The 56,630-nt window shown below is 63.7% G+C and carries 49 protein-coding genes, 2 tRNA genes and 2 pseudogenes (1 of these 53 running past the window's edge); 17 read left to right on the plus strand and 36 right to left on the minus strand.

The genetic code is table 11. The annotated features are described in order from the left end of the window. Positions 1-114: 114 nt before the first annotated feature. From sucD to sdhC, 9 genes are all read right to left on the minus strand, one after another. Positions 115-987, minus strand: coding sequence for a succinate--CoA ligase subunit alpha (gene sucD / locus ACOJCM_RS03450; RefSeq protein ID WP_445210670.1), 873 nt, complete (start codon positions 985-987; stop codon positions 115-117). After that, on the minus strand, positions 987-2,153 hold the full coding sequence (gene sucC / locus ACOJCM_RS03455) for an ADP-forming succinate--CoA ligase subunit beta (protein WP_445210671.1): 1,167 nt from the start codon (positions 2,151-2,153) through the stop codon (positions 987-989). The genes sucD and sucC overlap by 1 nt, the downstream gene beginning before the upstream one ends. A 155-nt stretch (positions 2,154-2,308) precedes the next feature. Beyond that, positions 2,309-3,748 (minus strand): dihydrolipoyl dehydrogenase, encoded by a 1,440-nt coding sequence (gene lpdA, locus ACOJCM_RS03460; protein ID WP_445210672.1) that lies wholly within the window; start codon positions 3,746-3,748, stop codon positions 2,309-2,311. 52 nt (positions 3,749-3,800) lie between these two features. Then, positions 3,801-5,381, minus strand: a complete 1,581-nt coding sequence (odhB, locus tag ACOJCM_RS03465; RefSeq protein ID WP_445210673.1) for a 2-oxoglutarate dehydrogenase complex dihydrolipoyllysine-residue succinyltransferase — start codon at positions 5,379-5,381, stop codon at positions 3,801-3,803. 42 nt (positions 5,382-5,423) lie between these two features. Then, entirely contained in the window at positions 5,424-8,258 is a 2,835-nt protein-coding gene (locus ACOJCM_RS03470) for a 2-oxoglutarate dehydrogenase E1 component (RefSeq protein ID WP_445210674.1), read from the minus strand. Positions 8,259-8,510: 252 nt separating this feature from the next. Then, the gene (locus ACOJCM_RS03475; RefSeq protein WP_445210675.1) at positions 8,511-9,215 is read right to left on the minus strand and encodes a succinate dehydrogenase iron-sulfur subunit; all 705 of its coding nucleotides are present in this window, start codon (positions 9,213-9,215) and stop codon (positions 8,511-8,513) included. A gap of 15 nt (positions 9,216-9,230) precedes the next feature. Next, the gene (sdhA, locus tag ACOJCM_RS03480) at positions 9,231-11,003 is read right to left on the minus strand and encodes a succinate dehydrogenase flavoprotein subunit (protein WP_445210676.1); all 1,773 of its coding nucleotides are present in this window, start codon (positions 11,001-11,003) and stop codon (positions 9,231-9,233) included. Between the two features lie 3 nt (positions 11,004-11,006). After that, positions 11,007-11,354 carry a succinate dehydrogenase, hydrophobic membrane anchor protein gene (sdhD, locus tag ACOJCM_RS03485; RefSeq protein ID WP_445210677.1) on the minus strand — a complete coding sequence of 116 codons (348 nt, stop codon included), beginning with the start codon at positions 11,352-11,354 and terminating at the stop codon, positions 11,007-11,009. Continuing rightward, positions 11,348-11,725 (minus strand): succinate dehydrogenase, cytochrome b556 subunit, encoded by a 378-nt coding sequence (gene sdhC, locus ACOJCM_RS03490; RefSeq protein ID WP_445210678.1) that lies wholly within the window; start codon positions 11,723-11,725, stop codon positions 11,348-11,350. The genes sdhD and sdhC overlap by 7 nt, the downstream gene beginning before the upstream one ends. 452 nt (positions 11,726-12,177) lie before the next feature. Here sdhC and gltA point away from each other — a divergent pair, with 452 nt between their 5' ends. Together gltA and ACOJCM_RS03500 are read left to right on the plus strand one after the other, a co-directional pair. Then, positions 12,178-13,461 carry a citrate synthase gene (gene gltA / locus ACOJCM_RS03495; RefSeq protein ID WP_445210679.1) on the plus strand — a complete coding sequence of 428 codons (1,284 nt, stop codon included), beginning with the start codon at positions 12,178-12,180 and terminating at the stop codon, positions 13,459-13,461. A 111-nt stretch (positions 13,462-13,572) separates the two neighbouring features. Beyond that, positions 13,573-14,463, plus strand: a complete 891-nt coding sequence (locus ACOJCM_RS03500; protein WP_445210680.1) for an NAD(P)-dependent oxidoreductase — start codon at positions 13,573-13,575, stop codon at positions 14,461-14,463. A 479-nt stretch (positions 14,464-14,942) separates the two neighbouring features. On the opposite strand, the gene ACOJCM_RS03505 is transcribed toward ACOJCM_RS03500, so the two are convergent. From ACOJCM_RS03505 to gltX, 3 genes are all read right to left on the minus strand, one after another. Next, positions 14,943-15,018: transfer RNA gene (locus ACOJCM_RS03505), tRNA-Glu, on the minus strand. Between the two features lie 28 nt (positions 15,019-15,046). Further along, positions 15,047-15,122 (minus strand) — tRNA-Ala (locus ACOJCM_RS03510). A gap of 68 nt (positions 15,123-15,190) precedes the next feature. After that, positions 15,191-16,672: a glutamate--tRNA ligase gene (gltX, locus tag ACOJCM_RS03515; RefSeq protein WP_445210681.1), complete on the minus strand. Its 1,482-nt coding sequence runs from the start codon at positions 16,670-16,672 to the stop codon at positions 15,191-15,193. Positions 16,673-16,920: 248 nt separating this feature from the next. On the opposite strand from gltX, the gene ACOJCM_RS03520 reads away from it, so the two are divergent. Next, on the plus strand, positions 16,921-17,517 hold the full coding sequence (locus tag ACOJCM_RS03520; RefSeq protein WP_445210682.1) for a helix-turn-helix domain-containing protein: 597 nt from the start codon (positions 16,921-16,923) through the stop codon (positions 17,515-17,517). A 7-nt stretch (positions 17,518-17,524) separates the two neighbouring features. Here ACOJCM_RS03520 and ACOJCM_RS03525 read toward each other — a convergent pair whose 3' ends face one another. The 6 genes from ACOJCM_RS03525 to ACOJCM_RS03550 all read right to left on the minus strand — a co-directional run bounded on the left by ACOJCM_RS03525 (position 17,525) and on the right by ACOJCM_RS03550 (position 22,104). Then, the gene (locus ACOJCM_RS03525) at positions 17,525-18,106 is read right to left on the minus strand and encodes a hypothetical protein (RefSeq protein WP_445210683.1); all 582 of its coding nucleotides are present in this window, start codon (positions 18,104-18,106) and stop codon (positions 17,525-17,527) included. A 71-nt stretch (positions 18,107-18,177) separates the two neighbouring features. Next, on the minus strand, positions 18,178-18,510 hold the full coding sequence (locus ACOJCM_RS03530; RefSeq protein ID WP_445210684.1) for a TraR/DksA family transcriptional regulator: 333 nt from the start codon (positions 18,508-18,510) through the stop codon (positions 18,178-18,180). A 129-nt stretch (positions 18,511-18,639) separates the two neighbouring features. Further along, a complete protein-coding gene (locus tag ACOJCM_RS03535; protein ID WP_445210685.1) occupies positions 18,640-19,227 on the minus strand; it encodes a hypothetical protein in 588 nt (195 codons plus the stop codon). 115 nt (positions 19,228-19,342) lie between these two features. Further along, positions 19,343-19,954 (minus strand): hypothetical protein, encoded by a 612-nt coding sequence (locus tag ACOJCM_RS03540; protein WP_445210686.1) that lies wholly within the window; start codon positions 19,952-19,954, stop codon positions 19,343-19,345. Between the two features lie 1,016 nt (positions 19,955-20,970). Next, entirely contained in the window at positions 20,971-21,207 is a 237-nt protein-coding gene (locus tag ACOJCM_RS03545; RefSeq protein ID WP_445210687.1) for a hypothetical protein, read from the minus strand. Positions 21,208-21,789: 582 nt separating this feature from the next. Continuing rightward, positions 21,790-22,104: a DMT family transporter gene (locus ACOJCM_RS03550; RefSeq protein WP_445210688.1), complete on the minus strand. Its 315-nt coding sequence runs from the start codon at positions 22,102-22,104 to the stop codon at positions 21,790-21,792. 617 nt (positions 22,105-22,721) lie between these two features. Between ACOJCM_RS03550 and ACOJCM_RS03555 the strand changes: the two genes are divergently transcribed. From ACOJCM_RS03555 to dusA, 5 genes are all read left to right on the plus strand, one after another. Continuing rightward, positions 22,722-23,162 carry a LexA family protein gene (locus ACOJCM_RS03555; protein ID WP_445210689.1) on the plus strand — a complete coding sequence of 147 codons (441 nt, stop codon included), beginning with the start codon at positions 22,722-22,724 and terminating at the stop codon, positions 23,160-23,162. Further along, positions 23,159-24,445: a Y-family DNA polymerase gene (locus tag ACOJCM_RS03560; protein ID WP_445210690.1), complete on the plus strand. Its 1,287-nt coding sequence runs from the start codon at positions 23,159-23,161 to the stop codon at positions 24,443-24,445. Before ACOJCM_RS03555 ends, ACOJCM_RS03560 begins: the two co-directional genes overlap by 4 nt. Positions 24,446-24,511: 66 nt before the next feature. After that, positions 24,512-24,709, plus strand: coding sequence for a hypothetical protein (locus ACOJCM_RS03565; protein WP_445210691.1), 198 nt, complete (start codon positions 24,512-24,514; stop codon positions 24,707-24,709). Positions 24,710-24,808: 99 nt separating this feature from the next. After that, positions 24,809-24,982: a YqaE/Pmp3 family membrane protein gene (locus ACOJCM_RS03570; RefSeq protein ID WP_197568384.1), complete on the plus strand. Its 174-nt coding sequence runs from the start codon at positions 24,809-24,811 to the stop codon at positions 24,980-24,982. A gap of 275 nt (positions 24,983-25,257) precedes the next feature. After that, a complete protein-coding gene (gene dusA / locus ACOJCM_RS03575; protein WP_445210692.1) occupies positions 25,258-26,295 on the plus strand; it encodes a tRNA dihydrouridine(20/20a) synthase DusA in 1,038 nt (345 codons plus the stop codon). Here the strand turns inward: dusA and ACOJCM_RS03580 are convergent, their stop codons facing one another. Then, positions 26,296-27,327: a succinylglutamate desuccinylase/aspartoacylase family protein gene (locus ACOJCM_RS03580; RefSeq protein ID WP_445210693.1), complete on the minus strand. Its 1,032-nt coding sequence runs from the start codon at positions 27,325-27,327 to the stop codon at positions 26,296-26,298. Between the two features lie 179 nt (positions 27,328-27,506). On the opposite strand from ACOJCM_RS03580, the gene ACOJCM_RS03585 reads away from it, so the two are divergent. After that, positions 27,507-28,124: a TetR family transcriptional regulator gene (locus ACOJCM_RS03585; RefSeq protein ID WP_445210694.1), complete on the plus strand. Its 618-nt coding sequence runs from the start codon at positions 27,507-27,509 to the stop codon at positions 28,122-28,124. Between the two features lie 3 nt (positions 28,125-28,127). Here the strand turns inward: ACOJCM_RS03585 and ACOJCM_RS03590 are convergent, their stop codons facing one another. The 6 genes and pseudogenes from ACOJCM_RS03590 to ACOJCM_RS03615 all read right to left on the minus strand — a co-directional run bounded on the left by ACOJCM_RS03590 (position 28,128) and on the right by ACOJCM_RS03615 (position 35,940). Beyond that, positions 28,128-28,817: a hypothetical protein gene (locus ACOJCM_RS03590; protein ID WP_445210695.1), complete on the minus strand. Its 690-nt coding sequence runs from the start codon at positions 28,815-28,817 to the stop codon at positions 28,128-28,130. 144 nt (positions 28,818-28,961) lie between these two features. Next, positions 28,962-32,129, minus strand: a complete 3,168-nt coding sequence (locus ACOJCM_RS03595) for an efflux RND transporter permease subunit (RefSeq protein WP_445210696.1) — start codon at positions 32,127-32,129, stop codon at positions 28,962-28,964. Then, positions 32,126-33,433, minus strand: a complete 1,308-nt coding sequence (locus tag ACOJCM_RS03600; protein ID WP_445210697.1) for an efflux RND transporter periplasmic adaptor subunit — start codon at positions 33,431-33,433, stop codon at positions 32,126-32,128. Before ACOJCM_RS03600 ends, ACOJCM_RS03595 begins: the two co-directional genes overlap by 4 nt. A gap of 82 nt (positions 33,434-33,515) precedes the next feature. After that, positions 33,516-33,917: a hypothetical protein gene (locus ACOJCM_RS03605; RefSeq protein ID WP_445210698.1), complete on the minus strand. Its 402-nt coding sequence runs from the start codon at positions 33,915-33,917 to the stop codon at positions 33,516-33,518. Between the two features lie 84 nt (positions 33,918-34,001). Continuing rightward, positions 34,002-34,993, minus strand: a pseudogene (locus ACOJCM_RS03610) (lipid A deacylase LpxR family protein). Between the two features lie 107 nt (positions 34,994-35,100). Beyond that, positions 35,101-35,940 (minus strand): fructosamine kinase family protein, encoded by an 840-nt coding sequence (locus ACOJCM_RS03615; RefSeq protein WP_445210699.1) that lies wholly within the window; start codon positions 35,938-35,940, stop codon positions 35,101-35,103. Between the two features lie 128 nt (positions 35,941-36,068). Here ACOJCM_RS03615 and ACOJCM_RS03620 point away from each other — a divergent pair, with 128 nt between their 5' ends. Next, positions 36,069-36,380 (plus strand): NGG1p interacting factor NIF3, encoded by a 312-nt coding sequence (locus tag ACOJCM_RS03620; protein ID WP_445210700.1) that lies wholly within the window; start codon positions 36,069-36,071, stop codon positions 36,378-36,380. Positions 36,381-36,410: 30 nt separating this feature from the next. On the opposite strand, the gene xylB is transcribed toward ACOJCM_RS03620, so the two are convergent. The 11 genes and pseudogenes from xylB to ACOJCM_RS03675 form a co-directional block, all read right to left on the minus strand. Further along, the gene (gene xylB, locus ACOJCM_RS03625) at positions 36,411-37,898 is read right to left on the minus strand and encodes a xylulokinase (RefSeq protein ID WP_445210701.1); all 1,488 of its coding nucleotides are present in this window, start codon (positions 37,896-37,898) and stop codon (positions 36,411-36,413) included. Continuing rightward, positions 37,898-39,391, minus strand: coding sequence for a mannitol dehydrogenase family protein (locus ACOJCM_RS03630; protein ID WP_445210702.1), 1,494 nt, complete (start codon positions 39,389-39,391; stop codon positions 37,898-37,900). The genes xylB and ACOJCM_RS03630 overlap by 1 nt, the downstream gene beginning before the upstream one ends. A gap of 67 nt (positions 39,392-39,458) precedes the next feature. Beyond that, positions 39,459-40,082 (minus strand): nucleoside triphosphate hydrolase, encoded by a 624-nt coding sequence (locus tag ACOJCM_RS03635; protein WP_445210703.1) that lies wholly within the window; start codon positions 40,080-40,082, stop codon positions 39,459-39,461. Positions 40,083-40,086: 4 nt separating this feature from the next. Further along, positions 40,087-40,869 (minus strand): L-iditol 2-dehydrogenase, encoded by a 783-nt coding sequence (locus ACOJCM_RS03640; protein WP_445210704.1) that lies wholly within the window; start codon positions 40,867-40,869, stop codon positions 40,087-40,089. Then, positions 40,866-41,585 (minus strand): HAD family hydrolase, encoded by a 720-nt coding sequence (locus ACOJCM_RS03645; RefSeq protein ID WP_445210705.1) that lies wholly within the window; start codon positions 41,583-41,585, stop codon positions 40,866-40,868. The genes ACOJCM_RS03640 and ACOJCM_RS03645 overlap by 4 nt, the downstream gene beginning before the upstream one ends. A gap of 11 nt (positions 41,586-41,596) precedes the next feature. Continuing rightward, entirely contained in the window at positions 41,597-42,739 is a 1,143-nt protein-coding gene (locus tag ACOJCM_RS03650; protein ID WP_445210706.1) for an ABC transporter ATP-binding protein, read from the minus strand. 11 nt (positions 42,740-42,750) lie between these two features. Further along, positions 42,751-43,665 (minus strand): carbohydrate ABC transporter permease, encoded by a 915-nt coding sequence (locus tag ACOJCM_RS03655; protein WP_445210707.1) that lies wholly within the window; start codon positions 43,663-43,665, stop codon positions 42,751-42,753. 16 nt (positions 43,666-43,681) lie between these two features. Further along, a pseudogene (locus ACOJCM_RS03660) lies at positions 43,682-44,571 on the minus strand (carbohydrate ABC transporter permease). Positions 44,572-44,639: 68 nt separating this feature from the next. After that, complete coding sequence (locus ACOJCM_RS03665; protein WP_445210708.1) at positions 44,640-45,944, minus strand: ABC transporter substrate-binding protein; 1,305 nt, start codon at positions 45,942-45,944, stop codon at positions 44,640-44,642. A 142-nt stretch (positions 45,945-46,086) separates the two neighbouring features. After that, the gene (locus tag ACOJCM_RS03670) at positions 46,087-47,040 is read right to left on the minus strand and encodes a sugar-binding transcriptional regulator (protein ID WP_445210709.1); all 954 of its coding nucleotides are present in this window, start codon (positions 47,038-47,040) and stop codon (positions 46,087-46,089) included. A gap of 26 nt (positions 47,041-47,066) precedes the next feature. Then, entirely contained in the window at positions 47,067-47,624 is a 558-nt protein-coding gene (locus ACOJCM_RS03675) for an NUDIX hydrolase (protein ID WP_445210710.1), read from the minus strand. Positions 47,625-47,694: 70 nt separating this feature from the next. Between ACOJCM_RS03675 and ACOJCM_RS03680 the strand changes: the two genes are divergently transcribed. The 7 genes from ACOJCM_RS03680 to ACOJCM_RS03710 form a co-directional block, all read left to right on the plus strand. Next, a complete protein-coding gene (locus ACOJCM_RS03680) occupies positions 47,695-48,339 on the plus strand; it encodes a CoA pyrophosphatase (RefSeq protein ID WP_445210711.1) in 645 nt (214 codons plus the stop codon). A gap of 45 nt (positions 48,340-48,384) precedes the next feature. Continuing rightward, complete coding sequence (locus tag ACOJCM_RS03685; protein ID WP_445210712.1) at positions 48,385-49,044, plus strand: 2OG-Fe(II) oxygenase; 660 nt, start codon at positions 48,385-48,387, stop codon at positions 49,042-49,044. Beyond that, positions 49,044-50,603: a PAS domain-containing sensor histidine kinase gene (locus tag ACOJCM_RS03690; protein WP_445210713.1), complete on the plus strand. Its 1,560-nt coding sequence runs from the start codon at positions 49,044-49,046 to the stop codon at positions 50,601-50,603. The genes ACOJCM_RS03685 and ACOJCM_RS03690 overlap by 1 nt, the downstream gene beginning before the upstream one ends. Continuing rightward, positions 50,600-51,241 carry a response regulator transcription factor gene (locus tag ACOJCM_RS03695; protein ID WP_445210714.1) on the plus strand — a complete coding sequence of 214 codons (642 nt, stop codon included), beginning with the start codon at positions 50,600-50,602 and terminating at the stop codon, positions 51,239-51,241. Before ACOJCM_RS03690 ends, ACOJCM_RS03695 begins: the two co-directional genes overlap by 4 nt. A gap of 501 nt (positions 51,242-51,742) precedes the next feature. Then, on the plus strand, positions 51,743-52,471 hold the full coding sequence (locus ACOJCM_RS03700) for a c-type cytochrome (protein ID WP_445210715.1): 729 nt from the start codon (positions 51,743-51,745) through the stop codon (positions 52,469-52,471). A 911-nt stretch (positions 52,472-53,382) separates the two neighbouring features. Then, on the plus strand, positions 53,383-54,027 hold the full coding sequence (locus ACOJCM_RS03705) for a Spy/CpxP family protein refolding chaperone (RefSeq protein ID WP_445210716.1): 645 nt from the start codon (positions 53,383-53,385) through the stop codon (positions 54,025-54,027). Positions 54,028-54,106: 79 nt separating this feature from the next. Further along, on the plus strand, positions 54,107-56,630 hold the 5' portion of the coding sequence (locus ACOJCM_RS03710) for a heavy metal translocating P-type ATPase (RefSeq protein ID WP_445210717.1). It continues 14 nt past the right edge of the window; the window shows 2,524 of its 2,538 coding nt (coding positions 1-2,524); the start codon lies at positions 54,107-54,109; its stop codon lies off the right edge, out of view.

Raw genomic sequence — 56,630 nt, forward strand, 5'->3', positions numbered from 1 at the left:
CTGAGCCCCGTACAATACAGGACTCAGGCCTTGGGCACCGGCTGAATGAACCGTCCAACTATTGGGGGTCAGTTCACTCGGGGCGCCCTTTACATCTTGCCGCTGCCTGACGTCTTACCAGCCGGTAACGTCCTTCAGTGCGTCGCCGATCTCGGCCAGGGAGCGAACGGTACGCACCCCGGCGTCTTCCAGCGCGGCGAACTTCTCGTCTGCCGTGCCCTTGCCTCCCGAGATGATGGCGCCCGCGTGGCCCATGCGCTTACCCGGAGGCGCGGTGACACCGGCAATGTAGGACACCACCGGCTTGGTCACGTTGGCCTTGATGTAAGCGGCGGCCTCTTCCTCGGCGGTACCGCCGATCTCGCCGATCATGACGATCGCTTCGGTCTTCGGGTCCTTCTCGAACATCGCGAGGATATCGATGAAGTTGGAGCCCGGGATCGGGTCGCCGCCGATGCCCACGCAGGTGGATTGGCCGAAGCCGTGATCGGTGGTCTGCTTGACGGCTTCGTAGGTCAGGGTGCCGGAGCGCGACACGATGCCCACTCGGCCGGGCTTGTGGATATGGCCCGGCATGATGCCGATCTTGCTCTCGCCCGGGGTGATCACGCCGGGGCAGTTCGGACCGATCAGACGCACGCCCAGCTCATCGCACTTCACCTTGACATCGAGCATGTCCAGGGTGGGGATGCCCTCGGTGATGCACACGATCAACTTGATGCCGGCGTTGGCGGCTTCGAGGATCGAGTCCTTGCAGAAGGCAGCCGGGACGTAGATCACGCTGGCCTCGGCACCGGTCTTCTCGACCGCTTCCTTGACGGTGTTGAACACCGGCAGGCCCAGGTGCTCCTGGCCGCCCTTGCCCGGGGTCACGCCGCCGACCATCTGGGTGCCGTAGGCGATCGCCTGTTCGGAGTGGAAGGTCCCCTGCCCGCCGGTGAAACCCTGGCAGATGACCTTGGTGTTCTTGTCGATCAGGATGCTCATTACTTGCCCTCCGCTGCCTTGACGACCTGCTGAGCCGCATCGGTCAGGCTGGTAGCAGCGATGATGTTCAGACCGCTGGAGGCCAGCTTCTCGGCGCCCAGCTCGGCGTTGTTACCCTCGAGACGCACCACCACCGGCACATTGACGCCGACCTGCTCGACGGCCCCGATGATGCCCTCGGCGATCATGTCGCAACGCACGATGCCGCCGAAGATATTGACCAGCACGGCCTTGACGGAATCGTCGGAGAGGATGAGCTTGAAGGCTTCCGCCACGCGCTCCTTGGTCGCACCGCCGCCTACATCGAGGAAGTTGGCCGGCTGGCCGCCGTTGAGCTTGATGATGTCCATGGTCCCCATGGCCAGGCCGGCGCCGTTGACCATACAGCCGATGTTGCCCTCCAGCGCCACGTAGTTCAGCTCCCACGCTGCCGCTTCGGCCTCGCGCTCATCCTCCTGGGAGGGATCGCGCATCGCCTGCAGGTCCGGGTGGCGATACAGGGCATTGCTGTCCAGGTTGATCTTGGCGTCGAGGCAGTGCAGGTTGCCTTCGTCGGTGATCACCAGCGGGTTGATCTCGAGCAGCGCGAGGTCCTTCTCGTGGAACAGGCGCGACAGACCCAGGAAGATCTTGGTGAACTGCTTGACCTGGTCGCCCTTCAGGCCCAGGGCAAAGGCCAGCTCACGCGCCTGGTACGGCTGCGCACCGACCAGCGGGTCGATTTCGGCCTTGAGGATCTTCTCGGGGGTTTCCTCGGCGACCTTCTCGATTTCGACACCGCCCTCGGTGGAAGCCATGAACACCACGCGACGGGTAGCCCGGTCGACGACGGCGCCCAGGTAGAGCTCGCTGGCGATGTCGGTGCAGTTCTCGACCAGGATCTTGGCGACCGGCTGACCGTTCTCGTCCGTCTGGTAGGTCACCAGGTTCTTGCCCAGCCACTGCTCGGCGAAGGCCTTGGCTTCTTCCGGGCTCTTGATCAGCTTGACGCCACCGGCCTTGCCGCGGCCACCGGCGTGCACCTGGGCCTTGACCACCCACATCTCGCCGCCGATTTTCTTGCAGGCTTCCGCCGCTTCCTCGGGGGTATCGACTGCGAAGCCCTTGGATACCGGCAGACCATAATCAGCAAACAGCTGCTTGCCTTGATACTCGTGAAGGTTCATCGATTCATGCCATTGGTTGCATGTGACTCGAATGGCAACCGCGAGACCCCGCGTATGGCGATGGGCATCGGGTCACCCCCGTTCGCGCCCGGTACATCGCCGGGCACGACGCGCCATCCGCTGGATGGCGCTTATTGTCTCTCTTGGCGACCCGCTTACTTGCGCTTCTTGCGGTTGGCCATGTGAATCGCGTGTCCGTCCACCGCCAGGGCCGCCTCGTGGATGGCTTCGGAGGTGCTCGGGTGCGCATAGCAGGTCAGTGCCAGGTCCTCGGCGCTGGAGCCGAATTCCATGGCAATGACGCCCTGGGCGATCAGCTCGCCGGCATGCTGGCTGACGATGTGCATGCCGAGGATGCGGTCGGTTTCGGCGTCGACGATGATCTTCGCCATACCCTCCGGGGCGTTGTTGGCCAGCGCACGGCCGTTGGCGGAGAACGGGAAGGAGCCGGTCTTGACCTCGATGCCCTTGGCCTTGGCTTCCTGCTCGTTCATGCCGACCCAGGCCACTTCGGGCGACGTGTAGATCACGCTGGGAATCGCATCGTAGTTCATCTCGGCCTTGTGGCCGGCGATGATGTCCGCCACCATCACGCCCTCTTCGGAGGCCTTGTGGGCGAGCATCGGGCCGCGCACGCAGTCGCCGACGGCATAGATGCCCGGCACGCTGGTACGGCACTGGTCGTCGACGTGAATGAAACCACGCTCGTCCAGGCCCACACCGACGCCATCGTCAACTACGCCCTGGGTATAGGGACGGCGACCGACACAGACGATCAACTTGTCGAAGGTCAGTTCCTGGTCGCCGTCGCTGTCGCTGTACGTGACCACGACCTCGCTGCCCTTGACCTCGGAGCCGGTGACGCGCGCCCCCAGCTTGATGTCCAGACCCTGTTTCTTGAGCAGTTTCTGGGTTTCCTTGGCCACGTCCTTGTCCACCATCGGCAGGAAGGTATCCATGGCCTCGAGCACGGTCACCTCGGCACCCAGGCGGCTCCATACACTACCCAGCTCCAGACCGATCACGCCGGCGCCGATCACGCCTAGGCGCTTCGGCACTTCGGTGAACTCCAGCGCGCCAGTGGAAGTGACGACGATGTCCTCGTGAAGCGGCGTCGGCGGGATCTCGACCGGCACCGAACCTGCGGCGATGACGATATTGTCGGCTTCATAGGTCGCTTTCTCGCCGTCATGCCCGGTCACCTCGACCTGCTTGGTGCCGGTCACCTTGCCGGTACCTTCCAGGGCGGTGACGCCATTGGCCTTGAACAGGGCGCTGATGCCACCCACGTTCTTGGCGATGACGGAGTTCTTGAACTCCAGCATCTTGGCCACGTTGGCCTTGGGGGCTTCCAGGTCGATGCCGATCTCGGCGAAGTGATCGCGCGCTTCGACGAACTTGTGGGATGTCTCGAGCAAGGCCTTGGAGGGAATGCAGCCCACGTTCAGGCAAGTGCCGCCGTGAACGGTCTTGCCTTCCTTGTTGACCCATTTCTCGACGCAGGCAGTCTTCAGCCCCAGCTGGGCGGCACGGATGGCGGCCACGTAGCCTCCGGGGCCCGCACCGATGACGATCACATCAAATTTGTCGGCCATGTGGTTTTCCTGTTGATCGGTTCGCGTTTGAGTCCGTTGATTCGGGGCGCCTTCAGATATCCAGCAGCAGGCGCGCCGGATCCTCGAGCAGCGCCTTGATGGTAACCAGGAACTGCACCGCATCCTTGCCATCGATCATACGATGGTCGTATGACAGGGCCAGGTACATCATCGGGCGGATCTCGACCTTGCCGTTGACGGCCATGGGGCGCTCCTGGATCTTGTGCATGCCCAGGATGGCAGTCTGCGGCGGGTTGAGGATCGGCGTCGACATCAGCGAGCCGAAGATGCCGCCGTTGGTGATGGTGAAGGTACCGCCCTGCATCTCGTCGATGCCGAGCTTGCCGTCGCGCGCCCGCTTGCCGAAGTCGACGATGCCCTTCTCGACGTCGGCGATCTTCATGCTGTCGGTGTCACGCAGCACCGGCACCACTAGGCCGCGATCGGTGGAGACCGCCACGCCGATGTCCTGGTAGCCGTGGTAGACGATATCGGTGCCGTCGATCGAGGCGTTGACGTCGGGGAAGCGCTTGAGCGCCTCGGAGGCCGCCTTGACGAAGAAACCCATGAAACCGAGCTTGACGTCGTGGGCCTTGAGGAAAGTGTCCTTGTACTGCGCGCGCAGCTCCATCACCGCGCCCATGTCCACCTCGTTGTAGGTGGTGAGCATGGCAGCGGTCTGCTGGGCCTGGACCAGGCGCTTGGCGATGGTCTGGCGCAGGCGACTCATCGGCACGCGCTTCTCGGGACGCTCGCCCTCCACTACCGGGGCAGCGGCAGCCGCCTGCTTGGGCGCGGCGGCAGGTGCGGCGCTCTTCTTGGCGCTGCCTTCCTTCACGGCGCGCTGCACGTCCTCCTTGAGGATGCGACCGCCCTTGCCGGTACCCTCGATCTTGCTGACGTCGAGGTCATGCTCGGCGACCAGCTTGCGCGCCGCCGGCGCCAGGATCTTGTCGCCGACCTTCTCGTCGCCGGCACCATCGTCGGCAGAAGCCGCCGGTGTCTTGTCGGCCGCCGTGTCAGCGCTGCCACCGGCGGCGCCCTCGGTAAAGATCGCCAGCACTGCCTCGGATTCGACCTGGCTGCCCTCTTCCGCCTTGATCTCGGCGATGGCGCCATCGGCCGGCGCGACGACTTCGAGCACCACCTTGTCGGTCTCGATGTCGGCCAGCACCTCGTCGCGCTTGACCGCCTCGCCAACCTTCTTGTGCCAGGTGGCCACGGTGCCTTCCTGGATCGACTCGGGGAAGGTCGGCGCCTTCACCTCATGGGTCTGACCGCCGGCAGCCGGTGAACTCTTCGACTCGGCCTTGGCCTCGCTCTTGTTCTCGGCGTCGGCCTTGTCGCTCTTCTTCTCGCCGCCCTTGTCGCTCTTCTTCTCGCCACCCTTGGCGCTGCCTTCCCCAATCTTTCCCAGCACCTGCTCGGACTGGACGGTATCGCCCTCTTCCACCAGCACCTCGGAGAGGGTGCCGGCCTCAGGCGCGACCACTTCGAGCACCACCTTGTCCGTCTCGATCTCGACGATCAGCTCATCGCGCTCGACGCTGTCTCCCGGCTTCTTGTGCCAGGCCGCCACGCTGCCTTCGGCAACGGATTCCGGAAAGGTGGGCGCTTTGATCTCGGTAGCCATGTCGTTTCCCTTGTATGTTCTCTCTCGTCCCGGTGGGTTTGCTTAGACGTTGAAGGCGTCTTCCACCAGCTGGCGCTGCTGTTCGGTATGCACGGACATGTAGCCCGCCGCGGGTGCCGCCGAGGCCGGGCGACCGGCGAACTTGAGCTCGCCGCCCAGGCCGTTCTTGAGCGTGTCGGCCACGGCCCGCATGTGGTGCTGGCTCGAGTACCAGGCCCCCTGGTTGAGCGGCTCCTCCTGGCACCACACCACGCTCTCGAGGTTGACGTAGCCCTCGAGTGCCTCGAACAGCTCCTCCTTGGGGAAGGGATAGAGCTGCTCGATACGCACGATGGCCGTATCGTCACGCTCGTTCTCCGCGCGCCAGGCCGCCAGGTCGTAATAGACCTTTCCGGCACACATGATGACGCGCTTGACCTTCTGGGCATCGAGGTTGCCTTGGTCCGGCAGCACCATGTGGAAATGGCCGTTGGCCAGATCGTCGAGGCTGGATGTCGCCTCCTTGTGGCGCAACAGGCTCTTGGGCGACATCACCACCAACGGTTTTCTCAGCGGGCGGATCACCTGGCGGCGCAGCAGGTGGAAGATCTGCGCCGGCGTGGTGGGCACGCAGACTTGCATGTTGTGCTCGGCGCACATCTGCAGGAAGCGTTCGAGGCGCGCGGAGGAGTGCTCCGGCCCCTGCCCCTCGTAGCCATGCGGTAGCAGCATGGTCAGGCCGCACAGCCGGCCCCACTTGGTTTCGCCCGAGGAAATGAACTGGTCGACCACCACCTGGGCCCCATTGAAGAAGTCGCCGAACTGCGCCTCCCAGATCACAAGATCGTTGGGGGCCGTGGTGGAATAACCGTATTCGAACGCCAGTACCGCCTCCTCGGAGAGGAAGGAGTCATGGATGGTAAAGCGCGGCTGGCCGTCTGCCAGGTGCTGCAGCGGCACGTAGGTGGTGCCATCCTTCTGGTTATGCACTACGGCATGACGGTGGGAGAAGGTGCCGCGTCCCACGTCCTGGCCGGTGATACGCACCGGATGCCCCTCATCGAGCAGGGTGGCGTAGGCCAGGGTTTCGGCAAAGCCCCAGTTAAGGCCCAGTCCGCCGGCCTGCATCTTGCGCCGATCTTCATAGATCTTGGCCACCTGGCGCTGCACTTCGACGCCGTCGGGAATGTCGCACATGCGCGCCGCCAGGCGCTGCAGGCGCTTCATTTCGACACTGGTATCGGCGTAGCCGCTCCACTCGTGGCCGAGGTAGGGTTTCCAGTCGACGAACAGCGAGGTGTTGGGCTCCTGCACCAGGGCGTTGGCCACGTGGTTGCCGGCCATCAGATCCTCGCGGTAGGTCTCGATCATGCCCTGGGCTTCTTCCTCGCTGACCACGCCCTGTTCCACCAGACGCTGAGCGTAGAGATTACGCGAAGAGGGGTGATCCTTGATCTTGCGGTACATCAGCGGCTGGGTGCCGGACGGCTCGTCGGCCTCGTTGTGGCCACGGCGACGATAGCAAACCAGGTCGATGACCACGTCCTTGCGGAACTGCTGGCGATAATCCAGCGCTACCTGGGTGGCATGCAGCACGGCATCCGGATCGTCGCCGTTGACATGGAAGATCGGCGCCTGGACCATCTTGGCGATGTCCGTGCAGTACTCGGTGGAACGTGTGTCCTGCGGATGCGAAGTAGTGAAACCAACCTGGTTGTTGATGACGATGTGCACCGTCCCGCCGGTCTTGTAGGCGCGGGTCTGGGACATCTGGAAGGTTTCCATGACCACGCCCTGTCCAGCAAAGGCGGCGTCACCGTGCACGTTGATCGGCAGTACCTTGGTACCTTCGCTATCGTCGCGGCGATCCTGGCGAGCCCGTACCGAGCCCTCCACTACCGGCGAGACGATCTCCAGGTGGGAGGGGTTGAAAGCCAGTGCCAGGTGAACCTCGCCACCCGGCGTCATGACGTTGGAGCTGAAACCCTGGTGGTACTTGACGTCACCGGAGCCGCGCTCGATCAGCTTCTTGCCGTCGAATTCATCGATCAGCTCGGAGGGGTTCTTGCCGAGGATGTTGACCAGCATGTTGAGGCGGCCGCGGTGGGCCATGCCGATGACGACTTCCTTCACCCCGTAGCCACCACCGCGCTGGATCAGTTCATCCATCATGGGGATGAACGACTCGCCGCCTTCGAGACCGAACCGCTTGGTGCCGGGGTACTTGGAGGCGAGGTAGTTTTCCAGGCCCTCTGCCGCGGTCAGCCGCTCCAGCAAGTGCTTGCGCACCTCATCGCTGTACTTGGGTGCCGAGCGAACCGACTCGAAACGCTGCTGCAGCCAGCGCTTCTCCTCGGTATCGACGATGTGCATGATCTCGCAGCCGACCGAACGGCAGTAGGTCTGCTCCAACGCGTCGACGATTTCACGCAGCGGTGCCTTGTCCATCCCCAGAAAGAAAGAGCCGGTCTGGAATTCGGTATCCAGATCGGCCGGTGAAAGCTGGTGGAAGGAGAGGTCGAGGTCGGGTACGGGAGCCTGGCTACGCAGCTTGAGCGGGTCGATATCGGCCTTCTGGTGGCCCCGGAAGCGGTAGGCGTTGATCAGCTGCAACACCTTGACCTGCTTCTTGCTCTCGTCGCTGTCGGCGGCGGCTACGGTCGCGGCGGTCCGGCGAGCACGGGCCAACTGCTGGAACTGGTCGCGTACGGGACTCAAGGGAACATCGTGGGAGGCGCTGCCATCGACGCTAGGCAGCTGATCGAAATAGGTCCGCCATTCGTCGGGCACGGAACCTGGGTCGGCGAGGTATTGCTCGTAGAGCGCTTCCACATAGTGAACGTTGCTGCCGCTCACATGGGAGCTGTTCCACATCAACTCCATTATGCCTTGTTGCATCTCTCGGTCACCCTACACTGATGGGGTGTTGTCGGCGCCGTCGCGGGCCAGCCGCGACGGCTTGGCTGGTGCCCTGCCGGTGGGGCGTCTTCTCTTCCCGGCGGTTCCAGCCGCGAGGCCGGAATCCTTGCAATCCATGGTCGAGAGCCGGTACCTGTGGCACCGGCTCTCTTCCCGCTGATCGCGAGCCGACCGCGACACGACGTCGCGGTCTGGCATGGGCCGCTATGATAGCAAGCCCCGCGCCACGATTTAAGTGGCATTCGCAAGCAGCATGTCGCGGATCTTGCCAATCGCCCGTGTGGGGTTGAGCCCCTTGGGACATACCGCGACGCAGTTCATGATGCCGCGGCAACGGAACACGCTGAACGGATCCTGCAGTTCCGCCAGCCGCTCACGGGTCGCGGTGTCGCGCGAATCCGCCAGGAAACGGTAGGACTGGAGCAGGCCGGCCGGGCCGACGAACTTGTCCGGGTTCCACCAGAACGACGGGCAGGAGGTCGAGCAGCAGGCGCACAGGATGCACTCGTAGAGGCCGTCGAGCTTGTCGCGGTCCTCCGGCGACTGCAGGCGTTCAATGGCCGGCGCCGGCTCGTCGTTCTGCAGGTACGGCTGGATACGCTCGTACTGCTTGTAGAACAGCCCCATGTCGACCACCAGGTCACGCACCACCGGCAGGCCCGGCAGCGGGCGCAGCACCAGCTTGTTGTCCTTGACCACGTCGGACAGCGAGGTAATGCAGGCCAGGCCGTTCTTGCCGTTCATGTTCATGCCGTCGGAACCGCACACGCCCTCACGGCAGCTGCGGCGGAAGGCCAGGGTGGTGTCCTGGGCCTTGAGCATTTCCAGCACGTTCAGGACCATCAGATCACGGCCCTGGGTGTCCAGCTGGTACTCCTGCATGTAGGGCGCGGAGTCGGTTTCCGGGTTGTAACGGTAAATGGATACCTGAAGCATCTCGTGACTCCCCCTTTAATAGGTACGGATTTTCGGCTCGAAGGTGTCGACGGTCTTCGGCTTGAAGTTGACGTCGCGCTTGCCGACCCGCTTCTCGGTCGGGAAGTACATGGAGTGCTTCAGCCAGTTGGTGTCGTCACGGTCCGGGTAGTCGTAGCGTGAGTGCGCGCCACGGCTCTCCTTGCGCTCCAACGCCGCAATGGCGGTGGCTTCGGCCACTTCCATCAGGTTGTCGAGCTCGAGCGCTTCGACGCGGGCGGTATTGAAGGCGCCGGACTTGTCGACCAGGTGCGCCTCGCCGATACGGCCACGCAGGTCGGCCAGCTGCTTGACGCCCTCCTGCATGTGCTCCTCCTGGCGGAATACACCGAAGGCGTTCTGCATGATGCTCTGCAGCTCGGTCTTGAGCTCGGCCACGGATTCCCCGCCGGTGGATTCGTCCCAGCGTGTGATGCGCTTCATGGCCGCTTCGATGTCGGAATCGGAGGCACCCAGGTAGTCGATACCCTCGTTGAGCGCGCCCTCGATGAACATGCCGGCAGCGCGGCCGAACACCACCAGATCGAGCAGCGAGTTGCCGCCCAGACGGTTGGCACCGTGTACCGAGACGCAGGCCGCCTCGCCGCAGGCGAACAGGCCGTTGACGATGCGGTCGTTGCCGTCGGCATCCTGCATGATCGCCTGGCCGTGCACGTTGGTCGGAATTCCGCCCATCATGTAGTGGCAGGTCGGCACCACGGGGATCGGCGCATTGGTCGGGTCGACGTGGGCAAAGATCTTCGACAGTTCGCTGATGCCCGGCAGGCGCTTGTTGAGCACCTCCTCGCCCAGGTGGTCGAGCTTGAGGAAGACGTGGTCGCCCTTCTCACCGCAGCCGCGGCCTTCGAGGATTTCCATGACCATGGAGCGCGCCACCACGTCGCGGCCGGCAAGGTCCTTGGCGTTAGGCGCATAGCGCTCCATGAAGCGCTCGCCGTCCTTGTTGACCAGGTAGCCGCCCTCGCCGCGACAGCCCTCGGTGACCAGCACGCCAGCCCCGTAGATCCCGGTGGGATGGAACTGCCACATCTCCATGTCCTGCATGGGAAAGCCGGCACGCAGCGCCATGCCGATACCGTCGCCGGTATTGATCAGGGCATTGGTAGTGGAGGCATAGATCCGCCCGGCGCCGCCAGTGGCCATGACGGTGGCCTTCGACTGGACGTGCACCACTTCGCCGGTCTCGATGCACATGGCAATGCAGCCCACCACATCGCCGTTGGCGTTCTTGACCAGATCGACCGCGAACCACTCGTTGAGGAAGGTGGTATTGTTCTTCAGGTTGTTCTGGTAAAGCGTGTGCAGCAGGGCATGGCCGGTACGGTCGGCCGCGGCGCAGGTACGGGCCGCCTGGCCGCCTTCGCCGAAGTTCTTGGACTGGCCGCCGAACGGACGCTGGTAGATGCGGCCGTTGTCGAAGCGGGAGAACGGCAGCCCCATGTGCTCCAGCTCGAAGACCGCCTTGGGGCCCTCCGAGCACATGTACTCCGCCGCGTCCTGGTCGGTGATGTAGTCGCCGCCCTTGACGGTGTCGTACATGTGCCAGCGCCAATCGTCGTTGGGGTCGGCCGAAGCGATGGCACAGGTGATGCCTCCCTGGGCGGAAACGGTGTGCGAGCGAGTCGGGAAGACCTTCGACAGCACGGCCGTCTTCTTGCCGGACTTGGCCAGCTCGAGCGCGGCACGCAGGCCGGAACCGCCACCGCCGATGATGATGGCGTCGTAGGACAAGGTACGCATGTTAGACATGAATCAGGCTCCCCACAGAACTTGGATGCCCCAGACCAGGAACACGAATACGGCCAGGATGATGACGACCTGGGCGCCGAGGCGCACGGGCGTGGACTTGAGGTAATCGGTGGTCACGGTCCACAGGCCGATCCAGGCATGCGCGGCGAGCGAGATGAAGGCCAGCAGGGAGAAGATGCGCATCCAGGTCTGGGCAAACAGGTTGCTCCAGGTGTAGTAGTCGAGACCGGGATTGAACAGCAAGTATGCGACGACGAAAACCGTATAGAGCGCCAGGATGACAGCCGAGACACGCTGGATGAGCCAGTCGGAAAGGCCGCTGCGACCCAGATTGGTGATGTTGGTTACCATACCCAGACTCCTGCCAGAATGATCAGGACGGCACTGATGACCACGGTGGCCTGTGCCTTCTTGTGGCCACCTTCAAGGGTCACGCCGTACCCGGCGTCCATCAGCATGTGCTTGATACCGGCCACGAAGTGGAACGCAAGGGCAGCCAGCAGGCCCCAGGCGATCAGCTTCGCCAGGATGTTGTCGGCCAGCGCATCCCTGACGGCCGCAAAGCCCTCGGGGGACGATAGTGACTTGTCGAGTGCCCAGAAGGCGAAGACGAGGCCGACGAACAGAATTACGCCGGTGATGCGGTGAGCGATCGACGTTAAGGCGGGTAGCGGAAACTGTATGGTGGTGAGATCTAGGTTGACGGGTCGTTTGCTATTCACGGCTCTATACACACTCTCTTGGCTCGCTCTTCGACCGATGGGACCAGACTCGAGCGGGCGGTGGTTTGAGGTAGGGGGCTCGCCGCTGCCGGGACGGGCATGACAACGAGTACCTGCCAGTCGCGCGGTGTGGATTATAGGGACATGAACCCCCAGTGACAAATGCCCGCCGCGTTCACTCGACCATGGTTCAAGCTCCTTTCACTCGGGCGCAGCGCCCGATCGGGGAGCATAAACCGAAGTCCGCTTGGCGCGGGGCTTGCGTGATGCAAAGCACCATTATTTGTACAAAAACTCTCACACACTCGAGCTAAATGTACAATCAAGCGGTCGCTTTGGCCTAATTGACAATCCCGGGAACGCTTCTATAGTGGGCGAACCTTTTTCGCGGGCCACGGTTCGCCAGGGTTTGCGAAATACTGCGTTAACGATCACTTCGAGAGGAGGCCAGTATGGCTGACAGGAAAGCGACACTGACGGTAGACGGCTTGGACAAGACGATCGAGCTGCCGGTCTACTCAGGCACCCTGGGCCCTGACGTGGTCGATGTCCGCGGCCTTGGCGCCGACGGCCTGTTCACCTACGATCCCGGCTTCATGGCAACCTCCTCTTGCCAGTCGGCCATCACCTATATCGATGGCGCCAAGGGCGTGCTGTTGCATCGTGGCTACCCCATCGACCAGCTCGCCAAGGACTCCAACTTCGTCGAGCTGTGCTACACGCTGCTGTTCGGCGAACTGCCCACCGACGAGCAGTATGCCGACTTCGAATCGCGGGTCCGCAACCACACCATGGTGCACGACCAGATCAACAACTTCTTCAAGGGCTTCCGTCGCGACGCCCATCCGATGTCGATCCTGTGTGGCGTGGTCGGTGGCCTAGCGGCATTCTACCATGACCACATGGACATCACCGACGAACAGGACCGCGTCATCAGCGCGATCCGCCTGATCGCCAAGATGCCGACCATTGCGGCAATGTCCTACAAATATAACATCGGCCAGCCTTTCAACTACCCGCGCAACGACCTGAGCTACGCAGAGAACTTTCTCTACATGATGTTCAGCAACCCGTGCGAGGAGTACAAGGTCAACCCCGTCTATGCCAAGGCCATGGACCGCATCTTCATGCTCCATGCCGACCACGAGCAGAACGCATCGACCTCCACGGTACGCCTCGCCGGCTCTACCGGCGCCAACCCCTTCGCCTGCATCAGCGCCGGCATCGCCGCCCTGTGGGGCCCGGCTCACGGCGGCGCCAACGAAGCGGTGCTTAAGATGCTCGACGAGATCGGCGACGAATCCGAAGAGAACATCCAGCACTTCATCGACAAGGCCAAGGACAAGGACGACCCGTTCAAGCTGATGGGCTTCGGTCATCGCGTGTATCGTAACTTCGACCCTCGCGCCAAGGTGATGAAGGAAACCTGTGACGAAGTCCTTGCCGAGCTGGGCATTGACGATCCGCAGCTAAAGATCGCCAAGCGCCTTGAGCAAATCGCGCTGGAGGACGAGTACTTCGTTGAGCGCAAGCTCTACCCCAACGTCGACTTCTACTCCGGCATCATTCTCAAGGCGATGGGCATCCCCACCAACATGTTCACGGTGATCTTCGCCGTCTCGCGTACCATCGGCTGGATCTCCCACTGGCATGAAATGCTTTCCAACGACTACAAGATCGGTCGTCCGCGCCAGCTCTACACCGGCCATACGCAGCGCGACTATCCTGCCAAGTAAGCCGGCAGGACGCGGCGCCGACCGCATTGCTCTGGAAAGCCGCCTTCGGGCGGCTTTCTGCTTAGCGACCTCCTTCCAGCAAGTCAGCCACCAACAACTGAGAGAAACGGTATGCATCAATCGATTACAACAGTCGCCTTCATCGGCCTGGGCGTGATGGGTTATCCCATGGCCGGGCACCTTGCCCGCGCCGGGCTCACCGTGCGCGTCTACAACCGTACCGAGGCCAAGGCCAAGGCCTGGGTCGACGAGCACGGCGGTAGTCACCACGCCACTCCCGGGGAAGCCGCTCGAGGAGCCGATCTCGTCCTGGTCTGCGTCGGCAATGACGATGATGTCAGGCAGGTCACCATGAGCCAGCACGGCGCGCTGTCAGGCATGAACGCGGGCAGTTTGCTGGTCGATCACACGACTGCCTCGTCCGATCTCGCCGAACAACTCGACGCAGCCTGCCGCGAGCGCGGCATCAACTTCATCGACGCGCCGGTATCGGGCGGGCAGCAAGGCGCCGAGAACGGTGTGCTGACGATTATGTGCGGCGGTGAACAGGCTGCCTTTTCCTGCGTTGAGCCCATACTCGCCCACTACGCCCGAGCCGTTAGCCGGATGGGGCCCGTCGGCAGTGGCCAGCTGACCAAGATGGTCAATCAGATTTGCATCGCCGGGCTGGTACAGGGCCTGGCCGAAGGTCTCCACTTTGCCGAGCAGGCCGGCCTCGACCAGCAGCGCGTCATCGACGTGATTTCCAAGGGGGCTGCCGGCTCCTGGCAGATGGAAAACCGTCACAAGACCATGATCGCCGATGAGTACGAGCATGGCTTCGCCGTCGACTGGATGCGCAAGGACTTGGGCATCTGCCTCGAGCAGGCCCGCCGCCTCCAGGCCCGCCTGCCCGTTACTGCGCTCGTCGATCAATTCTATGGTGACATACAAGTGTTGGGCGGGGGACGCTGGGATACGTCCTCACTGCTGAGGCGTTTGCGCATGCTGGGCCTCGACTGAGTCGCACGAGGCGTCGCCTACATGCGACGCCTCGTAACCCGCAGTATCAAAATAGTAACTAAAAAGTCTTGACAGCCTTTACAGCCAACGGCCTTAAACGGCCTCCGACTTTTTCCACACATTCTGTGGATAACCCTGTTCACAACCACAAGAAAACATCATCGAATCGGCATGGGGAGCGGCTTGGCCTTAGATTGGCTATTTTTTGATCAATTTCAACCCATTGATATTTAAGGTTTTTTGCAGCTGCACACACTTTCACCTATCGCTTGGACTATTACACACAGGGAGACGGTCGAGACACTGAGCAAGTGGACAAGTCAAGCGTCAAAAGCGGGAAATTAGCGGCTTCAATGGGTTTTTCACGCAGACGTAGCCTCCCGAACGCTCAATGGGCATCATGAGGAAGCGAAACATACGGGCGCCAGAAAATGTCGCCAAAAGCAGACACGCAGGAAAACGCTAAGGAGAGAAGTGAGTGGCGTCCCATAGGGGGTTCGAACCCCTGTTCCCGCCGTGAAAGGGCGGTGTCCTGGACCACTAGACGAATGGGACGCAGCGTCGCTCATGAATCGGCACGCTGTGGTGGAGCCTAGCGGGATCGAACCGCTGACCTCGACACTGCCAGTGTCGCGCTCTCCCAGCTGAGCTAAGGCCCCACATGTGCCGTGAAGACGGGGCGTATAGTACTGATTTACCCCGCCTTCGTCAAGAGAGAAACGTTGGATCACTGCAGCTCGCGGAACTCCTTCTCGAAACGCTTGGCCTGCTTCTTGGACACACCGCCGAGCAACTCGATAGCGTTACGTAACCGAGCCCGCGTCACGTCGGAGCCCAGGATCGCCATGGCATCCATGACCGATGTACTTGCCGTGGTGCCCGTGACGGCAATAAAGACAGGGGCCAGGAAATCCTTCATCTTGAGCCCGAAATGAGCGGCCAGCGCCTTGACCTCGGCCAACAACGCCTCCTTGTGCCAGGCCGGCAATGCCTCGAAGCGCCAGACAAGGAATTGAAGCAGCTTGACGAGTGCCTCACGCTCCAGCGCGATACTTTCGAAATCGTTTTCCCGAATCGCAGGCACACCACTGAAGAAGTGGCCGACCAGGGGGGCCACTTGGGAGAGAGTCTCCACGCGCGGGCGCACCTGCGGGAGTATCTGGCCGATGTATTCTTTATTGAATGCCCACTCCATCAGCACTTCGAGGAAGGCCTCGTCGTCCAGATCCTCACGGATATAGAGCCCGTTGAGCCAGGTCAGCTTCTCCAGATCGAAGACCGGCCCACCCAGCGATACGCGCTGGATATCGAAATGGGCCATCATCTCGTCGAGGCTGAACTTCTCGCGCTCATCGGGCATTGACCAGCCCATTCGCCCCAGGTAGTTGGTGACCGCCTGAGGCAGGAACCCCATCCGCCGGTAGTAATTGATTGAGGTGGGGTTCTTGCGCTTGGACAGCTTCGACTTGTCGGGGTTGCGCAGCAGCGGCATATGGCACAGCGTCGGCATCTGCCAGCCGAAGTATTCATAAAGCAACTGGTGCTTGGGCGCCGAATTGATCCACTCCTCGCCGCGCAGCACGTGGGTGATGCCCATCAGATGGTCATCCACCACATTTGCCAGATGGTAGGTAGGCATGCCATCCGACTTGAGCAGGATCTGGGCATCCACCTGCGCCCAGTCGACCTCGATGGGGCCACGCAACATGTCGTCGATCATGCAGGTACCACTGGAAGGGACCTTCATGCGTACCACGTACGGCCAGCCCTCGCGCTCACGACGTGCCTCCTCGCCTTCCGGCAACGCGAGGTCTGAGGACTTGAGCGCCAGATGCATGCCGCTGGCCTTGCGCGCCTCTCTCAGCTCGTCCAGCTCTTCACTGGTGCGGTAGCACTTGAACGCATGGCCGGCTTCGAGCAGTTGCCGAGCGTACTCGGCATAAATGTCGCCGCGCTCGCTCTGTCGGTAAGGACCATGAGGACCTCCCACATCGGGCCCTTCATCCCACTCGAGCCCCAGCCAACGTAACGAGTCGAGGATCATCTGTTCGGATTCGAGCGTAGAGCGCACTCGGTCCGTGTCCTCGATCCGCAGAATGAACTGGCCGCCGTGCTGCTTCGCAAAACAGAGATTGAACAGCGCGATGTAGGCGGTGCCCACGTGAGGATCACCAGTGGGAGACGGCGCAATGCGGGTACGTACAGTCATGTCGTCCTTATCCATTCGAGAGGGCGTGGCGGCATTATACGCACCTGGGCCGGCGCGGGCAGCCGGGTCGCGGCAGCCATGCCAGGCTTGCACAGACTAAACGTAGAGAGAATACTTATTGTTTAGGTACGCGGCCGACAGCCATTGCCAAAAAGTAGATTTAGCGTTGATTCGCCAAATTTGCACAGTTAACACAGATCATTGACTATCGACCCTCTTTTTGAACCAACAGTCATCAGGTTGATGAAATGGATTCACTGGGCGAAAGAATCAAGCACCTGAGAATGCAGGCAAACCTCAACAAGGCTGCCCTGGCAAGAAAGGTCGGCGTTTCTGATGTCACGATCTCTTACTGGGAATCCGGAGCGATCAAGCAGATTGGCCATGAAAGGCTGGTCGCGCTGGCGGATGCCCTCGGTTGCACACTGGGTCAATTGCTGGAAGGTGAATACCAGGCGGCATTTCCGCCTCTCTACCTTCGGGGCAAGCCCCCCCTCCCCTGGCACGACCCTACGGCCAATCGCGTGACGTTGCCCAGCGAATTCCTGGCCAGCATGGATTGGCAAGGCGAGTGCTATCTTGTCACGCCGGCCCCCGGGGAGCGTTTCGATTACCTCGACAGCGGTGATCTCGCCGCCTTTGGCCCCACCGAAGCCTGCGACAAGCCCGGCTACTATCTGATTGAAGGAATAGTCGGGCTATACATCGGCCAGCTACAACGAAACAGCGATGGACAGCTACTGCGTTGCGATAACAACAATCCCGATGCGCCACCGTCGCCACTGGAAGCGACTGAAAGGGTCGTAGGCAGGTTATTGGCTCGCTGGCGAAAGGATGGCGCCTGAAGGGCGATCATTCCACCTCCAGCACTTCGACCTGGTCGGTCGCCCGGCGAGGCTCGCTACCTATGAGGTATCGTCTCGAGTAGCTTGCGACCTGCCCGAGACCATGGCGCGCGCCCCGCACCAGCTCGCCCTCGAGGCGCTCGCCCTGCTTACCGATCTGCTGCTGCACTGAAGCTGGCTGGACGCTGGCTTCCACCAAATTGACGGTGATGCTGTATCCACCATCCGGCAGGCCGCTACCCGGCCCAAAGGGGCCTGCGGCGAACCGCTCGTTCGAAACCGCGGTGCGCGACTGCCAGCGTACGCCGCTCAGCTCACGCTCCACGACAATCAGAAGGCGCGTCTCGTCGGGCAGGTTGGTTTTACCTTCTACAACGAGTCGGCGATCGTCACGCAGCGTTGCCGACGCCTCGATCTCGACCGTCAACGGATCCTGTTGGGCCGGTTCTTCGACGGGCTCGCCCGCGACCTCGACCGGCTGCTCGGTCTGCGCCTCTTCCTCGGTCGCCGCTCCGTCATTACCATCACCGCCACAGCCCGACAGCCATAGCACCACCAGAGCTGCGCAGGATCGACGCCATGCCTTCATGCCTTTCTCCTGACCGACCATCACGCTTCTAGACTAACACCTGGATAGCCGGCCAGTCCTGTTCGGTGCAGCTAAGGCTCTCCTTCCAAATCGGCACAGTCGACACAGAGAGTGGCGTAGGGTATCGCCTCGAGACGCCGGGGATCTATGGGTTCGTCACATCGTTCACACAGATCGCCCTCTCCCTCCTCGATACGTTCGAGCGCATGCAGAACCTGCCCAAGCTCCTCCTCGGCCTCCTCTTCGAGAGCGTCGATGACATCCTCGTTCTCGAGCTCTATGGCCTGCTCCTCCATATCCCGATCAAGGGGGTTCTCGAGGCGCATCTTATGCACCTTGTAGCGGTCCACCCGCTCGACGAGTTCGTCCCTCAGCGCTTCCAGCAGCTCCTGACGCTTTTCCATCGTTGTACCTCCACTAACGCTTCACTCCTTCTGCATAGCACATGCGGAAAGAAGCGTGCCTCCTGGAAGCGCTTGACGCGTCAGGATGAGGCGATGCCAAGGCAGCAGCGCCCGGGCGCTCGAATCTGGTTAATCGTGATTCCCGGCAAAGAAGAGTTCATAACGCCACTCTTCATAGGGCAGGCAGGAAGTTACCTGCTCGCCGAACTGGACCAGCCGCGCCGCGATGACCGAACACTCGCTGTGAGACAAGAACGGACCGATAGTCTTCTCCTCGCCGTTCTCAAGCAGGTCGAAACGAAACAGTGCCTGCGGTGAGCCCCCCTCTTTTCCAAGTCTGCGGGGATAGGAACCTACCATTTCAACTGCTTCGGTAAATATGTTGCACAGCGCTTCACTTCTCGTCTTTACTATAGCAACATCATTACCATCCGAATCTACTTCACCGCAGTAGTCTCCGTGGAGCTCCAGTATGGTCGAGGCTTGCTGATAAAAATAATCATGGCGCGCCATAAGCTCGGCAATGCCATTTGAACTAACCACGTCCATAACACCATGCTCCCTGGTGGTTCCTTCCGCCTTCTCAATGGAATGGATATCAAAACCACGGAAAATCAGAAGCCAGGCCGCCAATGAAAGAAGCAAAGCCAAGAGGCAAGTTGTCTTGTTGCCACGAGGTACAGCCGCCCTGCTCGCTCGCTCTTCTTTTATCAACATTGTTCTTTCCTTGCGCCATAGTCAGGGTTACCGAAGCCAAGCGTGGAAAGCCTAGGCGCACTGACCGTACCATCGACGGCCAGCGCACCCTCCACCCTGTGGCCACGGCATGCCGTCAGCCTTGGTCTGCCACCAGGGCGGTGTTCAAAGATTCTGTCGAAGCGTGACCGTAGGGGCCGCAACTCGAGGCATGCTCACCCAGACGAGCCAGGCGATCCGCGATCTCGATGCACTCTGCCTGTGTCAGGAAAGGCCCGATGCGCTGCTCTTCACTCCTGCCGTGCCAGGTGAACTCATGGAGTTCGGGATAAAACCCACTCCAGCCGTTCAGCCGATCGGCATAGGTATCGACCAAGGCAGCGGCATCGCTAAATACTTCGCATAGGGATTCGTAGCGCAACAGGGCCGCAGGTTGAAGCCCACCCTCGTATCCCGTGTCGAAGTACTCGGTCAGTAGACAGTAATATTTTTTAGTATCGAGTATGCTCAATGAACGAGAAAAGATATCCTCGTTATAGCGCATTAACTCAGCCGCATTCTTTGAATATGAAGTTCTGACCTTTTCATACTTTATCGCTTCCGGCTCCTTGCCAATGGCCATGCTGATGTTCAAGCCGTGCGGCCAGAACAGGATCCATGACATAAACGTCATGAACAGCACGATCGCGACACTAGGGCCCTTTTCTTCAAGAAATTCTGATCCTGCCTTCCAAGTTAGCCTGATCATTCTTCTTCTCCTGCGTCAGGGAATTGTCCTACCACTCCTCGAAAGCTGATCAATACTCATTCATGACGATAGCTCGCCACGAACACCTTCCTAGACCATGATCCCGCCGTAGCTGACAATCGGCCCGCACCGGCCTTCCTGCACTCCTTCCAGACGATGCTGAACCACTACCACGATGGCCTACCGTACCCAGCAGAGACAGAAAAAACCCGACCGAAAAAAGGCCGAGTCCTGCCCCCGCCTTCCCTGCTTGCGCTGCGGACCTCCTGTCCGCACCTCCCTGTCCGAGGCCATCCTGGCCGTTCATCCCTGCCAAGCCATCCCTGACCTGTGCGGAGTACACACTGCCACCAAAGTCGGTAAAAAAAATTAACTCAGGTTAACCGTAAGCCTGTTATTTTTTTCTGCCTTCTGCTTTTCGGCGCACCGAGGACACTGTAAGACGCCAGCTGAGCAAGCGCGAAGGCTGTCAGCAACGCGGTTTCGACACGATGTGAGGCAGCATTGCTTGGCTTTGTGAACCCGGGCCCAAACAAAGAAAAACCCGGTGCATGACCGGGTTTCACTTTGCTTCCTTTCCAGCTCACCATGAATGTCCTTTCATGCATCCCTGGCATCTTCTGCCCGGCTTGTCTTCGTCCCCGCATCCTTGCGAGATACCCCCAGCCTAGGGGTGAGCAATCCAGAGAACAAATGGGCGTAATTCAACCCGCAAGCGGCAAAAGCCTGGACCAATGACGCTCCATGTTCCGCCGGAGGCTGTCTTTCGATATGTATACAAGAGAGAGCCCGGCCAGGCGGCCGGGCTCGCCTTGTTTCCCTTCTGCCATGCACAGGCCTCCTGCCCGCGTTTCCCTGGCGGCCGAACCCTCCTGGCGCCGTCTCCCTGTGAGCTCTCCCTCGCTCGCCGGGTCTAGTCTGGCAGAGCATCACCCATGCCAGTAGCGACCTTTGTCAGTTCGGCCTGTACGAGATTGCCGATAGGGCGCGTAGTACGTCGCCTCATCAAGAAGTGCCTAGCGAACTCCCAGCGCGGCATAGCCTTGGGAGGTCACCTCAAGTCGCTGGAGGCTGCCATTCTCGTCACGCCATGCCTTGACCAGCCCACCTGCTTCCAGGTCCGCCGCCTGCGCTTCCATTTCATCGACCAGGCTATCCTCGCCGGGATGTCCAAAAGGTGCCGCCAGCACACCGCCGTGTTGCAGCGCGCGGGACAATATTTCCACTTGGTGATCGGTCAAATCATGATCCATGTCCTCTCCTATGGCTGGGTCACCAGCCTCCATAGCGGAGGAGCACGATGCAGAAAAGAGGCAGCCCCTTCACGACGTGAAGGGGCTGACGTGCTGCGCTAAGGCATTACTACTGTCGGAACTCCATGGCCAAAAATGACATCCTGTCTCATCCAGCCTTCCCTGTTCCTTTCTCGGGCTTCCTGCCCAGCAAGGCATCCCGCCTTGGAAAGCTTCCTTGCTTTGTGCACATCTTCAGGATAGTCCGCCTTTCATCAGAATCAAGTCGCTGAGCGAAGCACAGCAGGCATCACCATGATAAGCCTTTCGCACCACCCAAAGAGACGGTGCGAAAGGCTTATACAAGAAAGCCCGGCCGTAAGGCCGGGCTGCATCTTTGCTTCCTTTCCACTTCCTCAGGCATCCTGCCCGAGCATCCTTGGTACGTGAGCCTTCCATGTCTCGGTCTTCCTTGCCGGGCTCTCCCTGCCCGATGGGTGCACTATGACAGCCGGCGAAAGCCCGGACATTAACCTGGGATAGGTTGGCTCGTAAGAGATTGCCGACACGCGTTGTGAGCAAAGGCACCATGCGAGGTCTTGGTCAGGTCGCCATTTTCATGGTCACGATGCCGGCGGCGATCAGCAGGGCGGCAAAAACACGCAAGGGCGAAACAGCCTCTCCCAGGAACCATACGCCGATGGCAAAGGTGCCCACGGCGCCGATGCCGGTCCAGATCATGTAGGCCGTGCCCAACGGCAGGCTGCGCATCGCGATCGCCAGCAGCCAGAACGATCCCACCATCGATACCAACATGACGGTGGTCGGGAGCAGGCGCGTAAAACCGTGTGATTGCTTCATGGCATACGCCCACACGACCTCGAGTAACCCGGCCAGACCGAGCAGCACCCAAGACATAGTAGCTTCCTCATCTCTCGGGTCGTCCCGAAAAGCTTTTCCCATAGAGAGAGGTCGTCCTCCCGGGCTCAGCGGCAGTCGTCGCGGGCAAGTCGCCTCGCTGGCCGCCCGAACGAAAAGAGCCCCGGCTGACAGCCAGGGCAGGCGCGATGAGACGCGATATTTTGGCGAACCCGTAGAGAACGCGAAACCCAGGCGTCTCTCGCATGGCGAAATTGCCTTGGCGCCACTTCGCCGTAACGACCTACCGAAAAAAAGCCCGACCGCCAGGCCGGGCTTTCCAATCAACGCTTCCCTAACCACCTATCTTAGGCATCCTGCCCAAGCATCCCTGGTTCTGAGCGTTCCATTGCTCGGCCTTCCCTGAAGGGCTCTCCCTCGCCCGTCACCTACAAGATAGTCGCTCCAGGAGTGGGATGTTTTAACCCAGGATATCGTGACGCGTAAGAAAACTGCTTCGTATTTGTAGGCGATTGCCTACAAACCTTCGGGCAAGGAGCGAGGCATGTCGTCATTTAGCCCTCTCGTCAGCTAACTTCCATTAGCTTTTGCCTGTTGCCTGGAGATGATGATATCGAGAATACTGTAAAAAAATACAGAACCACCAAGGGACTCACATGACACTGCCAACATTCGTACCGGCTCATCCCGAGCCGCCCTCGCTTGCGCTTCCCTACCCCCTTGCCCTGGGCCGCGCGGGACTGTCCGGCTTCCCCAGCCCGGCACAGGACTACGAAGGCCGCACGCTCGACCTCAACGAGCGCTTCGTGAAGCGCCCCTCCGCCACGTTCTTCCTGGCAGTGACAGGCGACAGCATGGAGCGGCTGGGAATCCACGAAGGCGACACTCTGGTAGTCGATCGCTCCATCGAGCCTAGGCCAGGCCACATCATCGTTGCCATGGTCGACGGCGAAATCACCATCAAGCGATATGAGCTGCGCGGTGAGGTGCCGTGCCTTTGCTCAGGCAACCCTCGCTATGCACCGGTCCCGCTGGTCGACATCGAATGCCAGGTCTGGGGCGTGGTCCGCTCCGTCATCCACGAGTATACGGTATGACCATGATCGGCCTGGTCGACTGCAACTCGTTCTACGTCTCCTGCGAGCGCGTGTTCCAACCACGGTTGCGCGGCCTTCCGGTGGGCGTGATGTCGAATAACGATGGCTGTGTCATCGCGCTCTCCAACGAGCTGAAGGCCCTCGGCATCACGATGGGCACCCCGGCGTTCGAGCTTGAGGATCTCGTGCGACAGGGACGGATTCACCTCCTTTCCAGCAACTACGAGCTCTACGGCGACATGAGCCAGCGCGTGCAATCTGTGCTCGAGGAGCTCGCTCCCGCTGTCGAGCCCTACTCCATCGACGAGATGTTCGTAAGATTCGAGGGTTTTACCCATGGGCAACTGCTCGAGCACGTTCGGCAGTTGCACCATAAGGTGCGTCAGTTCACCGGAATTCCCGTCTGCGTAGGCGCCGCACCCACCCGCACTCTCGCCAAGCTGGCGAATCGCGGGGCCAAGAAAATCCCGGCTTACCGGGGCGTTTGCGTGCTGCAGCCCGATAGCCTGGAGACGCAGGGACTGTTGCAAAAGACCGAATTGGGCGACGTCTGGGGTGTTGGCCGGCGGCTGGTCGAACGCCTGGCCGTGATGGGCATCAGGAGCGCCTGGGATCTTGCCCAGGCCAACCCGAAGGAGATCCGGCGTCGCTTCTCGGTGACTCTCGAACGCACCGCGCTTGAACTGCGCGGTATCCCCTGCATCGAGATGAACGACTTCGATGAAGCCAGAATACGCATCATGACCAGCCGCAGCTTCGGCAAACTGACCGACAATCTGAGCGAGATCCGCGAGGCCATGCGCCAGCACGGCCAGCGCGGCGCCGAGAAGCTGCGTCGTCAGAACGGCCTCGCCAAGGCGGTGCTGGTGTTCCTCAAGACGAACCCCTTTCGGCAGGACCTACCGCAGTACTCACCGAGCCTGGCGCTCGAACTGCCACGACCCACGGCCGACAGTCGGGAGATACTCAACGCCGCCGGCCATGCCCTGGAGCGGATCTACCGCAAGGGCTACCTCTATCAGAAGGGCGGGGTGATGCTGCTCGACTTGATCGACGCCGATCGGCAACAACTCTCGCTGCTCGATACTCCCCAGAGCGATACCGACCGACAGCGCAGCGCCAAGCTGATGGCAGTCATGGACCAACTGAACGCCAGGATGGGCCGAGGAACCGTGAAGCTCGGCACGCCCAGCCCAGGTGCTGCCTGGCATTTGCGCTGCGCGCATCGATCAGCGCGGTGGACCACGCGCTGGGACGAGCTGCCCGCCGCGCACCTGGGCTGATACGCTACCGCGGCCTGGGCGATTCTGCACTATCCTCGACAGCAAGTGGCTTAAAAGGAGCGTGACATGGACAAGGCCGTTATCGACATCATCCGTGAAAAGGAGCAGTTGCCCGACAACATGACAGACGAAGAAATCGCCAAGGAATACAAGGGGACCTATACCGCTGCGCGAGCCGCAATCAGCCTGGACCATAAACCGCTCGACCAGGTGCTCGCCGATGCCATGGGCCGAGTGTTCCCTTTCATGAAAAAGAAAAAGTAGCCACTGCCAGGCGGGGTTGGCCAGCCAGCCCCGCATCCGCATCATCGCGGGGCCGAGCTTGAAACAGGATCGGAAACGCCACGTTCAAAGGAGTGAGTTATGGCCTTTACCGCCACAGACCCCATCAAGATGATCTTTGCCCTCCTGTTACCGCCCGTCGGCGTGTTTCTGGAAGTCGGCCTGAAGGGCCATTTCTGGCTCAACATCCTGCTGACGTTCCTGGGTTTCATCCCGGGCATCATCCACGCCTTCTACGTCATCCTGAAACACTAGCCGCTCAAGGCAGAGCCCCCTGTCGCTTGCCAGGGGGGCTCTGCCTGGCGTCGCCCCGTTGGTGCTGCCCCCGCGGCGTGCCAATGCCAGCGGCACCTGCGCTGGGCGAGCAGCATTTTCTTGCGTACAATGGGCGGCCATCTCGACTCTTATCCCCTCCTGCCGGTACGCCCCTGTCTCGCGGCGTGCCGCCAAAGTTTCATTACCGTGATGGTGGCACGAGGGAGCATGAGGCAAATCGAACGGCAATGACGGCACGTCTCCGGAGACCATTGATGACTGACATGACGGGACATGACCCGCTGGCCCGGGCGCGTCGGTTCTCCGTGGCGCCGATGATGGACTGGACGACCCGCGACTATCGCGCCTTCGCCCGCACCCTGACCCGCCGTGCCCTGCTCTACACCGAGATGGTCACCACCGGCGCCATCCTGCACGGCAGCCCGCGCGAGCGCTTTCTCGGCTACGACGATGTCGAGCATCCGCTTGCGCTGCAGCTGGGCGGCAGCGACCCCGGCGAACTGGCGGAGTGCGCGGCGATTGCCGAGGGCTGGGGCTATGACGAGGTGAACCTCAACGTAGGCTGCCCCAGCGATCGGGTGCAGAACAACCTGATCGGTGCCTGCCTGATGGCCTATCCGGAAAAGGTCGCCGCAGCGGTACGCGCCATGCGTGAGGCGGTAAAGATCCCGGTGACGGTGAAGTGCCGCATCGGCATCGACGACCAGGACGAGGACGCCGATCTGGAGCGCTTCATTGCCACGGTGGCCGATGCCGGCTGCGAAATCTTCATCGTGCATGCGCGCAAGGCGTGGCTGCAGGGGCTCTCGCCCAAGGAGAACCGTGACATTCCGCCGCTCAACTACCCGCGCGTACACCGCCTCAAGGCCAACCGGCCGGCGCTACACATCGGCATCAATGGCGGCATCAAGACGCTGGACGAATGTCGTGACCAACTGGCGCACGTCGACAGCGTGATGGTCGGCCGCGAGGCCTACCAGAACCCCTGGCTGCTCGCCGGTGTGGACCAGGCGCTTTATGGCGAACCCGGGCCGGCCGTGAGCCGGCACGCGGCCGCCCGCGCCTTCCGCCCCTACATCGCCCGTCGGCTCGAGGAAGGCGCCAAGCTCAACCACGTCACCCGCCACCTGCTGGGCCTGTTCCAGGGCCAGCCGGGCGGCCGCCGCTTTCGTCGTCACCTGTCGGAGAACGGCCACCTCGACGGCGCCTGCCTGCGGGTATTCGACGATGCGCTGAGCCTGGTTCCGGAAAGAAGCACGGGCGAAGTCCAACCCAACCTTGCCGAGGCGTAATCAGTAGAGCGGGTCGGGCAGCGGCTCCAGGCTGGAGTGAAAGTGCTCGATGGCGCTCTCGGCCTCTTCGATGGCGTCGAAGCGGGCAATGTGGAATAGCGCCTCCCCTTCGTTGGCCAGCGGCAACCGGCTCATGCCGATCACGATGCCGTCGGCCATGGCCTTGATCGCCGCTTCGGCGTTGCCGAAGGGATCGGCCACCTTGCCCAGCACGTCGCCTCGCGTCACCCGCGCGCCGAGGCGCACCTTGGGGCGCAGGATGCCGTCGATAGGCGCCCGCGCCCAGCTCGAACCGTTGGCCAGCTCCGCCGCCGGTGGCGGCCTGCGCCGATGTTCGCCCGCCAGCATGCCCAGCCGGCGCATGACACGGAGTACGCCGCGCACCCCGGGGGCAATCGCCCACTCGTCGAAGCGCAGCGCTTCGCCGGCCTCGTAGGTCAGCACCGGGATTCCCCGCGTCTGCGCATAATGGCGCAGGCTGCCCTCGCGCAGCTCGGCGTTGAGGATCACCGGCGCGCCGAAGGCATTGGCCATGCGTTCGGTCTCGCTGCCGGGGCTGAGCTGGGCGCGGATCTGCGGCAAGTTGGTGCGGTGGATGGCACCGGTGTGCAAATCAATGATGTGCGTCGCCTGGTCGACGATCTGCTCGCGAAACAGTGCCGCCACCCGTGCCCCAAGCGACCCCGTTTCGCTGCCGGGAAAGCAGCGGTTGAGGTCGCGCCGGTCCGGCAGGTAGCGGCTGTGTTGCATGAAGCCAAAGACGTTGACGATGGGCACCGCGATCAGGGTGCCATTGAGGCCCTGGATCTGGCGCGAGCGCATCAGCCGGCGCACGATCTCCACACTATTGATCTCGTCGCCGTGAATGCCACCACACACCAGCATGACAGGCCCTTGCCGGCGTCCATGAACCACCTCGACGGGGATATGCAGCGGAGCGTGGGTGTAGAGTCGCGCCACCGGCACGTCGATCTGAAGACGACTGCCGGGCCTGATCGTGGCGCCATTGAGCTCGAAAGGTGCGCGGGGCATAACCTCTTACCGTACCAGAACAGTGTTCGACACGTTATACAGGGCCACTGCGTGGAATACGAGGGGCAAGCGGAGGTGGCATCATGCAGCGAAGCATGACATACATAACCGTATGTAAGCGTGCCGTCGCTGGGTTAGAATGACAGAAACATTGCAGTGCCGAGGAGAACCGCCCCACCATGGCCCGACGTACCAAGGCAGAAGCCGCCGCCACACGCGAAGCCCTGCTCGATGCCGCCGAGGCTGTCTTCCTCGAGCGTGGCGTGGCCCGCACCTCGCTGGAACAGATCGCGCGCGAGGCCGGCATGACACGCGGTGCCGTCTATTGGCACTTCAAGAACAAGGCCGACCTGTTCCGCGCCATGCTGCAACGGGTACGCATGCCGTTCGAGGAGCTGGTGGAGGAGATCGGCGATCCGGAACTCGCCAACAAGCCGCTCGAGGCCATACGCCAGGCCTGCCTGAGCGGCTTCGCACGCCTGGAACAGCCGCGCTATCGGCGTGTGCACGCCATCCTGATCCACCACTGCGAAACCTTCGCCGAGATCGATCCTCTGGCGATGCAGAACGAGATGGCCGAGGAAGCCTGCGGCGCCCTGCTCGGCTACTTCACCAGTGCCGCGCGTATGGGCCACCTACGCCAGGATCTCTCTCCCGAAATCGCCGCCAGGCTGCTTCAGGCCATGCTCGGCGGCCTGTTTCATGATTGGCTGCGCAATCATGAGCGGTTTTCGCTGCGCGAACGCGGCACTCAGCTCGTCGAGGCCCAGCTCGAGCTGTTGCGCGCCGAGTCATAACCCTCACAGAGGCGCCTCGACGCCTCCCTGGCCCGCACCGACGCCGCCGCGAGCCAGCCGCAGCCGCCGCAGGTGCTCACGCGCCTCGCAGTAACGGCTTTGGGCCACGCTGCGGTAGGCGCCCTCCTCCGCCACGTACTTCACCAGTACCCGGCGTTCTCCCGGGCGTGGCAGGTCACCGGGCTTGCCGTGCAGGCGAATCTCGCACTCGGTGTCGTCGATCGGCGCGGCCGTGGCCCAGCCCTGGGCATCGGGTGCGGAGCGTACCTGCACCACTTCCCCCAGCAGGCAGCGCCGTGCCTGCGCCAACCGATGGAAGCGTCGCTGCAGCGCATGGCACAGGCTTGCCGCCAGCGGCGAGGCGAGAACAAAGGCGGCCCATAGCACTGCCACGCCCACGGGGATACGAAACAGGCCCAGCGGCAGCCAGCGCAGCACAACCAGCTCGATTGCTAGGGTGATGGCCCCTGCCAGGCCCAGCAGCACGCTGAGGGCAAAGGAGATCGGTACGCCGGCGAAACCCAGCGCCACCATGGTGCTCGCCAAGTGGTCCCCTTTCAGGCTGTCGCGCGCGAACAGCTCCAGCGGCGCCAGGCGCAGCACTACCAATAGCCAGTAGAGCAACACCAGCGGGACCAGGGCGCTGAAGACGACGACGGGAAAACTCAGGGCAACGGCACGCACGACTTCCATGGCAGCCTCCTCGCTCTTGCACTCGACTCACCTTCAGCCTAGCCCAAGGCGTGCCACGCCGGGCATGTTCCAGATCATGAAATAAGGCGGGGCGCCATCCCGCAGGATGGCGCCCCGTCAGTCGCCTAGTGGAAGGACCGCCGCTCAGTGCTCGGCCGCGGTCTCGTGTCGACCGCGCAGCCGGTAGCGCAGCCAGTCGGAGATACGAGCGATCACGGCGTAGAAGCTCGGTACGAACAGGCTGCCGAGCACCGCCACCGAGGCCATGCCCACCGCCACGGTGGTGCCGATGTGATGGCTGCTGACGTCGCTGGCACCGCTGGCCAGCGCCAGCGGCAGCGTACCGAAGATGAACGCCAGCGAAGTCATCACGATCGGCCGGAAGCGCAGCTCCGCCGCCGTAATGGCCGCCTCGCGGATCGACTGGCCCTGTTCCTTGCGCTGCAGCTCGGCGAACTCGACGATCAGGATGGCGTTCTTGGCCGCCAGGCCCACTACCACCAGCATGCCGATCTCCACGTAGACGCTGGTATCGAGCCCGCGCAGCACGATGCCGCCGATGCCGCCGAGGAAGGCAAAGGGCGTCGCCGTGAGTACTGCCAGCGGCAGCGACCAGCTCTCGTACTGTGCCGCCAGGATCAGGAAGACCATCAGGATGCCGAAGACGATGGCCAGCGTCGCGGTATTGCCGAGCTGGCTCTCCTGGTAGGCCGTGCCGGTCCAGCCCATGCCCCAGCCACCGCCGAGGGTGTCCTCGACGATCTCCTCCATGGCGGCGATCGCCTGGCCGGAGCTGTAGCCCGGGGCGGGGCCACCCTGGAACTGTGCCCCCAGGTAGACACCGAAGCGCGACACCACCGCGGGCTTGGCCTGTCGCTCCAGCGTGACGAACTCCGACAGCGGAATGCGCTCGCCATCGCCGCCACGCACCGTGACGCTGCTGATGTCGTCCGGGGTCTTGCGGAACTCATCCTCGTTCTGCAAATAGACTTGGAAGTTGCGGTTCTGATAGCTGAAGAAGTTGACGAAGCCGTTGCCGAAGGTATTCGACAGGGTCGCGTTCAGATCCTCGAGCGCCACACCGTAGCTCAGTGCCTTCTGCTGGTCGATCTCGGCGCGATAGCCCGGCACGTTGACGTTGAAGGTGGTGAACACCCGCTGCAGGGCCGGATGCTGGTTGGCCGCCTGCATCACCTGTACCGAAGCCTCGAACAGCTCCTGCGGGGAAGCCCCCTCGAAGGACTGCAAGTAGCCTTCGAACCCCCCGGTGGTGGAGAGGCCCATGATCGGCGGCACATTGAATGCTATGGCCGAGCCGCCAGGAACCTCGCCCCCCAATTGCATGATGCGTCCCACCAACTCGGCGGCGCTCAGCTCGCGCTCGTCCCAGGGTTCCATATTGATGAACATGATGCCTCGCGCGGTGTTGACCGAGCTGGAGAGGATGTCGTAACCGGCCACGGCGGTGGAGTACCGCACCCCGGGGATCTCCTCGATACGCGAGCTGAGTTCATCCATGTAACGCTGGGTGCGTGCCAGGGAAGCGGAGTCGGGCAATTGAACGCTGGCCAGCACGATACCCTGGTCGGTCTCGGGTACCAGAGTGGTGGGCGTGATCTGGTAGAGCCACCAGGAAGCGCCGATGACGAGCCCCGTCAACAGCAGCGCCAGCCCCCAGAAACGCACCAGCACCTTGACCAGCCACAGGTAGGCGGCGGTGATGCCGGCAAACAGGCGATCGAACAGCCGCAGCGGCGTGTTGAGCGCTCGCATCAGCTTGGATTCTCCCACGCCCTTCGGCTTGTGCTTGATGAAGATGGCCGAGAGTGCCGGAGTGAAGGTCAGGGCCATGAGGGCGGAGAAGGCCACCGAGACGGCGACGGTGATGGCGAACTGCTGGTAGATCTGACCGGTGAAGCCCCCCAGGAAGGCCACCGGTACGAACACCGCCGCCATGATCAGCGAGGTCGCGATGACCGGGCCGCCTACCTCCCGCATGGCGCGGATGGTGGCCTGGGTCACCGTGATCTCGTCGTCCTCGCTGAGGACGCGTTCGACGTTCTCCACTACAAGGATGGCATCGTCGACCACGATGCCGATGGAGAGCACCAAGGCGAACAGTGTCAGCAGGTTGATCGAGAAGCCGAATATCAAGAAGCCGGCGAAGGTGGCCAGTACCGAGACCGGCACCACCGACATGGCGATCACCGTGAAGCGCCAGTTCTGCAAGAAAATGAACAGAATCACGCCGACGATCAGGAAGGCTTCGATGAACACGTGGGTGACGGTTTCAACCGAGGCGTCGATGAACAGCGTGGTGTCGTAGGGCACTACATATTCGAGCCCGGGCGGGAAGCGAGCCTCCAGCTGGGCCATGGTCTCGTGCACCGCCCGCGCCGTCTCCAGCGCATTGGCGCCGGGCTGCTGGTTGATGATGATCGGCGTCATCTGGGCGCCATTCAGGCGTGCTTGCACGCCGTAATAGGACGCCCCTAGTTCGATGCGCGCCACGTCGTCCAGGCGCAGGGCCGAGCCGTCGGGGTTGGTGAGCAAGAAAATGTTGCGGAAATCATCGACATTGTTGAGTCGCCCGCCGGCGGTGATGGTGTAGGTGAACGCACGAGGGTCGCGCTGCGGCGTGGCGGCCAGGTTGCCCGCCGGCACCTCGGTGTTCTGCGCGCGAATGGCGCTCGCCACCTCGGTGGGGGTCAGGTCGTACTGTGCCAGCTTGTCGGGGTCCATCCACACGCGCATGGCGAACTCACCGCCGCCCAGCACCGACGCCTCGCCGACGCCGGGTACCTGACGCAGTTCATCGAGGATGTTGAGGGTGGCGTAGTTCTGCATGAAGACGTTGTTGTAGTCGCCCTGCGGCGAGATCAGCGCCACCAGCATCAGGATCGAACTGGAGCGCAGCTCCACCGTCACGCCCTGGGACTGCACCGCTTCGGGCAGCTGCGACAACGCGCCCTGTACCCGGTTGTTGACGTTGATCGTGTTGATGTCGCCGTCGGTGCCGATATTGAACGCCACGTTCAGGCTCATGGAGCCATTGTCGCCACTGGTCGAGGTCATGTAGAGCATGTCTTCGACGCCGTTGATCGCCTCGGCCAAGGGCGCGGCCACGGTCTGCGCCACCGTTTCGGCATCGGCGCCGGGAAACTGCGCCTGAACCGATACCGTGGGCGGCACCACGCTGGGATACTGCTCGATGGGCAGCACCCGCATGCTGGCCACGCCCATCACGGTGAGGATGATCGCCAGCACCGTGGCGAAGATCGGGCGCTTGATGAAGAAGTTGGAGAAATTCATGCGTCGTCCTCACCGCCCTCGGCGGCCTCCTCCTCCGGCATGGCCTCGGCCCCTTCCTCCGGCATGGCTTGGGCGGCTTCTTCTTCCTGCATGGCCTCGGCGGCCTCCTGCTCGGCTTCGGCCTCGGCCCGCTCGACCTCCTCGACCAGCGCTTGGGCATCGCCTTCGAAGGGCTGGGGGTCGATGGGCATACCGGGCTCGATGCCGGCCGGGTCGCCCACCACCACCTGCTCGCCGGGCTCCAGGCCGCCGCGGATGATCTGCCACGGCCCCGCCACTTCGCCGAGCTCCACGGTACGCGCACGGGCCACGCCCTCATCGTCCAGGACGAACACCTGCGGCCCCATCAGGCCCTGGGTGATGGCGATCTCGGGCACTGCCAGTACGTCGAAGCGCCTGAGCCCCTCGAGCCGCACTCGTGCGAACTGCCCCGGCAGCACCTGGGCGTCGGGATTGGGAAAGGTGGCGCTGGCCTGAACCGTGCTGGTGCGCTCGTCCACGCGTGAACCCAGGAAGTCGAGCCGACCGGTCAGCGTCTGGCTATCGGCACCGCTTCCTCCCGGGACCTGCAGTACGGCATTAATCGACGCGTCGCCGCTGTTCGCCAGCTGCCGACGCAGTTCGAAGGCATCTCGCTGAGGCAGCTGGAAACGCACCTCCAGCGGATCCAGCGGCGTTATGGTGGCCAATGCCGTGCCGGGGCTCACCAGGTTGCCCACGTTGACCTGCGATAGCCCGATCACGCCCGACACCGGTGCGGTGACCTCGGCGTACTCGAGATCGATGCGGGCGCTCGCCAGCGCCGCCTCTGCCTGGGCCACTGCCGCCCGCGCCACGCTCAGCTCCGCACGGGCCTGGTCGACCTGCTGCTGGCTCACGGAGTTCTGGTTCAACAGCCGTTCGAAGCGCTCGGCGTCGCGCTGGGCGCGAGCCAGCTCGGCCTGGGCGCTCTGCAGGTTGGCCTCGTGCTGATTCACTGCCGCCTGATAGACGTCCGGTTCGATGGAGAAGAGCGGCTGGCCTCTCTCGACCTGTCCACCGGGCTCGAAGTGGCGCTCCTCGAGGATACCGGTGATGCGGGCCACCAGCGTGACCTCGTCATCACTACGCAGCAGCGAGGGGTAGGACTTTTCCAGCGCGATATCCTGGCGCTCGATGGCCACGACCTCGACGGGATGCGGTTGACGCTCCGGAGCGGCCTGCTGCTGCGCCTGCGGATTTTCCTCCTGGCCGCAAGCGGCCAGCAACAGACCGACGGCCAGGACCATCGAGGCTGTCCGGCCGAATCGAAATATTCTTTTCATGATGTGCGTCGTTCCCGTTGATACGTCAAAGGTCGGCGAATTTTACATTCATGCATGTATGGATGTAAATCGCATGAGCCGCTCAGTCGCTACGCGGTCGGCTGCGCAGGATACGCCCTTCGGGATGCTCTTCGATTCGCCCGCCACTGCCGGCACCCACCACGTCGTCGCGCCACATCTCGCCACGCTCCCTCGGGAGTACCGGCTCGGGTCGCGGCGGCACGTCCGGCTGGGCGGGTGGGCCCCAGGGAACGTAGGCATCCAGGAACGACTCGGGGAATGGAATAATGAAGGAGGGATCGTGTCGCCTGCGCTGCCGCCAATGCTCGCGATGCCAGGAGTAGGGCTGGAACACCGGCTGCCAGACAGGGGTTACCGACCTAGGGTGCGACGCTTCAGCCCAAGCCGGCACGCTCACGACAAGCCATAGTGCCGGCAACAGCGCGCCCCAACCGGCACGCCGAAGCGGCAAGAGGTCGACCATCGTCTTGTTCTCCAGTGTTTATCATGTTGGCAGCGGCAGATACCAGTATAGGTCGTCAGTCGACAGGATCCGCTAGCCGCTACTTCAGTAGCGATAGCTCAACGACAGCGCACCATGCACAGTGCTCCCCCGCTGCTCCTCGAATTTCCTGCTCCGCCACAGGGAGGCCAGGCTCACTTCCCATTGCTGCCATGTCAGTGCCAGCCCCAGCAAGGCGTCACCGACCAGCTCGCGGCGATCGACGGAATGGCTGTCGCGCACGGTGTTGCCATCCAACAGCAGGTTATGGGCCGTATAGCGGCCGTACAGGGCGGCAAAGAAATGCCAACCGCTTCCCGGCGAGGTCGAGACCTGTCGATAGGCCCCCTGGTCGATCCCCAGGGACGGCCAGCCCATGGCGCTATCCAATCCTTTGCCAAGACGCAGACCATAGCCTGCTCCGCCTGGACGAGCAGGTTGCCGAGGGAGGCCGTAAGCCCCGGTCCGTGCTGCATCTCGAACTGCCCCAGCGATTGACGATGCCACCAGTGACGGCGGTAGGAGGCGTTGAGGATGGGCTCGTTGCCCAGCTGATGCGACCAGCCTTGCGGGCGTTGGCTCTCGACGAACCGGTGCACCTCGCGCTGAACGCTGTCGGCCGCCGTGATCGGTCCCACCGCGCCGATGTCGAGCTGCAGGGCTTCTTCACGCTGCCAGGCCCCAGGCAGTGACTCACGATCGTAGAGCGTGAGTCCGCCAAGTACCAACCCCGCATAGGGGCGATCGTCCTCGATGAGATCTTGTCGCGCTACCTCCACCGGCGTGTACATGCGATAGCTGAAGTGGTAGCCAAGCGCATCGACCTGCGGCAACCAACCGTCCGGCAGGCTCCCGGCGATTCGCTGGCTCCAGTGGTCCGCCGGCGTCGTTCGGGTCCAGATGAGCTCCATGCCCGCCGTATAGTTGTCGTCGTCGCTGCTGAGCATGCCGTCATTGTCCATTTGCAGCGTGACGACGCCCGTGCTGGCCAGCACCGGTGCGGTCAACAGACAGCCAACGGCGCAGACGCCAACGAGACTGCCAATGCTTCGATACATGGGCTTGGCCTTCCTTGAGCAGGCTAACGAAACATACCGGAGTGTATGCACGCTACGGCACAGCGGGCAAGACCTTCAAACGAACTTTTGAATGACCTGCGTCCAAGTCAAACTCGCTCGACCCTGGCGAGCGCCCGCTCGACCGCGCCACGATAGCCGCCGCCGAACAGCAGCAGGTGATTCAGTAGCGGGTAGAGCTGAAACAGCGCCTCGCGCCGCGGCCAGTCGGTCGGCACGCCACCATCCCAGTAGGCGTCGAAAAAGGCGTCGCCGGGTGAGCCGAACAGCGTCAGCATGGCCAGATCCACCTCGGGAAAGTGGCGATACACCGCCGGGTCGATGATCGCCGGCCCCCGCGAGGTGTAAAGGACGTTGCCCGACCACAGGTCACCGTGCAGCAGGCACGCTGGCGCGTCGGGCAGCCAGGTCTCGAGCGCTTCCGCCACGGCCTCGATACGGTGGCGCAAGGCAGCATCGAGCAATCCTCGCTTATGACAGGCCCGGGCCAGCGGCAGCAGCCGACGTTCCCGCTGGAAGACGCGCCCGTCAGACAGTGGCGCATTGGGTTGTGGCGTGCTGCCGCAGGCATTGTCCCGCGGCCAGCCATGCTCGTCCGATGCATGCGCGTGCAATTCGCGAAGCCCCTCGCCCAGCGCCGCGGCAGCGCGCGGCGTACGCGAGCCCGCTTCGAGCGCCTCCATCACCAGCCAGCCGTCACCCAGGGCCAGTACCTCGGGGACAATCAAAGCGCTTGCCGCCTCGCGCAAGGCCTCGAGGCCATCCGCTTCGCCGACAAGACGCTCGGCGGCGTCGCGCTTGACCACGACCGGCCCCTGGGACGTCTCCAGCCGGTAGACAGCGGCGATATCGCCGCCCCCGAGAGCTGACAGCGTGCCCCGTGGCGAGAGCCCACCTTCCTCCAGCAGTGCTGTGAGGGTCCGATCCATGCTTATCTCCTCGAATCCCGTCTTTCCAACCAGGCAATACATGCGTCAGCATAAACAACGAGCGGAGTTTTTCACCCACGCGAGCCCATCGCTCCATGGCGGCAACATCTGCATGCAAGGAGAGACCCATGTACAAGCTAGCCTTCTTCGTTCCGCTGGAGGATGCCGAGGCGGTCAAGAAAGCCGTATTCGCCAGCGGTGCCGGACGCATCGGCGACTACGAGGCCTGCTGCTTCGAGACCCGCGGTACCGGCCAGTTTCGCCCCTTGGCTGGTGCCGATCCGCATATCGGTCAGGTCGGCGAGCTGGAAAAGGTCGAGGAGGTTAAGGTGGAGCTGGTCTGCGAGGACTCGCTCATACGCGAGGCCATCATCGCCCTGCGCGCCTCCCACCCTTACGAGGAGCCGGCCTTCGACGTGTGGAAACTGGAGACGTTCTAGCTCGCCACGCCTCGTCCCGGCTCGCCAGGGCTACCGATTCGGCACGCGGTGGTGTGCACTCAGCGCATTGCGATAACGAGCGTAGACCGTTTCGTAGGCCTGGACACTGGCTGGAACGGGCTCGGCCAGCGATTTGTTGTCGAGATGGACCAGGCGCTCGCAGAGCGCAGAGAGAGAAAGCTCCGTGCGCTCGCACCAGGCAGCCTGCAGCGCTGCCCCGAGGGCCGCGGCATCGGTCACTTGCGGACAGATCACCTGGGTCGCCGTCACGTCGGCCACCATCTGGCGCCATAGCGGGCTCCTGGCGCCGCCGCCGATGAGGCGGACCTGGCTCGCTCCGGCGGCCAGCGGCCCGAGCAGTTCAAGCCCATAGCGCAGGCCGAAGGTCGCGCTCTCCACCACCGCCCGGCACAGGTTGGCCTGGGTCAGGTTGCGGCTGTCGAGCCCCAGGAAACTGGCCGTGGCGTGCGGCAACGCCGGCACCCGCTCGCCGTTGAAGAACGGCAGGACCGTCACGCCCTCGGCACCGATCGGTGCCGCGGCCAGGCGCTCGCCGAAGGCATCCAGGTCGAGGGCGAACAGTTCGCGTACCAAGTTGCTGGCCGACGTCACGTTCATGGTGCAAACCAACGGCAGCCAGCCGCCGTGACTGGCGCAGAAGTTGGCGACCATGTCGCTCCCGGCGCGCACCGGCTCGGGCGAATAGGCGCACACCGTGCCCGAGGTACCGAGACTCAGCGTGACGATACCGGGTTCGATATTGCCGGTACCGATGGCGCCGAGCATGTTGTCGCCGCCTCCGCTCGAAACCAGGACACCCTCGCCCAGCCCCAGCTCGCTGGCCACTTGCGGGCGCAGCGTACCGGCGGGCTCGCGTGAGTCGATCAGGCGTGGCAGCACGCGCTCAGGGTCCAGCTCCGGCGCAACCTCGGCGAAAACGTCGCGCCGCCACTGCCGCGTACGGGTATCGAAATACCCGGTGCCCGAGGCATCGCCCGCCTCCGCCACCTTTTCGCCGGTAAGCCAGTAATTGAGGTAGTCATGAGGCAGCAGAATTGCGTCGATACGCCGATAGGCAGTGGGGTTGGTATCGCGCAGCCAGGCAATCTTGGAGGCGGTATAGCCGGTCTGCAGCACCAGCCCGAGCTTGTCGAGGCAGCCCGCCGCCCCGCCCAGGCGCTCGACGAGTGCCGCATTGTGTGCTGCCGTCTCGGTATCGCACCACAGCTTGGCCGGGTGCACCGGTCGGCCCTCGGCGTCCAGCGCCACCATGCCGTGCTGCTGGCCGGAAACGCCGATGGCACGGATGGCACGGCGTTCGATACCGGCCCGGCTCACGGCCTCCTCGAAGGCGCCGCGAAAGGCGTCGAGCCACTCCTCTGGCTGCTGCTCACGGCGTCCGTTCTCCCCTTCCACCAGGCGATGCGGGCGATTCGCCTCGCCGAGGATCGCCTCACTCTCGATGTCGACCACCACCACCTTGGTACTCTGGGTTCCACAGTCCACCCCGATGTACATCACTTTGCTCCTTGCCCTTGCTGCGCGGTCAGGGCTTCAAGGGTAGCGCGGGCGCCGCGTTCGTGCAGGCTCTGGAGCGCCGCCAGGTAAGCGGCGCGAAAGCGCTCACGCTCGGCCAGGTCGCCGAACAGCTCACGGTTGTCGATGAAGGCGGTGGGCTGGCTGCGATTCTTGGCGGCCAGGGTCATCAGTTCCTCCTTGAGGCGGTCGACCACCGCAATCGGATCACCCTGCTCATCGACGCCCTCGGCGTAGCGCGCCCAGCTCGCCACCACCGCGGCGCTGCGGCGGATCTCGCCGCCCGCCTCGAGCTGCTCGCGAATCACCGGCACCAGCCACTTGGGAATGCGATCGGAGCTTTCGGCGCACAGCCGCGCCAGGGTGTCCTTGATCTCGGGATTGGCGAAACGCTCGATCAGCGTCTGCCGGTACTGCTCGAGATCCACCCCCGGCACCGGCGCCAGCGTCGGGCTGCCCTCGAGGCGCATGTAGCCGAGCAGGAAGTCGACGAAAATCGGATCGCGGCACACCTCGTGTGCATAGCGATAGCCTGCCAAGTAGCCGAAATAACACAGCGCCTGGTGACTGGCATTGAGCAGGCGCAGCTTCATCAGCTCATAGGGCACCACGTCCTCGACCAGCTGCACGCCGACCTGCTCGAGGGCCGGTCTGCCGCCGACGAAATGATCCTCCAGCACCCATTGCGTAAAGGGCTCGCACACCACCGGCCAGGCATCCTCGACGCCAAACTCCCCGGCCAGTTCGGCGATGTCGTTTGCCTGGGTGACCGGCGTGATGCGATCGACCATGGCATTGGGGAAGGCCACCTCTGCCTCCAGCCACGCCGCCAGCGCCGGGTCGCGCGCCCGCGCGAAGGCGGCGAACATCCGCTGTGCCACCTCGCCGTTGCCCTGTATATTGTCGCAGGACATGATCGTGAACGGCGCCAGGCCGCGCTCACGCCGGCGGACCAGAGCCTCGACCACCAGGCCGAAGGTGGTGCGCGGCACTGCGGGGTTGGCCAAGTCGTGCTGAACGTCACGGTTGTCGAAGTCGAATTCGCCATTGACGGGATGGAAGTTGTAGCCCCCCTCGGTCACGGTCAGCGAGACGATGCGAATGGCGGGATCGGCCATGCGCTCGATGACGGCTTCCGGGTCGTCGGGAGCAAAGAGGTAAACCACCATGCTGCCGATCACCCGCGGCTCGCGTTCGCCGCCGGGATGTTTCACCACCAGGGTGTAGAGATGGTCCTGGGCCGCGAGCGCCTCCTGCATGCGTCGGTCGCCGGTCATCACGCCGACGCCGACGATGCCCCAGTCGAGCGCCTGTCCACGGTTCATCAGCGCGTCGAGGTACATGGCCTGGTGGGCGCGATGAAAGCCACCGACGCCGATGTGCACGATGCCCGGCGTCAGCGCTTGGCGGTCGTAGCGCGGGACGGCGATGCGCGGATCGAGTCGTTGGAGCGTGGCGTTGCTGAGAGCGGGCATGAAAAGACTCCTTGCCGCGAGCGGCAATGAACGGAAAAGTTGAAGGGCAACGGCAGCGTGACGCGACCTAACGCCAGTAGAGGTCCGGCGCGACGGATTCGCGCTTGATCAGTCGGGCATTGAGCATGTCCTTGTTTCGCGCCTTGTCGACGGCGCCCTGCTGGTCTTGTCCCATTCCCAACCAGCGCTGGATCAGGCGCGCTTCGAGCACCTCGTCGGCGACCTCGAGGAACAGGGTCATGTCGAACAGCGATTGCAGGTCACGCCAGGGGTCGCAATCGAGCAGCAGGTAGTTGCCCTCGACGATGACGATGCGATGCTCGAGGGTGATCAGACGTCCCCCGGCCCGAGCCAGGTCCAGCGGACGGTCGAACACCGGCACCGCCACGCTCCTGTCGGCGCGGCGAATGCGCTCCAGGTCGTGCCTGAGGCCGTCGGGGTCGAAGGTCTCCGGCGCCCCCTTGATCGGCAGCTGCCCCAGCGGCTCGAGGATGGCGTTGTCGAGGTGATAGCCATCCATCGGCACCACCGCGGCGATACCCGCCTGCCGCTCGTTGAGTTCGCGGCACAGCCACTCGGAGAGGAACGACTTGCCCGCCCCCGGCGGCCCGGCCAGGGCGACGATGAAGCGCTTGCGGTTCTCGGCGGCCTCCAGCAAACGCACCGCCATGTCATGGATATTGGGGTTCATTTTTTCAGCTCATCCAGTTGCCGCCGTCTACATTCAATGTCTGAGCGACCACGTACTCGCTATCGTCCGAGGCAAGAAATACCGCCGCGCCACCATAGTCGTCCGGCCGGCCCATGCGCCCGTAGGGCACCGCCTCGCCGACCAGGCGCTTCTTCTCGCCCAGCGGGCGGTTCTCGTAGCGGGCGAACAGCGCATCGACCTCGTCCCACATCGGTGTGTCGACCACCCCCGGGGCGATGCCGTTGACGCGAATGCCGTAGCGAATCAGGTCGAGTGCGCAGGATTGGGTCAGGCTGATCACCGCCGCCTTGGTGGCGCAGTAGGTGCTCACCAGCGCTTCGCCGCGGCGCCCAGCCTGGGAAGCCATGTTGATGATCGCCCCGCCCTCGCCGCGGGCCACCATGTGCCGTGCCACCGCCTGCAAGGTAAAGAAGAGCCCCTTGGTATTGACGGCGAACTGGCGGTCGAAACTGCCCTCGCTGACCTCGAGTACCGGGGCCATGTCAAAGACCGCGGCGTTATTGACCAGGATATCGATAGCGCCAAGATGCTCCGTCACCGCCTGGATCATCGCCGCGATCGAGTCGCGGTCGCAGACGTCGAGGCGCACGCCCAGGACACGCTCGGCGCCGAGAGGACGCAGGCCGGCCGCGGCCTCCTCTACTGCCGCCACGTCGATATCGGCCACGGCAACCCGTGCGCCTTCGGCGAGATAGCGCTCGGCGATGGCCAGGCCGATGCCGCGCGCGCCGCCGGTGATTACCGCCACCTTGTCCTGCAGTTTCATCTCGGGTTTTCCTCGTTGGTTTCGCTGGTAGCCACCTTCGCCCCGGTGCGTCGTTGCTCACGCCACTGCTGGATCAACGCCTCCAGATCGTGCATGGCCGGCAGGACCCGCCATGCCCCGGCCTGGAGCAAGCGCTCGGCGTGCCCCGCCTCGATATGACTGGCGCCGGTGAAGCCAATCACCGTCATGCCAGCGGCATGCGCCGCGGTGACGCCGGAGACGCTATCCTCGACCACCAGGCAGTCACCCGGGTCACACCCCATGCGGTGCGCTGCCAGCCGGTAGAGGTCGGGGGCCGGCTTGGGCCGCTCGACCTCATCGGCCGTAAACAACGGCACCTCACCCAGCCGGGTGTCGAGCCCGGTGACGGCCAGCGACGCCAGCACCCGCCGGCGACGGCTGTTGGAGACGATGGCCAGCGGCAGATCGATCCGGGCCAGCGTCTCCGCCACCCCCTCGACGGCACGCAGCTCCTCGGCCAGGCGCGCCTCGATGGCGCCATCGATGCGCTCCAGCGCATCGGTCGGCAGCCGGTGCGTGCTCTGCCGTTCCAGGCGTTCGAGGATCGCCGCTGTGGTCATGCCCAGTGCCTGGCGCAGGGCGACATCTTCGGGAATGTCCGGCAGCAGTTGGCCGAGCTGCTGTACCAGCGTGGCCTCGGCGACGATCTCGCTGTCCACCAGCACGCCGTCGCAATCGAAGATCAGTGTTTCCATGCCCGCCCCGCTCATTGGCCGCCCGCCACTGTCGGGGCGCGATTGTCCTGGCGATTGAGCCCGGCCAGTGGATGGCGCGCCAGGCTGGGCAGGGCCAGATCCCCGGCATCGAAGAGATGGGCACAGGCGCGGTCGAAACCGAAGCGCAGGGTGTCGCCGACCCGGTTCTCGACGTTGCCGTCCGCGCTCACGGTGACCAGGGTGTCCTGCATGCGCACGTAGAGCGAGGTCACCCCGCCGAGGCGCTCGATGACCTCGATGCGCCCTGACAGCGGCCCCTCGGGGTCGAGCTGCAGGTGTTCGGGGCGAATGCCCAGGGTCAGGGTGTCGTCGCGAAGACTGCTACCGTCGACCGGCACCGTACAGGTCGCCCCGTCGGGCAGGCGCACCTCGACGCCAGTGGGGCCCGCGTCGACGCGCTCCACCGAGAGGAAGTTCATCTTGGGCGAACCGATGAAACCGGCCACGAAGCGATTGCGCGGATGGTGGTAAAGCTCCATCGGCGACCCCACCTGCTCGACCACGCCGCCTTGCAGCACGACAATCTTGTCGGCCATGGTCATGGCCTCGATCTGGTCGTGGGTGACGTAGATCATGGTGGCGTCGAGTTCCTCGTGCAGGCGCGCCAGCTCGATGCGCATCTGCACCCGCAGCGCCGCGTCGAGGTTGGAGAGCGGCTCGTCGAAGAGGAAGATGCTGGGGTTGCGCACGATGGCGCGGCCGATGGCCACCCGCTGGCGCTGCCCGCCGGAGAGCGCCTTGGGCTTGCGCTCGAGCAGCGGCTCGAGCTGCAGGATTGCGGCCGCCTCGCGCACCTTGCGCCGACGCTCCTCCTTGGGTACGCCGGCTAGCTTCAAGCTGAAGCCCATGTTGTCCTCGACGGTCATGTGCGGGTAGAGCGCATAACTCTGGAACACCATCGCCAGGCCGCGCTCGGCGGGGCCGACCTCGTTGATGCGCTTGCCGTCGATCAGGATGTCGCCCGAGGAGGCGCTCTCCAGGCCGGCGATCATGCGAAGCAGCGTCGACTTGCCGCAGCCGGAGGGGCCGACGAAGACCACGAACTCCCGGTCATTGACCTCAAGGTCGACGCCCTTGATCACCTCGGTGCCTTCGAAGCGCTTGACGATGTTGTGAAGTTGTAGCGTTGCCATGGAATACCTCGTTACTTGACGGCGCCGAAGGTGAGGCCGCGTACCATCTGTTTCTGGGTGAGCCAGCCAAACACCAGGATCGGGGCGATGGCCATGGTGGAGGCAGCGGAAAGCTTGGCCCAGAACAGCCCCTCGGGGCTCGAGAACGACGCGATGTAGGCAGTGAGCGGAGCGGCGTTGGAAGACGTGAGGTTGAGACTCCAGAACGCCTCGTTCCAGCTGAGGATCACCGACAGAAGCCCGGTGGAGGCGATGCCGGGCAGGGTCAGCGGCAGCAGCAGGTAGATCACCTCCTGGAAAGTGCTTGCGCCATCCATGCGTCCCGCTTCGAGGATGTCTCGCGGCAGGTCCTTGAAGAAGGTGTAGAGCATCCACACCACGATCGGCAGGTTCATGAGGGTGTAGACGATAACCAGCCCGGTGCGGGTGTCGAGCAGCCCGACGTCGCGGAACAGCAGGTAGATCGGCACCAGCACGCCCACCGGCGGCAGCATCTTGGTGGAGAGCATCCACAGCAGCGTGCCCTTGGTGCGTTTGGTGGGCAGGAACGCCATGGCGTAGGCCGACGGAATGGCGATGAGCAGCGCCAGCAGGGTCGAGCCGAAGGCCACCACCACGCTGTTGAGGGCGAACTTGAAGTAGTCGGCCCGCGCCTGCACGGCGACGTAGCTTTCCAGTGTCGGCGTAAAGATCAGGCTCGGGTCGGCGATGGCCTCGGCTTCGCTCTTGAAGCCGGTCAGCACCATCCACAGGATGGGGAAGAAGATGAGCAGTGCGATCCCCCAGCCCAGCAGCGTGAGCCCGACCCGCCGTGCACCGACACTGGGCACCAGCGGCGTGCGTCGGGCGCGCGTCTCGTCAGCGGTGTCATTACTGGCCAGGTGGCCGTCGGCCGGCAGGGCCTGCTTAGTCTTGTAAGTGGTCATGAGTGCCTCCCTGGCCTCAATGTTCCAGGTTCCTGGCCACCAGACGGACCAGGAAGATGGCGACGATGTTGGCCAGGATGATGGCGACCACCCCGCCGGCGGAGGCCAGGCCGACGTCGAAGTCGAGCAGTGCCTGGATGTAGATCAGGAAGGCCAGGTTGGTGGTGGCGAGCCCCGGCCCACCGGAGGTGGTAACGTAGATCTCGGCAAAGATCGTCAACAGGAAGATCATCTCGATCATGATCACCACGCTGATGGCGCGCTTGAGGTGCGGCAGGGTGATGTAGAAAAAGATGGCCAGCGGCCCCGCCCCATCCATGCGTGCCGCTTCGACCTGATCCTCGTCGAGTGACTGCATGGCGGTGAGCAGTATCAGCAGGGCGAACGGCAGCCACTGCCACGCCACGACAATAATGATCGAGGTCAGCGGCAGTGCCGAGAACCAATCCACCGCCGGCAGGCCGAACACCCCGGCGAGCCATGCCAGCACGCCGTTGGAGGGGTGCATCATCATGTTCTTCCACACCAGCGCACTCACCGTGGGCATGACGAAGAACGGCGAGATGGCCAGTACCCGGGCGATGCCGCGGCCGGGAACTCCTGCTGGAACAGCACGGCGAGCAGCACCCCGCCACCCACTGTGATCGCCAGCACCGAACCCACCAGCAACAAGGTGTTGCCCATGGCGCGCCACAGCGCGGGGTCGGTGAACAGGTACTCGTAATTCTCCAGGCCGGCGAAACCTTCCATGCCGGGCATCAGCAGGTTATAGCGCTGCAGCGAGAACCATACGGTCATGCCCAGCGGGACCAGCATCCACAGCAGCAGCAGCGTGACCGCGGGGGCCTGCAACGACAGGGAGCGCAGCCCACCGACGGTTCGCCCGGAGGCACGTGTCTTGCTCATGACATCACCCCGTCACGTTGGGATTGGCCGCCGAGGCCGGGCTTCGGCGGCAAGGCAAGTGCGCCGGATCAGTAGCCGGCGCGCTGCATGGTGCGTTCGGTGGCACGCTGGGCGTTCTGCAGCGCCTGCTCGACGGTGGTATCGCCGGTCAGCGCCGAGGCGATGGTCTGGCCCACCTGGGTGCCGATCGACTGGAACTCGGGAATGCCAACGAATTGCACGCCGACATAGGGATTCGGCTCCAGCGTCGAGTCGGTGGGGTCGGCGCTGTTGATCGCATCGAGCACGAAGCCGGCGAAGGGTGCCTCCTCCTGATACCGCTCGTTCTCGTAGGTCGATTCCCGGGTGCCCGGCGGCACGCTGGTCCAGCCTTCGCTCTCGCCCACCAGTTCGATGTACTCCCGCGAGGTGGCCCAGGTCAGGAAGGTCTGGGCGGCTTCCTGCTTCTCCGAGGAAGCGGGAATCGCCAGTGCCCACGACCACAGCCAGTGCGCCCCCTTGGGTGTCTCGGCCACCGGCGCCGGAGCGAAGCCGAGGCGATCGGCCACCTGCGACTCGGCCGGATTGTAGAGCTTGCCCGCCGCCGAGGTGGCGTCGACCCACATGGCGCAGTTGCCGCGCGAGAACAGGGCCAGGTTCTCGTTGAAGCCGTTGGAGCTGGCGCCCGGTGGACCGTAGTTGCCGAGCAGGTCGACGTAGAAACCGATCGCCTCCTGCCAGGCCGGTGAATCGAGCTCTGGATTCCACTCCTCGTCGAACCAGCGCCCGCCGAAGGTATTCACCAAGGTCGAGACGAATGCCATGTTTTCGCCCCAACCCGGCTTGCCACGCAGGCAGATACCGGCCAACTGGTTGTCGGGGTCGTGTAGCTCGGCGGCCCAGTCGCGCACCTCCTCCCAGCTCGGCTGCTCGGGCATTTCGATACCGGCCTCCTCGAACAGGTCGGTACGGTAGTAGAGCATCGAACTCTCGGCATAGAACGGCAGCGCATAGAGCTGGCCGTCGTGTGAGAGACCGTCGCGTACCGGCTTGAGCAGGTCGTCCTCCCGATACCCCTCGGGCAGGTCGTCGAGCGCGACCAACCAGCCGCGCTCGGCCCAGATCGGTGCCTCGTAGGTGCCGATGGTCATGACGTCGAACTGGCCACCTTCAGTGGCGATATCGGTGGTCAGGCGCTGGCGCAGCACATTCTCCTCGAGCACCACCCAGTTGACCTCGATGTCAGGATGAGCCTCCTCGAAAGACTCGGTCAGGCTCTGCATGATCACCATGTCGTTGTTGTTGACCGTCGCAACGGTGATGGTCTCGGCCTGAGCCGCGCTGGCGAAGGCGGCGGCCAGGACGGTCAAGGGAAAGGCGTGGGCGAGCTTCATGTCGGGCTCCTGTGTGCTGGGTGGCCCCAAAGGGCATTGTTGTTGATAGCCGGAGACGCTGTTCTGATCATTTAATCATTGCACGATCAAATGATCGGATACGAAGCAACAAAAGGCAAAGCCGACTTCTTTAGACTTTAGGCTAGCCGTTCCTTTCGAGGATGAAGCGTGCGGCGCTCTCGTCGGTGACGAGCCCCTTGAGCCAGCCGCCGCGCAAGGCGGCTAGGATGGCCGGTCCCTTGTCGCGCCCGCCGGCCAACGCCACCAGGGTCTGGTCGCGAAACATCTCGAGCGGCAGGCTGGTGACGCGACGAGTAATGGAGCAGTCGATCACCTGACCGGTCTCGTCGAGAGGCCAGCCGAGCAGCTCGCCGACGGCTCTGCGCGAGAGCAGCTCGTCGAGCTCGGCTTCGCTGATGAAGTGATCCTGAAATAGCGTGGCCTGACGGTCGATGCGCCCTACGCCGATATAGGCCGCTTCTGCGCCCTTGGCAATCTCGACAATGGCCTGGAACAGGCGCTGGCCGAGCATGGCCTCCTTCTCCTCCACCGAGCCCGCCACCACCGGCGCCGGCAGCAGGAAGCGCTCGCCGCCGGTCTTGTCGGCCAGTACCATCACGCCGTCGTAGCGGTTGGCGGAGCCGTCGCGTGCGACATTCCCTACTAGCGAGACGAAGCGATGCTGGGGCCGCTCGATGCGGCTCAGCGCCTCCACCGTGGCACGCACCGAGCGCCCGGTGCCCAGCGACAGGGTCAAGGGTTCAACACGTTCGATCAACCGAGCCAGTCGCTCCGCCCCCGCCACCGCCAGGTAATGGGCGCTGCTCTCCGGCGCCTCCGGGTCGGCCGGCACCACATCGCAGAACTCGAGCCCGAAGCGCTGAAGGATGGCATCCGACATCACCATGCAGTTGGCCAGTGGATGGTCGATGTGCACCTTGACCAACCCCTCCTGGCGCGCCAGGGCCAGCAGCCGCTGAACGCCAGGGCGCGACACGCCGAGCTGGCTGGCAATCTCGTCCTGGGTACGGCCCCCCACATAGGAGAGCCAGGCCGCACGCGCCGCCTGGTCCAGTTTCAGCTCGAACTTGTCCACGCTACCTGCTCCTTCTCGATGACCCATCAGGCCGAACCAAAGTAACGCTCGCGATCCTCGGCGGTGATGTCGCTGACGTGCAGCGGATAGTGGTCGTTGCCACGATCGGCATAGTAATGGCGCAGGGTGCGCTCGATGGTGGGAAAGGCCAGCTCGCCCCAGGGGATCTCATGCTCCTCGAACAGCGCCACCTCCAGGCTCTCGGGACCGGCCGAGAAACCGCCGGCGAGTTCGGCGCGAAAGATCATGTAGACCTGATTGATGTGCGGCAGGTTGATCAGGGTGTAGAGCCCATGGATGCTGACCTCGGCACAGGCCTCCTCGCGGGTTTCGCGGGCGGCAGCCTCGATGGTGGTTTCTGCGTTCTCCATGAACCCCGCGGGCAGGGTCCAGTAACCCTTGCGCGGCGCAATCGCCCGGCGGCAGAGCAGGACGCGCGAACCGCTCACCGGCAGGGTACCGGCGACGATGCGCGGATTCTGGTAATGGATCGAGCCGCAGGCGTCGCACAGGTACCGGGGTCGATCGTCCCCTGCCGGGATCGCGAAGCGCACGGGTTGGCCACAATGGCTGCAGAAGTTCATGGGTCTCCCTGGCAGGCTTGACGTCGGCGAAGGCCCCCGGGTAGAAGGAAGCAAACCCGATGGAAACTCCATGTTAGAGAAACTTCGCCAGCGCCTGCAAGCGCACACTCCCCGCCGCCTGCGCCTCGATATGCCCCAGGCGGCGGTACTGATGCCGATCGTCGATCGACCTGAGCCGACCCTGCTCTTTACCCGCCGGGCGGGCCACCTCAACACTCACAGCGGTCAGGTGGCGTTTCCCGGCGGCAAGCGAGAGGAGGCCGATCGCGACCTGCTGGCCACCGCCCTGCGCGAGTCTCACGAGGAGATCGCCCTGCCGCCGGAGCGGGTCGAGCTGCTCGGCCGCCTGTCGGACGTGATCTCGCTGCATGGCATCCTGGTCACACCCTACGTGGGCCTGATCCCGCCGGACCTGCCGCTCGCGCCCGACCCGACCGAACTGGATGCCATCTTCGAGGTGCCGCTCGAACTGTTCCTGGAGGATCGACGCCACCATACCGACGTGATCCCGGCCAACGGCCGTCCCCACTACGTGCCCAGCTACCACACTCAGGGTCAAGTGATCTGGGGGCTCTCTGCGATGATGCTGGTGGAACTGCTGGCCGAGGGGTTCGAGCGGCCCATCAGCCTGTTCGATGAGCCGGCAAGCGGTCGGTTATGCTATTTTCCCGAGCGCCTGCTGCGCAGCTCGAAGACCGAAACCCGCATCTCCTGAGCCCGTTTTCCCACTGTCTCCATCCTCGGAGGTCCCCCCTCGCCCATGTCGCTTCTCGCTCGTCCGGCCTTCACGGCCAGCGCCCTACCCCATCTGGTCGATGCCCTGGTGGAACAGGGCTGGTACATCGGCGAAGGCTTCCTCGACGCCGGACTCTGCCACGACCTGCACCGGGAGCTCATGGAGATGGCCGAACGCGATGCGCTGGCCGCCGCCGGCATCGGCCGAGGCGACGAACATCGGCTGCGCCGCGATATCCGCGGCGACACCATCCACTGGCTCGACCGCGAGAGCCTGGCCCAGCGCCGCTACCTGGAGGCCATGGGCGAAGTGCAGCGCGAGTTGAACCAGGCGCTCTTCCTGGGGCTGTTCGAGTATGAGGCGCACTTCGCTCACTACCCCCCCGGCGCCTTCTACAAGAAACACCTGGACAGTTTCCGGGGGCGCGCCAACCGGGTCGTTTCCACGGTGGGTTACCTCAATCCCGAGTGGCCCGCGGACGGCGGTGGCGAAATGGCGATCTTCGCCGCCGACGCCCCCGAGCGGGAAGTCGCCCGGGTGCGCCCCGAAGCCGGCAACTTTGCCTGCTTTCTCTCCGAAAACGTGCCCCACGAGGTGCTGCCCACCCGCCTGCCACGGGCCAGCATCGCCGGCTGGTTCCGGCGCAACGCCTCGCTGGGCGGCCGAGTGGACCCGGCGCGCTGATGGCAAGCGACAGCGAGGCGCTGCAGGCCCGGCTGGCCGCGCTCGAGGCCAGAATTGCCGAGCTCGATGAGGAGAAGCGTCACTACCAGTGGTTGGCGGAGAGCACCACCGACCTGATCTCACGTCACGCCCGCGATGGCACCTTCCTCTACGCCTCGAAGGCCGCCCGCACGCTGCTCGGCTACGAGCCCGATGAGCTGATCGGCGTCTCGGCCTACGACCTGTTCCACCCCTCGGACCTGGCCGACCTGCTCAACAAGTCCCCGCGGGTCTATTACCACGACGGCTTCTACCAGCAGACCTACCGTTTCCGCGCCAAGGACGGCCACTACGTATGGTTCGAGACCACCAGCCGCACCCGACGCGACCCGGCTACCGGCGAGCTGCTCGACGTACTCTGCGTTTCCCGTGACGTGGGGCGGCGCATTCGCGCCGAGGCCAATCGCGAGCGCCTGGCCCGGGTGGTGGAGTCGACCACCGACTACGTGCTCTTCTGCGACGGCGACGAGCGGCTGTTCTACTCCAACGAGGCGGCAAGGCGGTTGCTGGGCCTGCCGCGCGAGGGGCTCGATGCGCCGCTCGGTCGGGCCTATACGCCCTCTTCGCTGGCCATTCTGCGCGACATCGTGCTGCCCGCCGTGGCCCGCTACGGCTCCTGGAGCGGCGAGCTGGAGATGCCGAGCCCCAGGGGACCGGTGCCGGTGCTCAGCGTGGTGCTGGCCCATCGCGGCCCCGGCGCCGAACCCGACCATCTTTCCCTGCTCAACCGCGACATTAGCCTGCGCAAGGCCGCCGAGGCCCAGGCCCGCCAACACCAGGAGCAGATTGCCCACGCCAATCGCCTGGCCACGACCGGCGAACTGGCCTCCAACATCGCGCATGAACTCAACCAGCCCTTGGGCGCCATTGCCAACTATGCCAGTGGCGTACTGATGCAGCTGCGTGCCGACCCGAACCGCCCCGCCAGCGACCTGGCGCTGCCGCTCACGCGTATCGACGAGCAGGTCCAGCGCCTGGCACAGCGGCTGCGCCACATCCGCACCTTCGTGCGCAAGGGCCAGACCCGGCCGCGCCCGGTTGCCCTGCTTGATGTGGTGGACGCCGCCTGTCGCCTGTGCGAATGGCAGTACCATCAGGCCGGCATCGCGCTCGACCCTACGCTGCCGGAAGCCTTACCACGCGTCCAGGCCGACCCGGTCGCCCTGGAGCAGGTGCTGGTCAACCTGCTGCTCAACGCGCTGGAAGCGAGCCGGGAGCACCCCGGAGCGGCACGTGTGGCAATCCACGCACACCAGAGCGGCCCACGCGAGGTCACCTTCTGCGTCAGCGACCAGGGCCCCGGCGTCACGCACGACGAGGCCCAGGCGATTTTTGTGCCCTTCCATTCCGGCCGCCCCGAGGGGCTCGGCATGGGGCTGGCCATCAGCCGCTCGCTGATGGAGGCCATGGGCGGCAGCCTACAACTGGCCGCCGGTTCCGGGGGCGCCACTTTTGCCGGTACACTGCTGGCCGAGCCCAGTCCCATCTACCGCAGCAAGCCGCCCCGGAGTCAGCCGTGACCGAGCCTACTCGCGCCCCCTGTATTGCCGTGGTCGACGACGATGAGGCCCTGCGCGACTCGCTGGCCTGGCTGCTCGACTCCGTGGGCCTGGCCACTCTTGCCTTTACTGACGGCGAGGCCTTCCTCGCGGCCGACCCGAGCGCCTTCGATGCCGTGCTGCTCGACGTGCGCATGCCGGGGCTCTCCGGCTTGCAGGTGCAGCAGCGCCTCAACGAGCGCGGCAACCCCGCCCCCGTGATCTTCATGACCGGCCACGGGGACGTGCCCATGGCTGTCGCCGCGCTCAAGTCCGGCGCCTTCGACTTCATCGAGAAGCCCTTCAATCACCAGCAGTTGATCGACGCCGTGCAACAGGCGCTGGCCGAACATCAACGGCTGCAGGCCGTGAGTGAGCGGATCGCTACCCTTAGCGCGCGCTACGACGCCCTGCGCCCCAAGGAGCGGCAGATCCTGGTGCACGTGGCGGAAGGCCTGACCAGCCGCGAGATCGCCGAGCAGCTCGATGTCAGCGCCAAGACCGTAGAGGTCTACCGCCTGCGCGCGATGAAGGCACTCGGCGCCGACAACCTGGCCGAACTGGTGCGTCTCTGCGTAGCGCTGGGGCTGGTCGAGGCGTTACCTGACCGGGATCAGTAAAGCGTCGGATTCACTGGCGATGGACGCGGCTTCGTGTTGCCCAGCCTCTCGCCGGCATCGATCATGTCGAGTTATCGAGACCCGCGAGCGCAGCCACGCATGTATCGAATGCTTCTTGCCCTGCTCAGCCTGTGCCTGACCTTGTCGCTTCCGGCAGGCTCTGCAGCGCTCGCCGACCTCGGCGCGGCCACTACTCCTATTCCGGCCGACACCCAAGCCTCTCATTTCGAAATCGGCGAGTCGGCAACGTGCCATCAGGCCGTGCATACCGACACGCTGGAGAGCGAGGTGAACTGCATCGACAACAGTCACTGCATGAGCGGCGCCATGCCGTTCACCGCGAGGCTCCCACTGTCGGGAAAGGCCGAACGCCCGCGCTCCCCGGCGCGGGATCGACCGGCCCGACCTTGCCTAAAGAGGGAGCGACCTCCCAGAAACGCCTGATCGAGCAAATGACGTGGTACCACGGACCCTTGCCCCACATGCCGATCAGGAATTGCCATGACCGTTACCTTTTCTCGCCCGGGCCGATGCCGTCCGGTCAGTATCGCCCTGCTCCGTTCGCCTTCCTTTGCCGCTCACCTTGCGGCCGGTATATTGCTGGCGCTTACCCTGCCACATGTCAGTCTCGCCCATGCCGGGCCAGCGCAAGCGCCCTCTCACGAGAATGCGCAGCAAGTCGATCATGACCATGAGCATGACCACGGCAGCGGTCAGCCGGATCGCGCCGTGCACGATCATGGTTCTGGCAATCCAGGCGGGGGATCCTCTCCTCACGAACAGGAGGAACGGGAACACACCCATGGCGAGGCCGGTGCTAGCCATGCCAGTCACGACGGAGGAGAGAGAGGCTCGGCCAGCGCCCGGGCGGTATCGGATGTATGGACCTCAGGTGAGAACCCGCTGCCACTTGATGACGCCACTCTGGCCCGGGGCAAGCAGGTGTACCAGCGCTTCTGCTCAGCCTGCCATGGCCCGACGGGGCTGGGCGACGGCCAGGCGCATGCGGCCGCCATCTTCGACCCCGGCCCCGCCAACCTGGCGCTGCATGGGCCGAGCCATAGCGCAGGTGAGTATGCCCGTATCGTACATGAGGGCAACGATGCCAGCGCCATGCCCCGCTTTGCGAAAAAACTGAGCGAGGAGGAGATCTGGTCGGTGGTGCATTACATTCGCCACGGACTGGCTGACGACATTGAGGATCGCCACGACCAGAAGCATGAACATTGACTCTTACGGGCGCCGCAGAGGCGCCCGATTCGTTTCGACGCGCGACTGGTCACCTGCTGCGAGTGGTCCATAGCGCCATAATCCAAGTTGGAAGGGTCCATAACCGCCATGGCCCATGCCTTATATCCTCCACCGCTTCCATGCCATAGCCGGCGGATCGATGAGCTTCTGTACAAAGCGCAGCATGAAGCGATTCGCCTGGCTCACCAGGCCCTCCGCTCCAAAAACAGCTAATGGCTCTGCCGCGCTACACTGCGGAGACAGGTCAGGGCTACCTTTGATATGCATCAATAGTGAGGTGGTCAAGTTGGACTAGGGTAAAGGCAGCACAGCACCGAAAAGCGACCCTACACTATGCATCCCAAGGCGCCCAAGCAAAGCGCAAGTCCCGGCCAGGAAGGGCTACCCTTCTGGCTTGGCGCCATGATTGCATTGTTGTTGCTGCTGCTCGCGGCGCCCCTGGCCCATGCCCACGCGGGTACCCTTGCGGATCAAGCCAACCAGGCACCCTCGACAAACCTCGAGCACTCCCACACAGAAGCGTCTCCCACCCAGTGGCTTGTCTCGCCATCTGAAGTTCCTCACTGCCACCACGGCCATGGCGCGCCTGATCCCGCCAGTGCCGTGCTTCGTGTAGAACAGCGGGATATCGAAATCGATGCTGTCCACGAGTTCTTGCGCGAAATCCCACGGGCTCCCCGGATCACCACCAGCATCGGCGTCCCGCAAGCTCGCCCCAATCCTTCTCCAGTTCCCGTCTACCTGCTGACACAGCGGTTCAGATCCTGAGCCCTGCGTAGCGCTTTCTACGCCTTCGTTACTGACTGGTATTGACCTCTGTGTTGCACATAGCCGGAAGAATCCAGGCAAAGCCCCCTGCAGGGGGCCGTTAGCCCGCAAGGAGAATGATCATGAAAATTCGCAAGCACACTCTCGCCCTCGGACTCGCCTTGGCCCTCGTTGCCAGCGGTACTGGTGCCGTACTCGCCCAGGACATGACGGCCAGCGAGCCCGGCCAGGGAGACGGAATGATGAGCGGCGACAAAGGCGGTATGGGCCCTGGCATGATGGGTGGCGGCCAGGGCGGCATGGGCCCAGGCATGATGGGTGGCGGCCAGGGCGGCATGGGCCCAGGCATGATGGGTGGCGGCCAGGGCGGCATGGGCCCCGGCATGATGAAAGGCATGATGGGTGGCGGCATGATGCCCTGCCCAATGATGGGAGAGGGGATGGGCATGATGTCGATGCTCGAACCCGAGCAGCGCAGCGAAATGCGCGAGCTGATGCAGGAGCACCGTCCCGCCCAGTTCGAGCGCATGGGCCGCTTGATGAATCTGCGCGATGACCTGATGGCCGAAATGCATGGCGAACGCCCCGATCCGGAGGAGGTCCAGACCCTGCATGGCGAGATGGCCGAGTTACACGGCGAGATGATGGCCGAAATGGTACGCATGCGTAACGCCATGCATGACCTCATGACCGATGAGCAGCGCGAGCAGCTCCGCCAGGCGGCACCCGCCGACGTCGACCCCGAGGATCACGACGCCCATCACTGAATCGCTTTCTTGAAGCGCCAGAATGGCCGGGCGGCTACATGGAGGCCGCCCCTTCGGCTCCGCCAGCAGGAGAGACGCGATGAGCGACACTGCGACAAGAACGATCACCCTGACAGTGCCGGGAATGGGCAGTGACCATTGTGCCGGCATCGTACGCAAGACGCTTGAACGCCTGGATGGCGTGGGCGAGATCCAGGCCAATATCGCCAACCACCGGGTCAGCGTAACCCTCGACGAAAGTGGGCCTGACGGCGATACCTTGAAAGATGCCGTTGAGGGCGCCGGCTATGATGTGGCCGCTGTCAGTGGCGGTAGTGGCAAGCAACAGGTTTGCCTGACAGTTCCCGGCATGGGTTCAGATCATTGCGCCGGCATTATCCGTAGCACCTTGGAGCGGCTCGAAGGTGTCGAGTCCATCGACACCAACATTGCCAGCCACCGCGTGTTGGTGAGTGTTGCTGCCGATGGCCCCGATGGCGACGCACTCAAGAGGGCGGTGGAAGGTGCCGGCTACGACGTGGCCGCCGTACAGGCCGACGAGGTAGAAGACACCGACAGCGACGCCGAGATCGAGGAGGCCTACCTCTCCCAGGCCCGCAAGCGACTGATCATCGCCGCCGTGCCGACCACCTTGATCATGCTGCTGATGATGCCGCACATGTTCTGGCAACCGATCCCGGGCTATCTGGCCATCGTCGCCCTGCTCGCCTTTCCAGTGGTATTCCTCTACGGCGGTATTGCCACCCATAAATCCACCTGGCGCTCGCTGAAGAACGGTACCTTCAACATGGATGTGTTGATCTCCATGGGTAGCCTGCCGCCCTACCTGATCGGCCTGATCGGCTTCGTCTACCCTATGACCTCGTTCATCGAGATGGCCGCCACCATCATGACCTTCCACCTGCTGGGCCGTTACCTGGAGGCACTGGCCAAGGGGCGAGCCTCCCAGGCCATCCGTCGCCTGATGACCCTGGGCGCCAAGACGGCACGCGTGGAGCGCAACGGCGAGGAAGTCGAGGTGCCGATCAAGGAGTTGACGCCGGGCGACATCATGATCGTGCGTCCTGGCGACAAGATCCCCACCGACGGCGAGGTGGTCGAGGGCGAGAGCCATCTCGACGAATCCATTGCCACCGGCGAATCGATCCCGGTCTACAAGAGCAGCGGCGACAGCGTGATCGGTGCCACTATCAACAAGGAAGGGCGACTGCGGGTCAAGGCGACCCGCGTCGGCGGCGATACGTTCCTCTCCCAGGTGGTGCGCCTGATCGACCAGGCCCAAGGCTCGCGGGTGCCGATCCAGGAGTTCGCCGATCGCATGACTGGACGTTTCGTGCCGGCGGTGCTGGGTATTGCCCTGGCCAGCCTGATTGCCTGGGCGCTGTTTCCCGATGCCCTGCGCCCGATCCTGGACTGGGGCGCGACATTCCTGCCCTGGGTGAATCCCGACGCTAGCACACCGGTCCTGGCCCTTATCGCCGCCATTGCCGTGCTTGTCTTTGCCTGCCCCTGTGCCCTGGGGCTGGCCACCCCGACGGCCCTGATGGTCGGCTCCGGTATCGGCGCCGAGCGCGGCATCCTGATCCGCTCCGGCGAGGCAATCCAAACCTTCAAGGACGTCAAGGTCAACGTGCTCGACAAGACCGGTACCATTACCCGGGGTCAACCAAAGCTCACCGAAGTGGTTGCCGCGGAAGGTATCGACGAAAGCGAGCTGCTGCAACTGGCTACCAGCGTCGAGAACGCCTCGGAGCACCCCATCGCTCGCGCCATCGTGGAGGGTGCCGGCGAGCGTGGCGTCAAGCCTGGCGATGTCAGCGAGTTTCGCTCCACCGGCGCCCGTGGCGTTTCCGGCAAGGTCGGTGAGAGGTACGTGCTGATCGGTAACCGTCGATTGCTGGAGGAAGAGGGTATTCGGGGGCTGGAAGCGCTTGATGACGCCATGCAGGAACTCGAAGGCAAGGGGCGTACCGCTGTCATCGTTGCCGCCGACGGACAGGCCATGGGCATCGTGGCGGTCGCCGATACCCTCAAGAAGGAATCCATCGAAGCCATCCGCGGCATGCATGACCTCGGCCTTCACGTGGTGATGATCACCGGCGACAACGAGCGGGCCGCCCGCGCCGTGGCCAGGGAGGTGGGCATCGACGAGGTCCAGGCCGGCGTGTTGCCGGAAGGCAAGGTCGATGCCATCCGCAAGCTGCAAGAGAAGCACGGTAATCACGTCGCCATGGTCGGTGACGGCATCAACGACGCCGCGGCGCTGAAGCAGGCCAATGTCGGGATTGCCATCGGCGCCGGAGCCGACGTGGCCATCGAGGCGGCGGATGTCACCCTGGTACGCGGCGAGCTCACCGCCGTGGTCGACGCCATGCTGCTCTCCCGCGCCACCTTCGGCAAGATCGTGCAGAACCTGATCTGGGCCAGCGCCTACAACGTCGCCGCCATTCCCATTGCCGCCGTTGGCCTGCTGCATCCCATGATCGGCGTCATCGCCATGACCACCAGCTCCCTCTCGGTGATCGGCAACTCGCTGCTACTCAAGCGGCGTTATGCCCGCGAGCAACCTCGCCGAGAGCCATCCACTCCAGCCCGATCGGCCC

It is taken from the genome of Billgrantia hypersalina (genome assembly GCF_052584175.1).

What these genes read in the sequence shown, in the direction of transcription:
- sucD (WP_445210670.1), bottom strand. Translation starts at nt 987, where the DNA reads ATGAGCATCCTGATCGACAAGAACACCAAGGTCATCTGCCAGGGTTTC.
- sucC (WP_445210671.1), bottom strand. Translation starts at nt 2,153, where the DNA reads ATGAACCTTCACGAGTATCAAGGCAAGCAGCTGTTTGCTGATTATGGT.
- lpdA (WP_445210672.1), bottom strand. Translation starts at nt 3,748, where the DNA reads ATGGCCGACAAATTTGATGTGATCGTCATCGGTGCGGGCCCCGGAGGC.
- odhB (WP_445210673.1), bottom strand. Translation starts at nt 5,381, where the DNA reads ATGGCTACCGAGATCAAAGCGCCCACCTTTCCGGAATCCGTTGCCGAA.
- ACOJCM_RS03470 (WP_445210674.1), bottom strand. Translation starts at nt 8,258, where the DNA reads ATGCAACAAGGCATAATGGAGTTGATGTGGAACAGCTCCCATGTGAGC.
- ACOJCM_RS03475 (WP_445210675.1), bottom strand. Translation starts at nt 9,215, where the DNA reads ATGCTTCAGGTATCCATTTACCGTTACAACCCGGAAACCGACTCCGCG.
- sdhA (WP_445210676.1), bottom strand. Translation starts at nt 11,003, where the DNA reads ATGTCTAACATGCGTACCTTGTCCTACGACGCCATCATCATCGGCGGT.
- sdhD (WP_445210677.1), bottom strand. Translation starts at nt 11,354, where the DNA reads ATGGTAACCAACATCACCAATCTGGGTCGCAGCGGCCTTTCCGACTGG.
- gltA (WP_445210679.1), top strand. Translation starts at nt 12,178, where the DNA reads ATGGCTGACAGGAAAGCGACACTGACGGTAGACGGCTTGGACAAGACG.
- ACOJCM_RS03500 (WP_445210680.1), top strand. Translation starts at nt 13,573, where the DNA reads ATGCATCAATCGATTACAACAGTCGCCTTCATCGGCCTGGGCGTGATG.
- gltX (WP_445210681.1), bottom strand. Translation starts at nt 16,672, where the DNA reads ATGACTGTACGTACCCGCATTGCGCCGTCTCCCACTGGTGATCCTCAC.
- ACOJCM_RS03520 (WP_445210682.1), top strand. Translation starts at nt 16,921, where the DNA reads ATGGATTCACTGGGCGAAAGAATCAAGCACCTGAGAATGCAGGCAAAC.
- ACOJCM_RS03525 (WP_445210683.1), bottom strand. Translation starts at nt 18,106, where the DNA reads ATGAAGGCATGGCGTCGATCCTGCGCAGCTCTGGTGGTGCTATGGCTG.
- ACOJCM_RS03530 (WP_445210684.1), bottom strand. Translation starts at nt 18,510, where the DNA reads ATGGAAAAGCGTCAGGAGCTGCTGGAAGCGCTGAGGGACGAACTCGTC.
- ACOJCM_RS03535 (WP_445210685.1), bottom strand. Translation starts at nt 19,227, where the DNA reads ATGTTGATAAAAGAAGAGCGAGCGAGCAGGGCGGCTGTACCTCGTGGC.
- ACOJCM_RS03540 (WP_445210686.1), bottom strand. Translation starts at nt 19,954, where the DNA reads ATGATCAGGCTAACTTGGAAGGCAGGATCAGAATTTCTTGAAGAAAAG.
- ACOJCM_RS03545 (WP_445210687.1), bottom strand. Translation starts at nt 21,207, where the DNA reads ATGGATCATGATTTGACCGATCACCAAGTGGAAATATTGTCCCGCGCG.
- ACOJCM_RS03550 (WP_445210688.1), bottom strand. Translation starts at nt 22,104, where the DNA reads ATGTCTTGGGTGCTGCTCGGTCTGGCCGGGTTACTCGAGGTCGTGTGG.
- ACOJCM_RS03555 (WP_445210689.1), top strand. Translation starts at nt 22,722, where the DNA reads ATGACACTGCCAACATTCGTACCGGCTCATCCCGAGCCGCCCTCGCTT.
- ACOJCM_RS03560 (WP_445210690.1), top strand. Translation starts at nt 23,159, where the DNA reads ATGACCATGATCGGCCTGGTCGACTGCAACTCGTTCTACGTCTCCTGC.
- ACOJCM_RS03565 (WP_445210691.1), top strand. Translation starts at nt 24,512, where the DNA reads ATGGACAAGGCCGTTATCGACATCATCCGTGAAAAGGAGCAGTTGCCC.
- ACOJCM_RS03570 (WP_197568384.1), top strand. Translation starts at nt 24,809, where the DNA reads ATGGCCTTTACCGCCACAGACCCCATCAAGATGATCTTTGCCCTCCTG.
- dusA (WP_445210692.1), top strand. Translation starts at nt 25,258, where the DNA reads ATGACTGACATGACGGGACATGACCCGCTGGCCCGGGCGCGTCGGTTC.
- ACOJCM_RS03580 (WP_445210693.1), bottom strand. Translation starts at nt 27,327, where the DNA reads ATGCCCCGCGCACCTTTCGAGCTCAATGGCGCCACGATCAGGCCCGGC.
- ACOJCM_RS03585 (WP_445210694.1), top strand. Translation starts at nt 27,507, where the DNA reads ATGGCCCGACGTACCAAGGCAGAAGCCGCCGCCACACGCGAAGCCCTG.
- ACOJCM_RS03590 (WP_445210695.1), bottom strand. Translation starts at nt 28,817, where the DNA reads ATGGAAGTCGTGCGTGCCGTTGCCCTGAGTTTTCCCGTCGTCGTCTTC.
- ACOJCM_RS03595 (WP_445210696.1), bottom strand. Translation starts at nt 32,129, where the DNA reads ATGAATTTCTCCAACTTCTTCATCAAGCGCCCGATCTTCGCCACGGTG.
- ACOJCM_RS03600 (WP_445210697.1), bottom strand. Translation starts at nt 33,433, where the DNA reads ATGAAAAGAATATTTCGATTCGGCCGGACAGCCTCGATGGTCCTGGCC.
- ACOJCM_RS03605 (WP_445210698.1), bottom strand. Translation starts at nt 33,917, where the DNA reads ATGGTCGACCTCTTGCCGCTTCGGCGTGCCGGTTGGGGCGCGCTGTTG.
- ACOJCM_RS03615 (WP_445210699.1), bottom strand. Translation starts at nt 35,940, where the DNA reads ATGGATCGGACCCTCACAGCACTGCTGGAGGAAGGTGGGCTCTCGCCA.
- ACOJCM_RS03620 (WP_445210700.1), top strand. Translation starts at nt 36,069, where the DNA reads ATGTACAAGCTAGCCTTCTTCGTTCCGCTGGAGGATGCCGAGGCGGTC.
- xylB (WP_445210701.1), bottom strand. Translation starts at nt 37,898, where the DNA reads ATGTACATCGGGGTGGACTGTGGAACCCAGAGTACCAAGGTGGTGGTG.
- ACOJCM_RS03630 (WP_445210702.1), bottom strand. Translation starts at nt 39,391, where the DNA reads ATGCCCGCTCTCAGCAACGCCACGCTCCAACGACTCGATCCGCGCATC.
- ACOJCM_RS03635 (WP_445210703.1), bottom strand. Translation starts at nt 40,082, where the DNA reads ATGAACCCCAATATCCATGACATGGCGGTGCGTTTGCTGGAGGCCGCC.
- ACOJCM_RS03640 (WP_445210704.1), bottom strand. Translation starts at nt 40,869, where the DNA reads ATGAAACTGCAGGACAAGGTGGCGGTAATCACCGGCGGCGCGCGCGGC.
- ACOJCM_RS03645 (WP_445210705.1), bottom strand. Translation starts at nt 41,585, where the DNA reads ATGGAAACACTGATCTTCGATTGCGACGGCGTGCTGGTGGACAGCGAG.
- ACOJCM_RS03650 (WP_445210706.1), bottom strand. Translation starts at nt 42,739, where the DNA reads ATGGCAACGCTACAACTTCACAACATCGTCAAGCGCTTCGAAGGCACC.
- ACOJCM_RS03655 (WP_445210707.1), bottom strand. Translation starts at nt 43,665, where the DNA reads ATGACCACTTACAAGACTAAGCAGGCCCTGCCGGCCGACGGCCACCTG.
- ACOJCM_RS03665 (WP_445210708.1), bottom strand. Translation starts at nt 45,944, where the DNA reads ATGAAGCTCGCCCACGCCTTTCCCTTGACCGTCCTGGCCGCCGCCTTC.
- ACOJCM_RS03675 (WP_445210710.1), bottom strand. Translation starts at nt 47,624, where the DNA reads ATGAACTTCTGCAGCCATTGTGGCCAACCCGTGCGCTTCGCGATCCCG.
- ACOJCM_RS03680 (WP_445210711.1), top strand. Translation starts at nt 47,695, where the DNA reads ATGTTAGAGAAACTTCGCCAGCGCCTGCAAGCGCACACTCCCCGCCGC.
- ACOJCM_RS03685 (WP_445210712.1), top strand. Translation starts at nt 48,385, where the DNA reads ATGTCGCTTCTCGCTCGTCCGGCCTTCACGGCCAGCGCCCTACCCCAT.
- ACOJCM_RS03690 (WP_445210713.1), top strand. Translation starts at nt 49,044, where the DNA reads ATGGCAAGCGACAGCGAGGCGCTGCAGGCCCGGCTGGCCGCGCTCGAG.
- ACOJCM_RS03700 (WP_445210715.1), top strand. Translation starts at nt 51,743, where the DNA reads ATGACCGTTACCTTTTCTCGCCCGGGCCGATGCCGTCCGGTCAGTATC.
- ACOJCM_RS03705 (WP_445210716.1), top strand. Translation starts at nt 53,383, where the DNA reads ATGAAAATTCGCAAGCACACTCTCGCCCTCGGACTCGCCTTGGCCCTC.